The organism is Oceanobacillus sp. FSL K6-2867, assembly GCF_037963145.1.
Classification (GTDB): Bacteria; Bacillota; Bacilli; order Bacillales; family Amphibacillaceae; genus Oceanobacillus.
This window is the reverse complement of the sequence record NZ_CP150144.1, coordinates 2075020-2132690: the sequence shown is the minus strand read 5'-3', so window position 1 is coordinate 2132690 and position 57671 is coordinate 2075020. Positions and strand designations below refer to the sequence as shown.

56 protein-coding genes and 1 riboswitch (2 of these 57 only partly in view) are annotated in these 57671 nt (G+C 38.8%); of the genes, 25 read left to right on the top strand and 31 right to left on the bottom strand.

The annotated features are described in order from the left end of the window. The 3 genes from walK to NSQ77_RS10590 form a co-directional block, all read right to left on the bottom strand. Window positions 1–477 carry the start of a cell wall metabolism sensor histidine kinase WalK gene (walK, locus tag NSQ77_RS10600; RefSeq protein ID WP_339230854.1) on the bottom strand. Its footprint begins 1353 nt before the window's first position, so 477 of the gene's 1830 nt are visible here — the first part of the coding sequence; its start codon is at window positions 475–477; the stop codon falls past the left edge of the window. A 5-nt stretch (window positions 478–482) separates the two neighbouring features. Continuing rightward, window positions 483–1184: a response regulator YycF gene (gene yycF / locus NSQ77_RS10595; protein ID WP_339230853.1), complete on the bottom strand. Its 702-nt coding sequence runs from the start codon at window positions 1182–1184 to the stop codon at window positions 483–485. 141 nt (window positions 1185–1325) lie between these two features. Further along, window positions 1326–2819 (bottom strand): peptidoglycan DD-metalloendopeptidase family protein, encoded by a 1494-nt coding sequence (locus tag NSQ77_RS10590; RefSeq protein WP_339230852.1) that lies wholly within the window; start codon window positions 2817–2819, stop codon window positions 1326–1328. 291 nt (window positions 2820–3110) lie between these two features. Then, window positions 3111–3214: riboswitch (SAM riboswitch) on the top strand. 90 nt (window positions 3215–3304) lie between these two features. Here NSQ77_RS10590 and NSQ77_RS10585 point away from each other — a divergent pair. The 16 genes from NSQ77_RS10585 (at window position 3305) to srtB (ending at window position 23182) form a co-directional block, all read left to right on the top strand. Continuing rightward, window positions 3305–4039, top strand: coding sequence for a phosphoadenylyl-sulfate reductase (locus NSQ77_RS10585; RefSeq protein ID WP_339230851.1), 735 nt, complete (start codon window positions 3305–3307; stop codon window positions 4037–4039). 139 nt (window positions 4040–4178) lie between these two features. Further along, on the top strand, window positions 4179–6002 hold the full coding sequence (locus tag NSQ77_RS10580; protein WP_339230850.1) for an assimilatory sulfite reductase (NADPH) flavoprotein subunit: 1824 nt from the start codon (window positions 4179–4181) through the stop codon (window positions 6000–6002). A 34-nt stretch (window positions 6003–6036) separates the two neighbouring features. Beyond that, on the top strand, window positions 6037–7770 hold the full coding sequence (gene cysI / locus NSQ77_RS10575) for an assimilatory sulfite reductase (NADPH) hemoprotein subunit (RefSeq protein WP_339230849.1): 1734 nt from the start codon (window positions 6037–6039) through the stop codon (window positions 7768–7770). 34 nt (window positions 7771–7804) lie between these two features. After that, complete coding sequence (gene cobA, locus NSQ77_RS10570) at window positions 7805–8581, top strand: uroporphyrinogen-III C-methyltransferase (RefSeq protein WP_339230848.1); 777 nt, start codon at window positions 7805–7807, stop codon at window positions 8579–8581. A 16-nt stretch (window positions 8582–8597) separates the two neighbouring features. Further along, complete coding sequence (locus NSQ77_RS10565; protein WP_339230847.1) at window positions 8598–9341, top strand: sirohydrochlorin chelatase; 744 nt, start codon at window positions 8598–8600, stop codon at window positions 9339–9341. 18 nt (window positions 9342–9359) lie between these two features. Continuing rightward, complete coding sequence (locus NSQ77_RS10560) at window positions 9360–9974, top strand: NAD(P)-binding protein (protein WP_339230846.1); 615 nt, start codon at window positions 9360–9362, stop codon at window positions 9972–9974. A gap of 12 nt (window positions 9975–9986) precedes the next feature. After that, window positions 9987–10790, top strand: a complete 804-nt coding sequence (locus NSQ77_RS10555; RefSeq protein ID WP_339230845.1) for a uroporphyrinogen-III synthase — start codon at window positions 9987–9989, stop codon at window positions 10788–10790. A gap of 46 nt (window positions 10791–10836) precedes the next feature. Continuing rightward, a complete protein-coding gene (gene sat / locus NSQ77_RS10550) occupies window positions 10837–12024 on the top strand; it encodes a sulfate adenylyltransferase (RefSeq protein ID WP_339230844.1) in 1188 nt (395 codons plus the stop codon). Between the two features lie 12 nt (window positions 12025–12036). Continuing rightward, on the top strand, window positions 12037–13806 hold the full coding sequence (locus tag NSQ77_RS10545; RefSeq protein ID WP_339230843.1) for an SLC13 family permease: 1770 nt from the start codon (window positions 12037–12039) through the stop codon (window positions 13804–13806). Between the two features lie 10 nt (window positions 13807–13816). Then, window positions 13817–14422 carry an adenylyl-sulfate kinase gene (cysC, locus tag NSQ77_RS10540; protein ID WP_339230842.1) on the top strand — a complete coding sequence of 202 codons (606 nt, stop codon included), beginning with the start codon at window positions 13817–13819 and terminating at the stop codon, window positions 14420–14422. Between the two features lie 478 nt (window positions 14423–14900). Then, on the top strand, window positions 14901–15614 hold the full coding sequence (gene isdC, locus NSQ77_RS10535; RefSeq protein ID WP_339230841.1) for a heme uptake protein IsdC: 714 nt from the start codon (window positions 14901–14903) through the stop codon (window positions 15612–15614). A gap of 21 nt (window positions 15615–15635) precedes the next feature. Then, window positions 15636–19556: an NEAT domain-containing protein gene (locus NSQ77_RS10530; RefSeq protein ID WP_339230840.1), complete on the top strand. Its 3921-nt coding sequence runs from the start codon at window positions 15636–15638 to the stop codon at window positions 19554–19556. A 116-nt stretch (window positions 19557–19672) separates the two neighbouring features. Then, a complete protein-coding gene (isdE, locus tag NSQ77_RS10525) occupies window positions 19673–20590 on the top strand; it encodes a heme ABC transporter substrate-binding protein IsdE (RefSeq protein ID WP_339230839.1) in 918 nt (305 codons plus the stop codon). A 22-nt stretch (window positions 20591–20612) separates the two neighbouring features. Further along, complete coding sequence (locus NSQ77_RS10520; RefSeq protein ID WP_339230838.1) at window positions 20613–21602, top strand: iron ABC transporter permease; 990 nt, start codon at window positions 20613–20615, stop codon at window positions 21600–21602. Further along, on the top strand, window positions 21589–22359 hold the full coding sequence (locus tag NSQ77_RS10515; protein WP_339230837.1) for an ABC transporter ATP-binding protein: 771 nt from the start codon (window positions 21589–21591) through the stop codon (window positions 22357–22359). Before NSQ77_RS10520 ends, NSQ77_RS10515 begins: the two co-directional genes overlap by 14 nt. Before the next feature lie 37 nt (window positions 22360–22396). Beyond that, the gene (srtB, locus tag NSQ77_RS10510; RefSeq protein ID WP_339230836.1) at window positions 22397–23182 is read left to right on the top strand and encodes a class B sortase; all 786 of its coding nucleotides are present in this window, start codon (window positions 22397–22399) and stop codon (window positions 23180–23182) included. A gap of 38 nt (window positions 23183–23220) precedes the next feature. Here the strand turns inward: srtB and isdG are convergent, their stop codons facing one another. From isdG to NSQ77_RS10490, 4 genes are read right to left on the bottom strand one after another with little or no spacing between them, the layout of a single operon-like run. Beyond that, entirely contained in the window at window positions 23221–23571 is a 351-nt protein-coding gene (isdG, locus tag NSQ77_RS10505) for a heme oxygenase (RefSeq protein ID WP_339230835.1), read from the bottom strand. A 42-nt stretch (window positions 23572–23613) separates the two neighbouring features. Next, on the bottom strand, window positions 23614–24426 hold the full coding sequence (locus NSQ77_RS10500; protein WP_339230834.1) for an ABC transporter ATP-binding protein: 813 nt from the start codon (window positions 24424–24426) through the stop codon (window positions 23614–23616). Further along, window positions 24423–25421, bottom strand: a complete 999-nt coding sequence (locus tag NSQ77_RS10495) for an iron ABC transporter permease (protein WP_339230833.1) — start codon at window positions 25419–25421, stop codon at window positions 24423–24425. The genes NSQ77_RS10500 and NSQ77_RS10495 overlap by 4 nt, the downstream gene beginning before the upstream one ends. After that, window positions 25418–26365, bottom strand: a complete 948-nt coding sequence (locus NSQ77_RS10490; protein ID WP_339230832.1) for an ABC transporter substrate-binding protein — start codon at window positions 26363–26365, stop codon at window positions 25418–25420. The genes NSQ77_RS10495 and NSQ77_RS10490 overlap by 4 nt, the downstream gene beginning before the upstream one ends. Before the next feature lie 388 nt (window positions 26366–26753). Here NSQ77_RS10490 and cdaS point away from each other — a divergent pair, with 388 nt between their 5' ends. Further along, window positions 26754–27377, top strand: coding sequence for a sporulation-specific diadenylate cyclase CdaS (gene cdaS / locus NSQ77_RS10485; protein ID WP_339230831.1), 624 nt, complete (start codon window positions 26754–26756; stop codon window positions 27375–27377). Between the two features lie 151 nt (window positions 27378–27528). Here cdaS and dnaB read toward each other — a convergent pair whose 3' ends face one another. From dnaB to NSQ77_RS10465, 4 genes are all read right to left on the bottom strand, one after another. After that, window positions 27529–28902 (bottom strand): replicative DNA helicase, encoded by a 1374-nt coding sequence (gene dnaB / locus NSQ77_RS10480; protein ID WP_339230830.1) that lies wholly within the window; start codon window positions 28900–28902, stop codon window positions 27529–27531. 114 nt (window positions 28903–29016) lie between these two features. Beyond that, entirely contained in the window at window positions 29017–29463 is a 447-nt protein-coding gene (gene rplI / locus NSQ77_RS10475; protein WP_339230829.1) for a 50S ribosomal protein L9, read from the bottom strand. Continuing rightward, window positions 29460–31439 carry a DHH family phosphoesterase gene (locus tag NSQ77_RS10470; RefSeq protein ID WP_339230828.1) on the bottom strand — a complete coding sequence of 660 codons (1980 nt, stop codon included), beginning with the start codon at window positions 31437–31439 and terminating at the stop codon, window positions 29460–29462. The genes rplI and NSQ77_RS10470 overlap by 4 nt, the downstream gene beginning before the upstream one ends. A gap of 31 nt (window positions 31440–31470) precedes the next feature. Then, window positions 31471–32415 (bottom strand): YybS family protein, encoded by a 945-nt coding sequence (locus NSQ77_RS10465; RefSeq protein ID WP_339230827.1) that lies wholly within the window; start codon window positions 32413–32415, stop codon window positions 31471–31473. Window positions 32416–32695: 280 nt separating this feature from the next. Here NSQ77_RS10465 and NSQ77_RS10460 point away from each other — a divergent pair, with 280 nt between their 5' ends. Beyond that, entirely contained in the window at window positions 32696–33178 is a 483-nt protein-coding gene (locus NSQ77_RS10460) for a DUF1189 family protein (RefSeq protein ID WP_339230826.1), read from the top strand. Window positions 33179–33226: 48 nt separating this feature from the next. On the opposite strand, the gene rpsR is transcribed toward NSQ77_RS10460, so the two are convergent. The 7 genes from rpsR to NSQ77_RS10425 form a co-directional block, all read right to left on the bottom strand. Next, window positions 33227–33457 (bottom strand): 30S ribosomal protein S18, encoded by a 231-nt coding sequence (rpsR, locus tag NSQ77_RS10455; RefSeq protein ID WP_017798745.1) that lies wholly within the window; start codon window positions 33455–33457, stop codon window positions 33227–33229. A 38-nt stretch (window positions 33458–33495) separates the two neighbouring features. Beyond that, complete coding sequence (ssb, locus tag NSQ77_RS10450) at window positions 33496–34002, bottom strand: single-stranded DNA-binding protein (RefSeq protein ID WP_339230825.1); 507 nt, start codon at window positions 34000–34002, stop codon at window positions 33496–33498. Window positions 34003–34017: 15 nt separating this feature from the next. Continuing rightward, window positions 34018–34305 carry a 30S ribosomal protein S6 gene (gene rpsF / locus NSQ77_RS10445; protein WP_339230824.1) on the bottom strand — a complete coding sequence of 96 codons (288 nt, stop codon included), beginning with the start codon at window positions 34303–34305 and terminating at the stop codon, window positions 34018–34020. Between the two features lie 304 nt (window positions 34306–34609). Further along, window positions 34610–35710, bottom strand: coding sequence for a redox-regulated ATPase YchF (gene ychF, locus NSQ77_RS10440; RefSeq protein ID WP_339230823.1), 1101 nt, complete (start codon window positions 35708–35710; stop codon window positions 34610–34612). Window positions 35711–35973: 263 nt separating this feature from the next. Next, window positions 35974–36168, bottom strand: coding sequence for a DUF951 domain-containing protein (locus NSQ77_RS10435; protein ID WP_339230822.1), 195 nt, complete (start codon window positions 36166–36168; stop codon window positions 35974–35976). A 38-nt stretch (window positions 36169–36206) separates the two neighbouring features. After that, entirely contained in the window at window positions 36207–37106 is a 900-nt protein-coding gene (locus NSQ77_RS10430) for a mechanosensitive ion channel family protein (protein ID WP_339230821.1), read from the bottom strand. Between the two features lie 19 nt (window positions 37107–37125). Then, window positions 37126–38148, bottom strand: coding sequence for a hypothetical protein (locus NSQ77_RS10425; RefSeq protein WP_339230820.1), 1023 nt, complete (start codon window positions 38146–38148; stop codon window positions 37126–37128). A 90-nt stretch (window positions 38149–38238) separates the two neighbouring features. Here NSQ77_RS10425 and yyaC point away from each other — a divergent pair, with 90 nt between their 5' ends. Continuing rightward, window positions 38239–38862, top strand: a complete 624-nt coding sequence (gene yyaC / locus NSQ77_RS10420) for a spore protease YyaC (RefSeq protein ID WP_339230819.1) — start codon at window positions 38239–38241, stop codon at window positions 38860–38862. Between the two features lie 134 nt (window positions 38863–38996). Here yyaC and NSQ77_RS10415 read toward each other — a convergent pair whose 3' ends face one another. From NSQ77_RS10415 to rpmH, 13 genes are all read right to left on the bottom strand, one after another. Further along, window positions 38997–39701, bottom strand: coding sequence for a DUF554 domain-containing protein (locus tag NSQ77_RS10415; RefSeq protein ID WP_339230818.1), 705 nt, complete (start codon window positions 39699–39701; stop codon window positions 38997–38999). 227 nt (window positions 39702–39928) lie between these two features. Next, window positions 39929–40768: a ParB/RepB/Spo0J family partition protein gene (locus NSQ77_RS10410; protein WP_339230817.1), complete on the bottom strand. Its 840-nt coding sequence runs from the start codon at window positions 40766–40768 to the stop codon at window positions 39929–39931. Then, complete coding sequence (locus tag NSQ77_RS10405) at window positions 40749–41522, bottom strand: AAA family ATPase (protein ID WP_339230816.1); 774 nt, start codon at window positions 41520–41522, stop codon at window positions 40749–40751. Before NSQ77_RS10405 ends, NSQ77_RS10410 begins: the two co-directional genes overlap by 20 nt. A 185-nt stretch (window positions 41523–41707) precedes the next feature. After that, window positions 41708–42565, bottom strand: a complete 858-nt coding sequence (gene noc, locus NSQ77_RS10400; RefSeq protein WP_339230815.1) for a nucleoid occlusion protein — start codon at window positions 42563–42565, stop codon at window positions 41708–41710. A gap of 305 nt (window positions 42566–42870) precedes the next feature. Further along, window positions 42871–43587: a 16S rRNA (guanine(527)-N(7))-methyltransferase RsmG gene (gene rsmG / locus NSQ77_RS10395; protein WP_339230814.1), complete on the bottom strand. Its 717-nt coding sequence runs from the start codon at window positions 43585–43587 to the stop codon at window positions 42871–42873. Window positions 43588–43661: 74 nt separating this feature from the next. Next, on the bottom strand, window positions 43662–45548 hold the full coding sequence (mnmG, locus tag NSQ77_RS10390; RefSeq protein ID WP_339230813.1) for a tRNA uridine-5-carboxymethylaminomethyl(34) synthesis enzyme MnmG: 1887 nt from the start codon (window positions 45546–45548) through the stop codon (window positions 43662–43664). Between the two features lie 54 nt (window positions 45549–45602). Beyond that, window positions 45603–46979, bottom strand: coding sequence for a tRNA uridine-5-carboxymethylaminomethyl(34) synthesis GTPase MnmE (gene mnmE / locus NSQ77_RS10385; protein WP_339230812.1), 1377 nt, complete (start codon window positions 46977–46979; stop codon window positions 45603–45605). A 231-nt stretch (window positions 46980–47210) separates the two neighbouring features. Then, window positions 47211–47834 carry a hypothetical protein gene (locus NSQ77_RS10380; protein ID WP_339230811.1) on the bottom strand — a complete coding sequence of 208 codons (624 nt, stop codon included), beginning with the start codon at window positions 47832–47834 and terminating at the stop codon, window positions 47211–47213. Window positions 47835–47864: 30 nt separating this feature from the next. Further along, window positions 47865–48734, bottom strand: coding sequence for a hypothetical protein (locus NSQ77_RS10375; RefSeq protein ID WP_339230810.1), 870 nt, complete (start codon window positions 48732–48734; stop codon window positions 47865–47867). A 335-nt stretch (window positions 48735–49069) separates the two neighbouring features. Continuing rightward, on the bottom strand, window positions 49070–49684 hold the full coding sequence (gene jag, locus NSQ77_RS10370) for an RNA-binding cell elongation regulator Jag/EloR (protein ID WP_339230809.1): 615 nt from the start codon (window positions 49682–49684) through the stop codon (window positions 49070–49072). Window positions 49685–49698: 14 nt separating this feature from the next. Next, a complete protein-coding gene (gene spoIIIJ, locus NSQ77_RS10365) occupies window positions 49699–50457 on the bottom strand; it encodes a YidC family membrane integrase SpoIIIJ (RefSeq protein ID WP_339230808.1) in 759 nt (252 codons plus the stop codon). 89 nt (window positions 50458–50546) lie between these two features. Then, window positions 50547–50888 (bottom strand): ribonuclease P protein component, encoded by a 342-nt coding sequence (gene rnpA, locus NSQ77_RS10360; RefSeq protein WP_339230807.1) that lies wholly within the window; start codon window positions 50886–50888, stop codon window positions 50547–50549. 133 nt (window positions 50889–51021) lie between these two features. Then, the gene (gene rpmH / locus NSQ77_RS10355) at window positions 51022–51156 is read right to left on the bottom strand and encodes a 50S ribosomal protein L34 (RefSeq protein WP_011067894.1); all 135 of its coding nucleotides are present in this window, start codon (window positions 51154–51156) and stop codon (window positions 51022–51024) included. A gap of 885 nt (window positions 51157–52041) precedes the next feature. Between rpmH and dnaA the strand changes: the two genes are divergently transcribed. The 6 genes from dnaA to gyrB all read left to right on the top strand — a co-directional run. Next, window positions 52042–53385 (top strand): chromosomal replication initiator protein DnaA, encoded by a 1344-nt coding sequence (gene dnaA / locus NSQ77_RS10350; RefSeq protein ID WP_339230806.1) that lies wholly within the window; start codon window positions 52042–52044, stop codon window positions 53383–53385. A gap of 236 nt (window positions 53386–53621) precedes the next feature. Then, window positions 53622–54758 carry a DNA polymerase III subunit beta gene (gene dnaN, locus NSQ77_RS10345; RefSeq protein ID WP_339230805.1) on the top strand — a complete coding sequence of 379 codons (1137 nt, stop codon included), beginning with the start codon at window positions 53622–53624 and terminating at the stop codon, window positions 54756–54758. A 390-nt stretch (window positions 54759–55148) separates the two neighbouring features. Next, window positions 55149–55364 (top strand): S4 domain-containing protein YaaA, encoded by a 216-nt coding sequence (gene yaaA / locus NSQ77_RS10340; protein WP_339230804.1) that lies wholly within the window; start codon window positions 55149–55151, stop codon window positions 55362–55364. Window positions 55365–55477: 113 nt separating this feature from the next. After that, complete coding sequence (recF, locus tag NSQ77_RS10335; RefSeq protein ID WP_339230803.1) at window positions 55478–56590, top strand: DNA replication/repair protein RecF; 1113 nt, start codon at window positions 55478–55480, stop codon at window positions 56588–56590. A 152-nt stretch (window positions 56591–56742) separates the two neighbouring features. After that, complete coding sequence (locus NSQ77_RS10330) at window positions 56743–57024, top strand: DUF370 domain-containing protein (RefSeq protein ID WP_339230802.1); 282 nt, start codon at window positions 56743–56745, stop codon at window positions 57022–57024. Window positions 57025–57110: 86 nt separating this feature from the next. Beyond that, window positions 57111–57671, top strand: the 5' portion of a protein-coding gene (gene gyrB / locus NSQ77_RS10325; RefSeq protein WP_339230801.1) for a DNA topoisomerase (ATP-hydrolyzing) subunit B. Its footprint extends 1365 nt past the window's final position; only the first 561 of its 1926 coding nucleotides appear in the window; its start codon is at window positions 57111–57113; its stop codon lies off the right edge, out of view.

The window sequence follows — 57671 nt, the reverse complement described above, 5'->3', positions numbered from 1 at the left end:
TTCTGAATCAAATATTGGTTCTACCTGGACATACACACTTTCTCCATTATCTTCAAACTCATTTTTCTGCTGGGAATCAAAAAATAATGCCTGCTGAACTAGAGGCTGTGTTGATTTTTTTCCAATCTCGTCCATTTCATTAATTCTATTCGTTCCCAAAACACGCCGCTGATTATCAATTACCTGTACGGTTGTAGCTGCATTATCGGTACTTATATCTTCAACAATTTGCTGTACCTCTTGCTGTAAAGGTATGTCACCATCCTCTTCATTTCGCTCTCGTTCAAAAGCTTGTTCGAGGTTATAGCTTAAGAGCTCCACCCGCTCATTAATGGAAGTTTTAAAGCTTCCCATTAGATCATCCTCCAGTCTGATGCTAAAGAATGATCCAATCACCTGAACTGCAAGCAGCAATAATAAGATATAAATAATAATAAACTTTAATTGTATCGAACGAAAAAAACCAACTTTATTCATCGCAACTACTCCTGCTCAGGATTGCGTAAATAATATCCTACACCCCGTCTTGTCACGATCCACATTGGGTTACTCGGATTCTCCTCAATTTTCTCACGAAGTCTGCGTACGGTAACATCAACCGTGCGGACATCTCCAAAGTAATCATAGCCCCAAACAGTTTCAAGCAAGTGCTCTCTTGTCATTACTTGTCCTATATGGCGAGCTAAATAATGCAATAGTTCAAATTCACGGTGCGTTAACTCGATTTGTTCGCCTTTTCGCGAAACCACATATGCATCCGGGTGAACAACAAGATCTCCAATAACAATATCCTTTGTTGCCTTCACCGTATCATCTGGAACCTGCTGCCTGCGCAGATTTGCTTTTACGCGTGCAATCAGCTCCCGGTTGCTGAACGGCTTTGTCACATAATCATCTGCACCAAGCTCGAGTCCAAGCACTTTATCAATTTCTGAATCCTTTGCCGTCAACATAATAACTGGCATTGTCTGTGTCTTTCTCACTTCACGAAGTACTTCATTTCCATCTTTATTTGGCAGCATAATATCCAATAGAATTAAATCAGGGTTCTCACTTTCAGCAAGCTCGATAGCTGTATCACCATCATTTGCTATGATTACTTGATAGCCCTCTTTTTCTAAATTAAATTTTAATATATCTGCAATTGGTTGCTCATCATCTACAACTAGTATTTTTTGTGCCATCTAATTTCACTTCCTTTTTATCCATTCCTTCATTCTATTCTACCGTACTTTTGCTCATCTGTCTTTACCTAGGAAACGTCTATCCTTTTACTTATTTTGTCGAAAGGAAGAAGGCCGGCTCAGGCAGAGCCGACCTTCTTATTATTTACTTACATATTCTGTCGGATTCTCGAGACTTCCACTTTTATATACTTCAAAATGAAGGTGAATTCCTGTCGAATTTCCCGTTGAACCCATCACGCCAATTTTGCTGCCTTTTTCGACAACCTGCCCGACTTTGACATCGATAGAGGATAAATGGGCATAGACTGTTTTCATGCCGTTATTATGATTAATCACAATCTTATTGCCATATCCGCCGTTATTATAGCCAGCAGACTCGACAACACCATTATCGGCAGCTAAAATATTGCGATTGCTTGGGCGTGCAATGTCAATTCCTTTATGCATTTTCCCCCAGCGCTCTCCTAAATGACTAGAAATATATCCACCGACTGCTGGCCATGCCATATCCCCAGTTCCTCGTGACGAAATCACTTTAGTGCCTTTGATAACAATCTTATTTACAGGCTCTTCTGTGATCGTTTCATCCAGAACTTCTTTTGCTGCTTGCTTGCCATTTCGTTTCTCTATTTCATATAGAACTTCTTTTTTCCCTTCTTCGCCTTCTTGTTTTACCTTTTCTTCGCCTTTATACATATCCTCTGATTCAATTACTTCCGTTTCAAATGCAATTGATTCCTCAACTGTCTGCTCTTCTGTCACTACAACTTGTGCAAATGGCTTATATTCCATTACGTTGATTTCCTGATCAATTTTCAATACAGCTTCATCTGCTAAATCAGAATTCAGCTCCAGCAATTTTTTCGTCGATAGATCATACTTTTCAGCAATCTCCCCTAGCACTTCTCCTTCTTTAACGGTATGCACCTTGTCTTGAAGCGTCCCTTTTTCCAGCTTTTTTATACCTTGTTTTTCCGTTAAAATTTCATCTGGATCTGCAGTTTCCTCGGAGATAACAGTCTCTTTCGATAATGCAATATCTGTAACAAGTGTTTCTCCAACATCAGGAACCTTTTTATCTTGAACTTGCTTTTCTTTTGCTTCTTTATCAGCTGCAGCCTTTTGCTTGTCAGCTTCGATTTTTTCCCATTCGTCTTCATCCGCATACTTTGTCGTATATGCATCAAGAACTGCTTCAGCCGCTTCTTCATCTTTAAAATAACCAACAGTTTCATCTGCAATATTCAATTCCACTGCATCTGCCATTACGGTTAAGTGCTCGTCCAGCCTTTTTGCTGCTTTTTCGTTATTGTATTTCGGATTAAAAACCATTTCAGGGATGAAGGTGACGTCCTCGCCAATGGTTAACTCAATAGCATCATAATTATTCTGATGCTTAGCCAGTTTATCATCAATTGCTTGCTGAACAAGATCCTGATCATCAACCTTTCCAAGATGCTCGCCATCTATGTACACATGATATATTGTTTCCAGTTTGTCCTCTGCCTGTACAGGGTTTAAGGTAATCCCAAATCCTAAACATGTCATTATTGCCGTCTTGCTTAAAAAGCTCCATTTCCGTTTACGTTTTATTGCTTCTAGTTTCTTTTCCGTACTTGTATGATAAAACATTTTCTAGTTCTCCTTTTAATCATGTAAATCTATATAAAGCACTATGGCATTTTTATAAAACTCATTCTATCAATCTACCATAGCTCTATAGGTTTAAAAATGGATTGTCGAATAATGTAAAGAAATTGTATTATTGCAACCAGGTATTTACTTTTTAAGCAAAGATATGGCCCCCCATTCTGATTAGTGTTTCTTTTGAAATTAATTTATTTTTTCAAAAAATGGTTGATTTTGGATTTTTAATCATATATAATACACATAATTTAGATTATATTACTCGGATTAATTATACTCTTATCCAGAGAGGTGGAGGGAAGGGCCCTTTGAAACCTCGGCAACAGGTTTAAACAAATACTGTGCCAATTCCTACAGACGGATAGTCTGAAAGATAAGAAGAGTGAATTCCAGTCCTAGTCAGGATAAAATTCATATCCCTCTTCTTTCATAAAAGAAGAGGGATTATTATTTTTATGGAGGGTTTAAGGATGGATAATTATTCGATTAGCTATACGAATTTCAATGGAGATCCTTTTAAAAATTGGTTACCTGCGGATTCGACCAAAGGCGCTTTGAAGATTTTACAGTGGGCCTACGAGACTTATGGTGACCGTGTTGTTTATGCTTGTAGTTTTGGTGCTGAAGGCGTTATATTGGTAGATCTGATTTCCAAGATACAAAAAGATGCCGCTATTGTTTTTCTCGATACGGATCTGCATTTTCAGGAAACATACGATTTGATTGACAAGGTGAAGAAAAAGTATCCAGACCTTCGTATTCACTTAAAGAAACCCGAATTAACCTTGGAAGAACAGGCTAAGCAACATGGATCCGCATTATGGAAGCGAAAACCTGATCAATGCTGCTATATCCGAAAAATAAAACCGCTTGAAGAAGCTCTAAGTGGTGCTCCCGCTTGGATCTCAGGTCTTCGCAGGGAACAGTCCCCTTCAAGAAGCAAGACTGATTTTATAAATAAGGATGAGCGGTTTCAATCGATAAAGATATGCCCATTGATCCATTGGACATGGAAGGATGTGTGGGATTATATCCAAGAAAATAAGCTGGATTATAATCTATTGCACGACCAGAATTATCCAAGTATAGGCTGTATTCCATGTACATCACAAGTTATGGACCAAGGCGATTCTCGTACAGGAAGATGGTCCGGATTCAATAAAACAGAGTGTGGTCTCCATACTTCTACAACTCAAAACGATTAAATCGTATCTTATATCGGAATACGAGCAATAATCCCAGGCATTAAACATAGTAAACAGCTATGTATACATTGGTTATATTGTTGATAGGCAAATAACATCAGTAGACTAAATTAAAAATATTCTTGAGAGGTGATTAGCTTTGCAGTTACAAGTTACTAATAGTCCTTTTAGTCAAGAACAGTCGGAGAAATTGAATCATATTCTCTCAACATTAACCGACGAACAACGAATATGGCTGAGCGGATACTTAACCGTCCCTCAAAACACCCAATCAAGTTTTATCATTGATTCATTCGGTCAATCCCATAATGCCAAAAATCAAACAGAACTGAGGCAGGTTACCATTCTTTTTGGATCTGAAACAGGGAATGCACAGTCACTTGCTGAACGCTTTGGACAGAGGATTAAGGAACAAGACTTCCCAGTCAAAATTGCTGCTTTAGATGACTTTAAACCAAAAGACTTAAAAAAAGTTCAAGATCTATTCATTATCACGGCTACCCATGGAGAGGGGGACCCACCAGATAACGCTCGAACATTCCATGAATTTCTTCATAGCAGAAAGGCACCACAATTAAAGGATCTACAATATTCAGTCTTATCTCTCGGTGACGAATCCTATGAATTCTTTTGCCAAACCGGTAAAGAGTTTGATAAGCGATTGGAGGAATTGGGAGGTGAAAGGCTCTATCCCCGAGTCGATTGTGATTTGGACTTTGATGAGCCTGCAGCAGAATGGATGGATGGTGTACTAGGCATCTTACAGGAAATGAAAGATACACATGAAACAACACAGGCAGATTCGTTATCCGAGACATCCATAATTGAACAGCCTATCTATTCCAAAGCAAACCCATTCCATGCCGAAGTGCTCGAAAATTTAAACCTTAACGGACGCGGTTCGAATAAGGAGACGCGCCATCTTGAATTGTCACTGGAAGGGTCAAAGTTCGAGTTCGAGCCTGGTGATAGCCTTGGTATTTTTCCGAAAAACAATCCTGCTTTAGTAGATGATTTAATTGCAGAGATGGGCTGGGATCCTCAAACAAGCGTCCAAATCAATAAGCAAGGCGAGGTGCGTGCCCTAAGGGAAGCTCTATTAACCAATTATGAAATTTCCAGATTAACAAAGTCTTTACTGCAAAAAGCTGCACAGCTTTTTAATCATGATAGGTTAAAAGATTTACTGCAGCCGGATAATGAAGAAAACCTAAAAACATATATCAATGGCAGAGATTTGCTTGATCTCGTTAGGGATTATCGCCCGAACAACATTGCTCCTATTGAGTTCATTCAAATACTGCGGAAGATTCCGGCTCGGCTATATTCGATTACAAGCAGCTACAAGGCAAACCCTGACGAGGTTCATATTGCTGTTGGAGCCGTAAAATATCCTGCACATCGACAAATTCAAGCTGGGGTTTGCTCGGGGCAATGCGCTGATCGTGTAGAGCCTGGTGAGCAGATTCCAGTATATATCCATCGGAACCCGAATTTTAAATTCCCTGCCGATATAGATACACCCGTAATCATGATTGGTCCTGGAACAGGGGTTGCCCCTTACCGTTCTTTCCTAGAGGAACGTGAGGAAATCGGACACAACGGCAAAACCTGGCTATTCTACGGAGATCAGCATTTTGATTCCGATTTTCTTTATCAAGTGGAATGGCAACGATGGCTCAAGGAAGGCGTATTAACGAAAATGGATGTTGCGTTCTCCCGGGATACAGATGAAAAGGTATATGTACAGCATCGCATGCTGGAAAAGAGCAAGGACATTTATCAATGGATTGCAGATGGAGCACATATCTATGTTTGTGGGGATGAAAGGCATATGGCCAGCGATGTTCATACAACATTGGTCACCATTCTCGAGCAGGAAGGTCACTTAAGCCACGATGAAGCAGAGCTTGCCTTAAACGAAATGCGCAGGCAAAAGCGTTATCAACGTGACGTGTATTAAAAGCAATGAAGGTTAAGAGGAGGAGAATTAGGGGATGGATAAAAATAAGCTAGCAGAACAGAACGGTCCGTTAGATCGATTGGAACAGGTGAAGGAGAATAGTAATTTTTTAAGAGGAACGATTGCTGAAGGACTGGAGGATCCAATTACAGGAGCAATTTCTGATGATGATAACAAACTGCTAAAGTTTCATGGGAGCTATCAGCAGGATGACCGAGATATAAGGGATGAGCGCAGGCGGAAAAAATTGGAGCCTGCATACCAATTTATGATTCGCGTACGTACACCTGGTGGCGTAACAACATCTGAGCAGTGGCTCGTCATGGATGAGCTTGCACAAAAGTATGCAAATGGGACAATGAAGCTCACGACTAGACAGACCTATCAATTGCACGGAATTTTAAAAAGAAATTTGAAAAAAACAATGCAGGAAATGAATCAAGCCCTTATGACAACCATTGCAGCTTGTGGGGATATAAACAGAAATGTGATGTGTAATGTAAATCCGGCGCAATCGGATTACCATTCAGAGGTCTATGCATGGTCCAAGAAGATCAGTGATCATTTATTACCAAAGACAAATGCATATCATGAGATTTGGCTGGATGATGAAAAAATAGTCGATAGCCGCGGAATAAAGGAAACAGAGCCAATTTATGGGCCGACCTATTTGCCAAGAAAATTCAAAATTGGTGTCGCTATACCGCCTTCTAACGATGTCGATATCTATTCACAGGATTTAGGCTTCATTGCCATTATCGAAAATGAAAAACTGCAAGGGTTTAACATAGCTGTTGGTGGTGGGATGGGAATGACACATGGTGACACCAAAACTTACCCACAAATCGCTCGTGTAATTGGATTCTGTGCGCCAGAGAAGATCACAGAGGTGGCAGAGCATGTCGTGATGATTCAGCGTGATTACGGCAACCGCTCCAATCGAAAAAATGCTCGTTTCAAATATACGATTGATGCGAGAGGGATTGACTGGTTTAAGGATGAATTGAACTCAAGGTTGACATGGAACCTGGAGGCGCCACGTCCCTATCATTTTGAATCAAATGGCGATACCTATGGCTGGGTGAAAGGCAAAGACAGTTGGCATCTGACATTGTTTATTCAAAATGGACGAGTGAAAGATATTGAAGGATATGAGCTGATGACTGGGTTACGGGAAATTGCCAAAGTCCATACAGGCGATTTTCGAATTACAGCCAATCAAAATCTTATCATCGCGGATGTTACAGACGAGAAGAAACAGGAAATTACCGATTTGGTTGAAACATATCACCTTACTGAAGGAAGGCATTTATCAGGGCTGCGAAGAAACTCGATCGCCTGTGTTGCTTTACCGACTTGTGGCCTTGCGATGGCTGAATCAGAGCGATATCTCCCAGTTTTGCTGGATAAAATGGAAGGAATTCTGGATGAAGCTGGACTCCATGAAGAAGAAATCGTTATTCGTATGTCAGGCTGTCCGAATGGCTGCTCCCGACCAGGTCTTGCAGAGATTGCTTTCATTGGGAAAGCACCTGGGAAATATAATATGTACCTTGGTGGTGCCTTCAATGGCAGCCGCTTAAATAAGCTTTACAAGGAAAATATCGGAGAAAAAGAAATTTTAGATTCCCTTCGTCCAATTCTTTTCCAATATGCGAAGGAACGATATAAAGGAGAACATTTTGGTGACTTTGTCATTCGGGCAGGATACGTTGAGAAGGTCCATTCCGGGCTTGACTTCCATGCAACGTCAGCTGCTCAAAAGTAGATAGCAACCTGAATTAAAGAAAGGAAGTGACCTTGTGGGAAAAGTTTATTTAGTTGGCGCCGGACCTGGTGATCCGGATTTGATAACCGTAAAAGGATTGAAGGCGATTCAGAGCTCCGATGTTATTTTATATGATCGTCTCGTTAATGAAGCATTACTCGATGAGGCTCCCGATTATGCGGAATTGGTCTATTGTGGAAAGAGTCCTGATCATCCTTCTATTTCACAAGAAACGATACATGAATTACTCCTGGATTATGCTGGCGAAGGTAAGGTTATTACACGCTTAAAGGGTGGAGACCCATTTATTTTTGGCAGAGGCGGCGAGGAGGCAGAAGTCCTGAAACAAAATGACATCGACTATGAGGTTATCCCAGGAATCACATCTGGATCTGCCGCACCTGCTTATGCAGGCATTCCACTAACACACCGAGATTATAGCTCATCCGTATCCTTTATATCCGGCGTAAGTAAAAATGGTCCATCCAATGAAAAATATTGGAAGAACCTAGCTCAAGGATCTGATACACTTTGCATCTATATGGGGGTTAAAAGCCTGCCAGACATTTGTGAAAAGCTGATTCGATATGGCCGTGCAACCTCTACCCCAGTTGCCTTGATTCACTGGGGGACAACAGAACAGCAGCAGACAATAACCGGTACACTTGCAAACATTGCAGAACAAGCGCTTACCTTTCAAAACCCTTCCATGATTATTATTGGGGAGGTTGTCACATTAAGAAAGCAGTTAAGATGGTTTGAGGAAGCTTCCATTGAAAAGCACTTTACCCCACAAGCAATTATCGGATGAACTGGAGGGATCAGCATTGCAAGCAATTCTATATGTAAGCCATGGCAGCCGAAACAGGGAAGCAATCTCCGAAGCGATTGCTTGCATTGCCAAAGTAAAAAGATTGGTTAATGTCGAGCTCCAGGAAATTTGTTTTCTAGAGCTGGCCGAACCGAATTTATCTCAGGGAATAGAAAGCTTAGTTACACAAGGTGCTACAAGGATATCAATTGTGCCTGTATTGCTCCTAAGTGCCGGCCATTATTATACAGACATACCTGAAGAAATCAACCGAGCGAGAGCTATACACAAAACGATCACCTTCACCTACGGAAAGCCACTAGGTGTACAGAAGCGTTTTGCAGCTATTTTAACAGAACGAATCGAAGAGGTGTATACATCAAATCATTCGCATGCAAAGGTGCTTCTCGTTGGCCGCGGCAGTCGTAACCCACAAACTATGCTGGATATAGAGGAAATCGGCAATGCATTACAGGAAAAGGTAGATATGCCAGTTGAAGCTTGTTATCTAGCAGTCTGTGAACCTTCTTTTCATGAAGCAATTGAGAGTTCCTTAAAGGAAGGTTATCAAAAAATCATTGTAGTACCATACCTATGGTTTACCGGTGTACTCATGCGTTTTTTAGAAAAGGAAATAAATAATCTACCCGGGAACAGCACTGACGTTCTACTATGCCGGCAGCTTGGTGATCATCCATATATGGTGGATGCACTAAAGGAACGGGCATATGAAGCAGTCATTAGCAATTATCAAATTTAAATAAGAAGGTGCACAAAAATGCCATTAACACCGCTCATGGTTAATTTAAGCGGCAAAAACATTGTTCTTGTTGGAGGCGGCTATGTAGCTGGCCGAAGAATTCAAACGCTTCTGGAGAGCGGTGCGCAGCTTACTGTTATCAGTCCAGAGATCGGGAAAGAAGTTCGCGTTCACTGGGAAAAGGGACGGATAAAGTGGATTCAAAAGCACGTTGAACCAAATGATCTTGATGGAGCATTTCTTATCATCGTCGCTACCAATAATCCAATTGTGAACCAGTCCATTATTCTGGCAGCCCCTCCAAATGCACTCGTCAATGCTGCAGCAGATGCTGTAAAAGGTAATGTAGAATTCCCCTCTGCTTTCAGACGGGGAAAACTGGCCATCAGTATATCAACCAATGGCGCCAGTCCACAGCTTACTCGCAAGATTAAAGAACAGCTGCAAACCATCTATAACGAGAATTATGAAACGTACGTTGAATTTTTATTTGAAAGCCGCCAATTAATTAAACGGTCGGTACTAAATAAAATGGAACAAAAGCAATTGTTAAAAGAACTGCTTTCTGAAGTATTTCTAGACCCAAGTAAGCAACGGCAAACAATTGCATGGCTGAACAGCTTTTTTTCATAAGGAGGATGTACATTGAAGGGGTTCGAAGGCAAAAGAATTGGAATTGCAGCCGCCCGTCGATCAGATATGATTGCTGCACTTATTGAAAAAAATGGTGGGACGGCATCCACTTTTTCAATCCAAGGAGAACAAGTCTTAAATAAAGCAACATGTGAGCAGGATCTATCCCACCTATTCACCGAAGCATTTCAATTAATCCTTTTAACAACTGGAATTGGAGCGGAAACATTGGAAAAGGCCGCCCGCCAAATGGACCGTGTGCCAGAATTTATTGGAAAGTTAGAACGCACACCATTGGCAGTGCGTGGCAGCAAGACACTAAATTGGCTGAAAAAGCATGCTTTAACCCCATCCTATATTGCTGGAGATGGCATGATGGAAAATTTATTGGATACATTGGCTTCTGAAAAATTCAACGATCATCCCCATGTGTTTTTACAAGCATATAACCAAGATGATGACTTTCTAAAGGAAAAACTAGAGAACTTAGGCTATACCGTGTATTTATCAAAACCCTATCAATATAAAAAGCCTGATCCGGGAATTCTGCGAAGACTGAGGCAGCATATTGTGGAGCAAACACTCGATGCAGTCATCTTTACGAGTAAAACACAGGTTCAAAATCTCTTTTACGGTAACAAAACAAAAGAAATGGTGGATGCTTTCAATAATAACGTGATAGCAGCTGCAGTAGGAAAAGTAACTGCAGCTGAACTGGAGCAGCATGGAATATCCGATGTATTTTATCCAGCGAATCAAAAAATGGGAGCAATGGTAATTGAACTTCGAGATTACTATAAAGCAAGCCTTAAATAGAAAGTCCGATTTAGTTAAAGATCGATATTCTAAGGAGGTTTTAAAAATGCCAGTAACAAAGCGGAAGAAAATTGAAACGATTTTACCACACGGCGGTGAGCTCATTCAAAGAGAATTAGTTGGTGCCCAAAGAGAAGCATATGTAAATCAACTCAATACGTTAAATTCACTTAGACTGGATGCCTGGAGTTTATCAGACCTGGAGCTTATTGCAATTGGCGGATTCAGCCCGTTAATCGGATTTATGGGAGAGGCAGATTATACAAGCGTTATTGAAGATATGCGCTTAAAGGATGGAACGATCTGGAGCATCCCTATCACTTTGCCGGTTTCTAATGAACAAGCCAAGTCATTTGAAATTGGTTCAACTATTGCACTTATCGGTGACGATGATGTTTTCTATGGCGTTCTTGAATTACAAGAAACGTATACGTATAACAAAGAAAAGGAAGCTAAACTTGTATATGGAACGACAGATAAAACACATCCAGGCGTGAAAAAGATTTACGAAAAAGGAGATGTTTATTTAGCAGGTCCAATTTATTTATTGAAACGGCCGGACCATGCTGACTTTAAAGATTTTTATTTAGATCCGAAGGAAACAAGAGAATTATTTGCTCGTTTAGGTTGGAAAACAGTTGTTGGTTTCCAAACACGCAATCCAGTGCATCGTGCCCATGAATATATTCAAAAGTGCGCACTGGAGTCTGTGGACGGATTATTATTAAATCCATTAGTTGGCGAAACAAAATCGGATGATATTTCAGCAGCAATCAGAATGGAAAGCTATCAGGTTATTTTAAAAAACTACTATCCGGAAAATCGAACAAGACTTGTTATCTATCCAGCAGCAATGCGTTATGCGGGACCAAAAGAGGCGATTTTACATGCAATTGTCCGAAAAAACTACGGCTGCACACATTTTATTGTTGGTCGTGACCATGCAGGTGTCGGAGATTATTATGGCACCTATGAAGCACAAGAATTGATTTCCTTATATGAAGAAGAGCTGGGGATTCAAATTTTTAAATTTGAGCATGCTTTTTATTGCACCAAATGCGAAAACATGGGGACAGAAAAAACATGTCCACATGGGAAGGAATCCCATGTCCATCTTAGTGGAACGAAAGTACGCGAGAAGCTTCGAAATGGGGAAGCACTCCCGAAGCAATTTTCACGTCCTGAAGTCGCAGCGGTTCTTATTAAAGGGATGAAACAGAACAATTCGAATTAAAGGGTGTTTGCATTGACCGTTGAAATGCTTTTTGTACTAATCATGGTTATCATCATGTTGACCGTATTATTGTTTGAACTTGGCAGTCCTTCCATTATTGTATTTATGGTGCTTACTATTTTTTTAATTACGGATATCCTACACCCAAAGGAAGCACTGAGTGGATTTTCTAATGAAGGCATGCTAACTGTAGCCCTGCTCTTTATAATAGCTGGAGCTTTGCAAAAGAGCGGTTTGATTGAAAAAACAATTGATACGTGGCTTTCTGGAAGCAGGACACGAGCTGGCTTCATGATGCGTTTTTTTGTACCGATTTCTGCCTTTTCTGGGTTTATAAACAATACACCAATCGTTGCCACCTTCACACCAATAGTAAAGAAGTGGTGTGAAGGTCATGGAATTGCACCGTCAAAATTTTTGATTCCTTTATCCTATGCCACGATTCTTGGTGGAACGATTACTTTAATCGGGACTTCGACAAACCTGGTAGTGCACGGTATGTTGATTGATTACGGCTATCCAGGATTTTCTTTATTTCAGTTTGCTATCATCGGTGTTCCGATTACAATCGCAGGACTAATCTATATTTTTACAATTGGATATAGAATACTGCCTGAACGTAATGACTTTCAGCAACAGATGAAAGAAGACACCAGGGAATATATTGCAGAGCTGGTCGTTAAATCATCATTTCCTTTTATTAATCAGAGTGTTATGAAAGCTGGATTAAAAGATTTAAAAGGCCTTGAGATTATTCGTGGAAATAAACGTCTAACAACCATTCGTCCTACAACAATCATCCAAGCAGGTGACCGATTTATTTTTTCCGGATTAATATCTACATTGCGAGATGTCCAGATGACAAAAGGCCTAACATTAAGAACAGGCATGGATTTAGAATTTAATGAACTGAAAAAAGACAATGCCAATATTGTAGAAGCAGTCGTATCCCATCAATCTAGCTTGCAATCAAAGTCAATCAAACAATTAAAATTCAGTTCGCAATATGATGCGGGTATCATTGCCGTCCATCGTAAAAATGAACGTATTAAAAGTAAAGTTAGTGACATTATTCTTAAACCAGGAGATGTACTTTTATTACTTTCAAGGGAAAACTTCGTGGAAAAGTATAATCATTCTAGTGATTTCTATGTCCTTACTCCCTTGAACACCCCTGTTGAACTAAAGCGTGATCCAATAAAGGCTTGGTTCTCTATCGGTTTATTTATTAGTATTATTTTATTGGTTACCTTTGGCGTGTTGAGCATGTTCAAGGGCATGGCTCTAGCTGTGATTCTATTATTATTAACCAATGTAATCACCCCTAGTGAAGCTAAGGGTTATATTCATTTTGATGTCCTGCTTCTAATTTCCAGTTCTTTTGGCATTGGGCTTGCTATGTCCAAAACGGGCCTTGCTGGTTGGATAGCGGAGGGCTTACTAACAGTAGGTAGGCCGCTAGGATTATTTGCAGTTCTACTATTGATCTATGTTTTAACAAATATTTTCACCGAATTAATTACAAATAGTGCAGCAGCTATTCTCATGATTCCTATTGGAATAGAAATGGCGACAAGTCTACAACTCGAACCGCTTGGAATTGCTGTTCTTATCGCCATTGCTGCTTCAGCAAGTTTCATTACTCCAATCGGCTACCAGACAAATATGATTGTATATGGACCAGGTGGTTACAAGTTTACGGATTTTATAAAAATAGGAACTCCACTAAGTTTAGTTGTCATGGCAATAGCTGTTTCAATTGTATACTACTGGTGGTATTAGGAGGGAAATTATGCATATACCTGAGAATATTGTTTGGCATGAATCCAGTGTCACGAAAGCAGAAAGAGCAAACCAGAAGAAACATAAAAGTGTCGTCATATGGTTTACTGGTTTATCGGGGTCGGGAAAGTCCACACTTTCGGTTGCATTGGAAAAAGCACTCTATCATTTAGGGATTCATACGTATCGTTTAGACGGTGATAATGTACGCCACGGTTTGAATAAAAACTTAGGCTTTAGCCCGGAAGATCGTACAGAGAATATTCGCCGTATCGGAGAAGTCTCAAAACTGATGGTCGATGCTGGAATTGTAACATTAACTGCCTTTATTTCCCCATACCGAGAAGATCGGGATAAGGTAAGGGCAATCCTCGATGAAAATGAATTCATTGAGGTTTTCGTAAAATGCAGTCTGGATGCATGTGAACAACGCGACCCGAAAGGTTTATACAAAAAAGCACGGTCCGGAGAAATCAAGGATTTTACAGGAATAGATGCCCCCTATGAAGAGCCTGTTCACCCAGAGATTCTCATAGACACTGAAAAAGAGTCATTAGAAGATTCCATACAGACAATTATTAAATACCTGGAAATTAATAAGTACTTATCTAAATAAATGCAAGTATTAAAGACACTCCTGGAATTTTGATATGGTACCGCCCCCCGAAGGTTAGAGTAAATAAATCTAACTTCCGGGGTTATTTTTTTTAGTGCTATGTAAATAGTCTAGTAAAAAAGATCCAATCAATTTGAATTGGAACAAATGATAAACACATCTGCGAACTGTAAACCTGGTCTTCCTTATTAAAATAACTAACTATAGGAATATTTACCCTAATTGAGATTGACAATCATTATCAACTAGATTAGTATAATGTTGTATGAGAATATTTTTCCATTACATAAGTAGGGGGGCGTCCAAAATGAAGAAGGTTTAAGATGGAACTTTTCGCAATCATTGTCAAACGAAAAGTCTAAATATATTGAATTCTATTCAAGTTTAGGAGATACGTACAGTGTCTGCATTTTTTTTAGTTTTTCCAATGAGAATGATTATCATTATTAATATACCATAACAAGGAGGATTTGTATTTATGAAACGAGTCTTAACAGTATTGCTTATTATTTGTTTTGCATTTTTTAGCCATTCCATAGACGTTAGTGCTGCAACAGACTTAGCGGATGGAACTTATACCGTCGATTATACGATTCTGCATGCTGATAATGATTCTGCTTCCATCGCAAATGATTATTGGAATAAACCAGCTACTGTCACAATTGACGGAGATACAACAACTGTACAGCTGACGCTTAATCACAGTACTTGGATTACAGAATATCAGGCACCTAGTGGAGGCGGCTTCTCTGATGTTCGCGTTGTCAGTACAAATGAAGGAAACGCTGAACCAGGGGATAACACAAGGGTAGTCGAATTTACAGTAGACAACCTGGCAGAAATTATCCCTGCAAAAATTCATGTAATCGTTCCTGACATTGACTACGACCATAATTACACAATTCGCCATTCATTTGATCTAAACAGCGCGACACTTATTAGTGGAGGCGAATCTGACGAAGATGATTCTGATCAAAGCACAGGTTCTACTGATTCAAATGCTACGAATGAAAATTCTAATGATAACGGTAACACAAGCGAAAGTACAACAAAATCAAACGAAACAGGTGCAGGTAAAACCGTTGAAAACCCACCTACAAGTGATTCAAGTCTAATAACATGGGCTGCCCTTTTACTTGCTGTTTCAGGGCTATATCTTATTTCAAGAGTTGTCATTAGAAGATTAACATAAATTATGGGTGGGAGGTATACAATGGTGAAAAAACAGTGGCATAAACTATTATCGCTTTTTTCCGTATTTGTCCTTGTATTAACAGCAATTCTTCCTAGTACGGTCATCTATGCAGAGGAAGCTCCACTTGCTGACGGGCAATATACAATCGATTTCGAATTCCATAAGGATAGCACAGATGATAAATCTGTAATGGATGGCTATACGACAAAACCTGCAACATTATTTGTTGATGGTGATACCAAGCACATTGAACTCACGTTAACAAATAGTCATTGGATTAAATTATTCCAAACAGATCGAAATGGCACATTTGTTGATGCAGAAGTTGTTTCCGAGGATACAGCAGCAGACAAGCGGCTTGTCCGATTTCCTGTAGAAGATTTATCTGAGAAATTAGATGCATACACACATGTTCATATTGAAGACATTCCAGGCTTTAATTATAACAACTACTATACGGTTCAGCTTGCTTTTGACGAAACAAGTATTGTCCCTGTAGAAGTTGAGGAGCCAGAGCAGCCGAGCGACGGGGATGAAAATGAAGGCAACGAACCGGAACAACCTGTCGATGGCGACGGAAATCAAGACAATGAGCCTGAACAGCCGGGTGATGACGACGAAAATCAAGACAATGAGCCTGAACAGCCGGGTGATGGCGACGAAAGCCAAGACAATGAGCCTGAACAGCCGGGTGATGGCGACGAAAGCCAAGACAATGAGCCTGAACAGCCGGGTGATGGCGACGAAAATCAAGGCAACGAACCTGAGCAGCCGGGCGATGGCGATGAAAATGAAGGCAATGTGCCTGACCAGTCGGGTGATGGCGAAAATGAGGGCAATGCGCCTGAAAATCCGAGTGATGAACTAACACCGATTACATTAGACGATGGTGAATATACGGTTGAGTTTGATGCACTGCATGCTAGCGAGGACAAAGCTTCCTCTATGGCAAGATACTTTGATTCTACCGCAACATTAACTGTTGAAGATGGAAATATTCTGATCGATCTTACCATTCTCGAACAGCCGGGACAATTGATTACCGAGCTTCTTTTAGAAAACAATGGTGAGTTAGAAGATGGAGTCTTGATTAGTGAAGATCCGGATACGCTAAGTCGAGTAGAGCAATTTGCAATTGATGGTCATTCCACTATCATTTCTGCTCAAGTTGACTATGAGGTGCCTGCTGCTAATCATAAGGGTTCTCAGCCATTCCGGATTTCACTTGACCTAGATACTATTTCTGAGATAGAGACTCCTAGTGAACCAGAAGAGAAAATTGAAGTTGGAACATATTCTATCGATTTCAATGTGCTTAAAGATGGTACAGACAATATTTCTGTGATGGATGGCTATACAGAAAAGCCTGCGACACTTTTTGTTAAAGAATCTGGTAACTTCGTTGAGCTAACCTTGAAAAATAGTGATTGGATTCTATTATTCCAGACAGACCAAAACGGAGAATTCGTTGATGCGGAAGTTGTAGATGAAAACACAGAAGCAGATACTCGCACCGTCCGCTTCCCAGTAGAAGATCTTTCTGCCAAGATTGATGCTTACACACATGTTGTCGTTCCATTTATCAATTATGACAACTATTATACTGTTCAATTCCAATTTGATAAGACGAGTGTAGAGCCATTCGAAACAGAAGAACCAGAATATCTTGGGGACGATGATGATAACGAAAATAACGATCCAGAACAACCTGGCGAGGAAAAAACGCCAATCACATTAGACGATGGTGAATATACGGTTAAATTTGATGCACTGCATGCTAGCGAGGACAAAGTTTCCTCTATGGCAAGATACTTTGATTCTACCGCAACATTAACTGTTGAAGATGGAAATATTCTGATCGATCTTACCATTCTTGAACAGCCGGGACAATTGATTACCGAGCTTCTTTTAGAAAACAATGGTGAGTTAGAAGATGGAGTTCTGATTAGTGAAGATCCGGATACGCTAAGTCGAGTAGAGCAATTTGCAATTGATGGTAATTCCACTATCATTTCTGCTCAAGTTGACTATGAGGTGCCTGCTGCTAATCATAAAGGGTCTCAACCGTTCCGAATTTCGCTTGATCTGGACACCGTTACGGAAGTAGAAGTTCCTAGTGAACCAGAAGAACCTAAAGAACCGATTATTGAAGAAGATGAAGACGGTAATATTACCGTAAAAGTAACCGACGTAAACAATTTTAACCATAAAGAGGCTGACAACTCTTATGAACTAGATTATGAGGCTAAAAATGTTCACATCGGCAAGGCTATTTTATCAGAATTAGATGTAAATGCAAACCTAGTAATCACTGGTAAAGGTGGGGTAACTGCCACTTTCGCTATACAGGAATTATTAAACCAACTTGGGTCTTCTGAAACACTTGTCATTGATTTCACAGATATCACAAGTGATTATCCAGACGCCTTAAGTAACGTCTATGATATAACATTAAAAGCTGATGATGAGGCGATTCATACATTCGATGAAGCCGTCCGCTTAACATTTACAGTTGATACAGACAAAGTAGGCAACTGGGACAATGTTCATATCGCTTATATCAATGATACAGATGAAAAAGAAGTACTACAAACAACGATTGATCGTGATAATGGTGTTGTTACAGCAGATGTTTCTCACTTTAGTATTTATGGGGTATTTGAAACTATAGTTGAGGATCCAGAAGAAGATGAGGAAACAGAGGTAACAGCATATACAATTGATTTTGAAGTTCATAAAGATGGGACCGATGAGATTTCGGTAATGGATGGATATACGGTTAAGCCTGCAACACTTTTTGTTGGCGATTCTGCTCAATTTGTAGAATTAACGTTAACAAATAGCAATTGGATTAAGCTTTTCCAAACAGATCAAAACGGGACATTCGTTGACGCAGAGGTTGTAGCTGAAGATACGGATGCAGATACACGTACCGTTCGATTCCCTGTAGAAGATCTTTCTAGCAAGTTAGATGCCTATACACATGTCGTTATTGAGGACATTCCAGGGTTCGAATATGACAACTACTATACCGTTCAATTCGCATTTGATGAAGCTAGTATGGAGCCAGTAGACACAGAAGGACCTGAACAGCCCGGCGATGGAGATATTGAGCCTACTGACCCTGAGCAACCAGGGGAGGAAGATAATGAGCCGACTGATCCGGAACAGCCAGGGGACGAAGACAATAATCCAACAGATCCCGAGCAACCAGGTGACGGAGATAAAGACCCTACTAAACCTGGAAATCCTAGTGAAAAACCAGGTGATGAACAAGAAATCGCATACTACACGATCGATTTCGAAGTCCATAAAGATGGGACCGATGATATTTCGGTAATGGATGGCTATACGCTTAAGCCTGCCAAGCTTTTTGTTGAAGATGCTGCTCAATTTATCGAATTAACATTAACAAGCAGCAATTGGATTAAGCTGTTCCAAACAGATCAGAACGGGACATTCGTTGACGCAGAAGTTGTAGCTGAAGATACGGATGCAGATACACGTACCGTTCGATTCCCTGTAGAAGATCTTTCCAGCAAGTTAGATGCCTATACACATGTTGTTATTGAAGACATTCCAGGATTCGAATATGACAACTACTATACGGTTCAATTCGCATTTGATGAAACTAGCATGAAAGCAGTTTACACGGATGATCCAGATGTAGATCAAGATCCAAATCCGAATCCAATTAATACAAATGATCCAACGAATACAGATGATTCGAAAAACAAGCCAAATAATGATGATGGACTTACCTATGATCGCAATGGGGATACAAATAAAACAGATGACTCTAGTTCTAAAAATTTGACGACCAATACGAAAACAACGAATGCAAAAACTGGTGATACAGCAAACTTCGTTATATTCATCGTATTACTTGGAGCATCCGCCTTCATTTTGTTTAGAAAATATCGTTTAGGAAGACTGTAATATAAGAGAGGATACCCCAAAGCAAATAGACGCAGACACAGTTGTGCCTAATGCAAGAGCTTCGGGGTATCCTTTAACTTTTTCAAAAAAATTGCCAAATGAAAGGAGAGGAAGTAATGAAAAAAGGTATACCATTCTTGTTTATAGCCATCATCTTGTTTCTCATTGCTGGTTGTTCCTCAAATGCGAGTGATCCCGCACAATTAGAAGCTGCGATAGATAACGAGCATGAAGAGGTAGATGCTGAGGTAGAAGAAGAACACCGAATTGTTGCAACAACTGTAGCTGCAACAGAGATGTTTGATGCACTGGAGTTAGATCTAATCGGAATCCCTACTAGCTATAAGGATTTGCCAGAGCGTTATGACGACTTAACAGAGATCGGAAATCCAATGAGCCCGGATATGGAACTTATTAAATCGCTAAATCCCACCGAGGTTTATTCGGTAACAACTTTACAGACTGATTTAGAGGATGTTTTTCATAATGTCGATATCGATGGCACCTTTATGGATTTGCAAAGTGTTGATAGTGTGCTACAGGAGCTGATTAATCTTGGTGAAAAATTTAATCGTGAAGAACAAGCTGAAAAAGTAGTGTCTAATATTGAACAGCGTTTTGCTGAAATAGAAGAAGCTGCTTCCGGAAAAGAGACGCCATCTGTCCTAGTCCTGATGGGAGTTCCAGGGAGCTATCTTGTTGCAACAGAACACTCCTACATCGGCGATCTCGTTAAACGAGCTGGCGGTGAAAACGTTGTACATGGAGAGGATGTCGAGTACTTGGCCTCCAATACCGAGTATTTACAGCAGTCCAACCCAGATATTATCTTACGTGCCGCCCATGGTATGCCAGATGAAGTAGTAGAGATGTTTGATAAAGAATTTAAAACAAATGATATATGGAAGCATTTTGACGCGGTAAAAAATGATCGTGTATACGACTTACCTGAACCGCTATTTGGAACGACAGGAAATTTAAAAATTGTCGAAGCGATGGATGCGCTTGTCGAGATGCTCTATCCAGAACTTTAATCGGATAGTTGAGGGATAAATCATGCGAAATCGGAAAATAATTAGTTTTATCGTAACACTGATTCTACTAATTGCAGTTCTGCTATTCTCCATGATGGCCGGGAGTATCCGAGTCAGCTTTGGAGAACTTATTCAAGGTCTTTTTACTGGTAATAACGAAGATGTAATCGTCATTAAAGACTTACGTATGCCGCGAATCATCATTGCTATGTTTGCTGGAGCCGCACTAGCTGTTGCAGGGGTGCTTTTACAAGCAATTATGCGAAATCCACTAGCAGACTCAGGGATTATTGGGATTTCATCAGGTGCCCAGTTTACATATATTTTTGGTGTCACGTTATTTCCAACACTATACTTCTGGTCACCACTCTTTGCATTTATAGGTGGAGGAATCGCTTGTTTTCTTGTTTTCAGTCTTTCCTGGAAATCTGGGCTTCACCCATTACGGTTAATTTTAATTGGTGTGGCCATTAACGCTGTATTTACCGGATTAACAGAATCCTTTAACTTCAGAGGCTCTTATTCGGTAACAAGCATTAGCTCTGCAACAACCTCTACATTAAGTATGAAAACGTGGAATGATGTTGAAATTATGGTTATTTTCGGCGGAATTGGGCTAGTTCTTGCTTTCCTTACGTTTGCCTCTTGCAACCTATTAGCACTGCAGGATAAAACCGTAAAAAGCCTCGGCGTCCCTGTGATGCGTCTGCGAATTTTTATTGCAGCAGTCGCCGTTTTGCTCGCTGCCACATCCAGTGCCGTTGCAGGAATGATTGCTTTTATTGGTATTCTTATCTCGCATATCGGCCGGCAGCTTGTCGGTAATGATCATAAGCTGCTTATTCCCTTCTCAGCAGTTGCTGGGGCTTTACTATTATTACTGGCGGATACATTAGGAAGAACAATTATCGCACCGAATGAAATTCCCGCCTCCATCATCATGGCCATTATCGGTGGACCATTCTTGATTTTCTTATTAAGAAGGGAGGATAAACTCAATGAAACTCGATAATATTTCCTTTTCCTACAAAGGCATGGGCAACCAATTATCAAATATTTCAGCTGAGATTATAAAAGGGAAAATTACAACAATCATCGGACCAAACGGCTCTGGAAAATCGACCTTGCTTGGTGTCATGTCTCGTAATCTAGTACCGTCTCAAGGCAATATCATTATGGATGGCAAAGCAATTCAGGAATATAACGCTAAAGACTTTGCAAAAAGGCTAGCCATGGTTCATCAGGAAAATGATGCTCCCAATGATTTAATCGTAGAAAAGTTAATCCATTATGGCAGGATTCCATATCGAAGCTTTTTAAAACAAGATAAGGATAAAGACGAGCAGGCTATTAACTTTGCTATAGCACGAACAAATCTTATAGATAAGCGCCACACTCCCTTCCAGCAGTTATCAGGTGGTGAAAGGCAGCGTGTTTGGCTTGCACTGGCATTAGCACAACATACGCCAATCCTCTTTCTTGACGAGCCAACAACCTATTTGGATATCTACTATCAATTAGAGATTTTAGAGCTTGTTAAGCAGCTAAATGAAGAATTTAATATGACGATCGTGATGGTCTTACATGATATTAATCAAGCCATTCGCTACAGCGACTATTTGATGGTTATGAAGCATGGTGAATTGGTGATGCAGGGAGCCACAGAGGACGTTATTTCAAAAAAATCCATGAAGGAAATTTATAATGTAGATGTTGTTTTAAAAAACGATCAAGATACTGGCCTTTATGTAATTCCAATTGCTAAATAAATGGAACAGTTAAATCTAAAAGTGGGAAGTGGAGACATTGAGCAAACAGAAACAGCATAAAAACAAACTGAAAAGCATCATACAGCGACTGATTACGATCGTTTGCCTCGTGATCTTTATCGCTTCCGCTTTTTACTTAGTAGATGCCTTATACGACTACTATACCAATCGTCAAGTATTAGCAGATATTCAAGATGTATATCGGGAAAGCAAGGAAGATGAGATCGAAATAGGGCCAACTGACTCTGCAGCCACGATTCGTTCTTCCTTCCGTGATATCCTTGCCATTAACAGCGATATGGTCGGGTGGGTCACGATGGACGGAACAATGGTGGATTATCCAATTCTGCAAGCAGAAGATAATGCATATTATTTGCAGCGAAATTATAAAGAAGAGGATTCACGGGCCGGGAGTATTTTCATGGACTATCGTAATGATATAACACAACAAGATCGGAATATTATATTATACGGGCATAATATGAAGGATGGCTCGATGTTCGGACAAATGAAGCGATTTCTAGATGAAGACTTTCTTCAGGAACATCAGCATTTTTACTTTGATACACTATATGGTAGCTACGAGGTAGAAATTTTCTCTGTATACCATACAACAACCGATTTTTATTATATTGAAACTGATTTCGAAAGTGACGAATCGTATCGTACTTTTTTAGATGATATTAAAAAACGTTCTGAAGTTACAACAGATATTGAATTAAGTGCAAAAGACCAAATCATTACATTATCCACCTGTGATTATTTGCTCGATCCAAATGAAGGACGCCTTGTCATTCATGGAAAATTGGTGAAGCAGAATTAAAAATAAGAAGCAGTATACATACCGCTTCTTATTTTTAATTACACTGTCGCTTGCTCCTGCACTGGCGCTTCTGCATTTGCCGAAATCGGATGGCGAACGACTTCTACATCATAGTATGTTATTTTATTTTCAATAATATATTCTGGAATCTCCCGCTTGCGATGGGATTTTTTGAATGCGTCGCTTTTGGTCCAGTTTTTAAAATCATCCATGGAATTCCAGCGTGTCACAACAGATACTTCATCATAATCACGAAGATTCTTCGTAAACATAACTTCTAAGCCAAGGAAACCAGACATTTGCTCAACCATGCCGACTTTCTTAAATCGGTTAATGAGCTTTTCTCCATCACCTTTTGTAATTTTTGATGTGTTTGTCACAATTAACATGTTAGATACCCCCTATATGAAATAATTTTTTACATTACTTTATTAGAAAACCGCCTTCAATTTCTCATCTGACTCCCTTTTTCGCCTATTCGGAACAATAATTGGGTAGCCATCGATATAATTAACGGTTGCGAAAATATTGTAAACTTTTTCGAGAAACGTGGACGTTAATAAGTTTTCTGGAGTTCCTTCAGCTACAATTTCCCCTTGCTTCATTGCGATTAAATAGTCGGAATACGTAGCAGCCTGTTGCAATTCATGATTCACCATGATGATGGCAATGCCATACCGTTGGTTAATCTCCTGCAGTAAATCCATCACCTCAAATTGATGGGCAATATCAAGGTATGTGGTTGGCTCATCTAATAAGAGTATATTTGTCTGTTGAGCAAGCGCCATTGCAATTCGAACTTTTTGCTGTTCACCTCCTGACAGGCTTAAAAACATCCGATCCTGATATTTTTTCGTATTGGTTACTTCCATTGCCCATTGAATAACATTTCTGTCTTCTTCTGAAGTTCTTGTTTCAAAGCGTTTTTTATATGGATAACGCCCAAACGCAATTAACTCCTCTACGGTTAAATTTGGCAGCGACTGCTTCGACTGTGGCATCATTGCCAAGACCTTAGCAAATTCCTTTGCCTTATATTGCTTGGAACGTTTATTGTTTACAATCACATGGCCACTATCTTGCTCAAGGAGTCTAGCAATTAGTTTTAATAGTGTTGATTTGCCAGAACCATTAGAGCCAACAATCGATGTAATTTTCCCTTTTGGAATTTGTACCGTAATATCTTTCAGTGTAAAATAGCCAACTTGGAGTGAAAGATCCTTCGTCGTAATCACTTGATTCATACCATCATTCCCCGCTTTTTTAATAAATATAGGAAGAAAGGAGCTCCTAAACATGCTAGTAAAATCCCAACCGGGAGTTCAATTGGATCAAACAGGGTACGAGCTAGCGTATCTGCAAAGACAACAAGTACTGCTCCTCCCAACGCCGAAAGTGGCAGTAAGAATCGATAATCCTCGCCGAAGATAAGCCGAATAATATGGGGGACGACAAGCCCTACAAAGCCAATCAGTCCTGCCACACTTACTGCTGTTCCCGCTAATAGTGCCGCTAGTACGATAAGTAAAAATCGTTGCCATTCTACTCTTTCACCCAGCAATTTGGCTGAGTCATCACCTAATAGAAGAAGGTTTGCTGGCTTAATTGCCAGTAGGGATAACAGTAATCCAACGATAGCGTATGGTGCCATAAAGCTTAAATGATACCAGCTACGTCCATTTAATCCTCCAGCAAGCCAAGGTAGTACCGATTGGACACGATCACTAAAAATGACCATTAATCCGCTTTGTACTGCGCCTAACAAAGCATTTATTGCTACACCTGCCAAAATAATTTTAAAGGCGGATGCACCACGATCCCATGCGAGTAAATAAATAAGGATTGCTGTTACTAAGGCGCCAATAAAGGCAGTGATGGGGAGCAGGTAGCCAAATTGCGGTAACACAAGCATTGTTATTGTCGCTGCAACACCACCGCCAGCTGTTACGCCAATTATCCCGGGATCTGCAAGCGGATTCTTCATCACGCCTTGCAAAATTGCCCCCGAAACGCCGAGACATGCACCAACGAGCAAACCAATTAACACGCGTGGTAAACGCAATTGTAAAATAATGGTCTCATGTATCGATTCGCCGCTTCCCGTAAGTACATTCCAAATATCTACGAGTGTAATCGGTACGGAACCATAGATTAAGCCAAACACCGACACAGTGATTACTAAAACCGGAAAAAGTGTAATTCCCCACTTTCTTCTTACGGTACGTTGTTCAATGTTCATGATTCATTTGACACCGTGGCTAATAATTCTTCTAATAATTCCATTGCCTCCATTACTCTTGTGCCAGGGTTCGTACCAAATAAATCAGCTGGCAGCACTTCAATATTTCCAGCTTTTACTGCATCCAGGTTATTCCATGCAGGATTCTTCTCCATTTCCTCTATAAATCCTGATTCGACTGCTTCTGGATCACCATGACTCATCAATAAAATATACTGTGGGTTTGCTTCGATAATTCGTTCTGTATTTAATTGGGCATATTGGGGATATGCTTCTAAGCTTTCAAAATCACTAGCGATATTTTCGCCGCCGACAGCCTCCAGTATATTGCCGCTTAATGAATTTGGAAGAGCGGTCATAAAGGTTCCAGGTGCACCATAGACGAGTAATACACGAACTGGATCGGTATCTTCTTTATGTAACGCTTCGATTTTTTCATTGATTTCTGCATTTATGACTTCTGCTTTATCTTGTTTTTGCAGCATCTCACCAAATAACCTAATTTGCTCTTGAATATCCTCAATTGAATTTGCTTCGGTTAATACCATTTGTGCATGTAAACTGTGAATGGATGCTGTGTCTTTGCTATTCATTTGGACATTTCCTAAGACAACATCAGGTTGAACGGACGCTATCTTTTCTAAATCAATTCCATGTGTATTACCAACTTGTTCAACATCCACTGCGCTTTCTGGTACACCAACATCTGTACTCGGTCGTCCTACCAGCTCACCACCTAATGCATAAATAATATCCATCTCCCCACTACTGAGTGCTGCAATCCGCCCAGGAACCTGTTCAAAGGTAACCTCCTGCCCCGCAAAGTCAGTAATGGAATAATTATTTCCCCCATTATTATTTGTTTCACCATTCGCAGATGAATCCGTACAACCTGCTAGGATAGCTACCACAAACAGACATACCAATATATAGATGTTCTTCATATTTATCCCCTTTATCTATAATCCGATTATAATTGATAATGATTTTCATTATCACTAATGTACTTTACATGATAATGAAAATCATTATCAATGTCAATTGTTTTCTTATTATTTTGACACAAATGTTTCACAGTTTATAGTTCGATGGAATCTTTTCCAATGATAGATCGCAGAAGTAAATGAAAATGCTCTGGGATATAGAACCTAGATTGATGCTAGGTTTCCCGGCAACACCATGTTTAAAAACAGACTTTATAAGGAAAACTCCCCAAAAAGCTTGTATGGCGATTTCTCTGATGGAAACTTTACATTGATAACATTGATTTTACGCATAAAAGAGGACTATTCGTGAAAAATATATAGAACAAAAGCGAACGGAGGTAAAATAATGGGTTTAATTAAACCAGGTTTATCATTTTCATTAATCCATCAATTAAAAAGTGACTTAGAAGATTTATCGCATCGAATTGATCGTTTAATGCATGCCATAGATAATCCAAATTCCAGCTTGCTTAATGAATTTGAAGAAATTCATCATCTATTTCATGATATTCAAGTCAGCACGGCTTCCCATTATTTAAATTCTTATTTAGCACCCTTTACGAATCAATTCGGCGTACTTTCAAAGGCAATTCAGCATCTTTCGGACCGAAATCACGGTGCCCTTATTGTCATTCAGCGAAATGACACTCTGGATTCGTATATACATTCAGGAGTTCCTGTTAATGCTGACTTGTCCTTTCCCTTATTAGAATCAATTTTTTATACTGGAAGCCCACTGCATGATGGTGCTGTTTTGGTCTGTGGTTCAACAATTGTTTCAGCTGCTAATGTCCTTCCAGTTTCCAAGCAGATGGTAGTTGAAAAAAAGCTAGGAACAAGACATCGGGCAGCACTTGGACTTTCCGAGTTAACCGATGCTTTAATCCTCGTCGTTTCTGAGGAGACAGGGAGAGCAACATTCGCATTTGCCGGCGAACTATACCCCATTCGCACTAATGGTGCCAACTAATTTTGAAGAAGTTTTGGTTTGCTGCCAATTGCAGACTTCAACATTTTATTTGAGGTTATCAGCACTTTTATCATGAATATCACTTTTTCGTTTTTGGACAAAATCCAGGCACAAAAAAAACAGCCTCTCCAATAAAGGCTGTTTCACTACGCTATGCTTGCATCATTGCTGGTGGGATATCTCCCTCCTGATAGCGATGGTCCAAGTCTACGAATTTATTATATTCTTTCACAAACGCCAGCTCGACTGTCCCGGTTGGACCGTTACGCTGCTTAGCGATAATGATTTCGATAATATTTTGGTTTTCAGTTTCTTTATCATAATAATCATCACGATAAAGAAATCCGACAATATCTGCATCCTGCTCAATACTTCCCGATTCACGAATATCCGACATCATTGGACGTTTATCCTGACGTGATTCAACACCACGGGATAGCTGTGATAACGCGATTAATGGCACCTTCAGCTCACGAGCCAATGCTTTTAATGCACGGGAAATTTCCGATACTTCCTGCTGACGGTTTTCCTTGGAGCTTCCGCTTCCTTGAATCAATTGAAGATAATCGATTAAAATCATTCCAAGTCCATGTTCTTGCTTCAGGCGTCTGCATTTCGAACGAATTTCACTTACACGAACTCCTGGGGAATCATCGATAAAAATACCAGCATTCGATAATGATCCCATGGCCATTGTTAGTTTACCCCAGTCATCAGCTTGCAGCTGTCCATTACGTAAACGCTGCGCATCAATATTACCTTCCGCACAAAGCATACGTTGAACAAGCTGATCGGCACCCATCTCAAGACTGAATATCGCTACATTCTGATCTGTTTTCACAGCGACGTTTTGTGCAACATTCAATGCAAAAGCCGTCTTACCAACAGATGGACGTGCTGCAATGATAATCAAATCATTCGGCTGAAAGCCAGAGGTAATCTTATCTAAATCATGGAAGCCTGTTGGAACCCCCGTAACGTCTCCAGTTTGCTGGTGGAGCTGTTCAATATTATCATAAACATCGATAAGAACATCTTTAATATTTTTAAACGCGCCAGAATTTTTTCTTCCAGATACCTCTAGAATATTTTTCTCTGCGTCGTTTAAGACACCTTCTACTTCATCTTCATGTTCAAAAGTAGACGTAACAATATCTGTCGCTGTACGGATTAATCGTCTCAGTATCGACTTTTCCTCAACAATTTTGCTATAATACTCGATATTCGCAGCAGTCGGCACACTTTCAGCCACCTGCGTTAAATACGTTACACCGCCTGCTTCTTCCAGCTGTTTCTTATCATTTAAATAGGTAGTAACCGTAACGACATCGATTGGTTCGCCTCTTTCTGAAAGATCCATCATCGCCTGGAAAATCCGCTGATGACTAGCCCGATAAAAATCCTCTGGAAGTAATAATTCAGAAGCAGTCGAAAATGCTTCAGGCTCCAGAAAAACAGCACCAATTACCGATTGCTCTGCTTCTATATTGTGTGGTGGTGTTCTGTCTTGTAACGTCTGATTCATTCGGATGCTTCCCCCCTGTTCTTAGAAGTAAAATCAAGCTCTTTTTATCCCCATACAGAAGAAATCGGCTCATTCGCCGATTTCCTTTATTACCAATATCCAACTCGCAATGCATTATTGCTCGCTTACGTGAACCTTAACGGAACCAGAAACTTCTGGATGAAGCTTCACAGGAACTGTTGTATATCCTAATGAACGGATTGGCTGGTCAAGCTCAATTTTCCGTTTATCTAATTTATGTCCATATTGTTTTTGTAATGCTTCGGCAATTTGCTTACTTGTAATAGAACCGAATAGACGTCCATTATCTCCCGATTTCGCCTTAATTTCAATGGTTAGTTCTGCCAATGTATCCTTCAGGTTCATTGCTTCTTCTTTTTCCTGTTGTTCCAATTGAGCATTTTTACGTTTTTTGGCCTCTAGCGCCTTCATATTTCCAGAGGTTGCTTCCTCTGCCAAATTATTTTTTAACAGATAATTTCGGGCATATCCATCAGGTACGTTTTTAACCTCACCTTTTTTTGCCTTGCCTTTTACATCTTTAAGAAAAATTACTTTCATTCTGACTCTCTCCCTTCATAATACTCGTTCAAAATATCGATTAGGAATGCTTCTGAATCATCGATGGTCGTATCCTCTATTTGGGTTGCTGCATTTGTTAAATGCCCTCCACCGTTCATTTTTTCCATGATAACCTGTACATTTACTTCTCCAAGCGATCTGGCGCTTATTCCTATTTTACCATCAGCACGCTCTGAAATAACAAACGAAGCGCTTATTCCAGTCATGGTAAGTAATGTATCTGCTGCTTGAGCAATCATTACAGGACTATAAGACGTACCGGATTCGGCCTTAGCAATCGCAATATGATCACGGTAGATTTTTGCACGTTCAATTATTTTACTGCGTTTTATATAAAGGTCTAAATCTTCTTTTAAGAATTGCTGTACTAAAACGGTATCGGCACCTACAGAACGCAGGTAGGATGCTGCATCAAACGTCCGCGAGCCGGTACGTAATGTAAAGCTTTTCGTATCGACAATTATCCCTGCAAGCAATGCTGTAGCTTCCAGCATCCTTAATTTCGTGCCTTTTGGCTGATATTCCAATAACTCTGTTACCAGCTCTGCGGTCGAGGAGGCGTATGGTTCCATATATACTAATGTAGGGTTATCAATAAAGTCCTCGCCTCTGCGATGATGATCGATAACGACCCTGTACTCTGTTTTATGAAGCAGGCTTTCATCGGCCACCATCGATGGTTTATTGGTATCAACGATAACAAGCAGGCTTCTATTTGTAATAATCTCCTCTGCTCGATCTGGGTCGATAAAATACTTCCATAATTCCTCATCTGCCTTAATCGCGTCAACGAGACGATAAACGCCAGTATCCACATCATCTGGATCAAATACAATATGCCCTTCTACATTGTTTGTTTTCGCGATATTCAGGACACCAATAGCTGCTCCAAGGGAATCCATATCTGGTGATTTATGTCCCATGATAATGACATTATCACTTGCCTTGACAAGCTCTTTTAATGCGTGAGAGATAACACGTGCCCTTACACGGGTTCGTTTCTCCATTGGATTTGTTTTACCACCGTAAAACCTTACCTTCCCCTGATCTTCTTTAATCGCAACCTGGTCACCGCCACGTCCCAATGCGAGATCAAGACTGGATTGGGCAAGCTCGCCTAACTCTGGCAGTGAAATATTCCCGACACCAACACCGATACTCAGCGTAACCGGATTATTTTCAACGCCGTTCATTTCACGAACCTCATCCAAAATATCGAATTTAATTTTCTCCAGCTGCTGTAAAATTTCCTTTGTGCCGACAGCCAAAAATCGCTCCTGGGATGTCCGTTTTAAGTATAGTCCATAACGATTCGACCAATTATTCAAAACGGTTGTAACCTCTGAGTTTAATTGGCTCTTAGCTGTATCGTCCATATTCTGCGTAATTTCTTCATAATTGTCTAAGAAGATAATGGCAAGCACTGTTTGATCATTATGGTAAAGCTTCTGTAATTGCCTCTGATCTGTTCGATCAAGCAAGTAAAGCAATCGTTCTTCTTTTTTTATGATTGTGTGAAACTTATAGCCACCCAATTCGAGCCAAAGACTCTCTTTGTTCTCTTTAATCATCGGAATAATATCTTCCGAAAGTTTATTTAGTGAATCACCTACAAGGGATTCTTCTTCTTCATCACTGAATTGATTCATATAGGGATTAGCCCATTCAATCTGATAATCTTCATTATACAAAATAATACCTAATGGCATCTCTAATAAAGCTTCTTCCCCAACCTTCTTGATCCGGTGTGACATGGTAGAAATATATTTCTCAGTCTCATTAACAATTGCTCTCTCCGTCCTGACACTATAATAAAAGGAAGCGGCTAATACAACAGTCAAAATGAGCCCCAGCATCCACTGGAAATACCAAATGACACCAAGCAGAAGGAGGGATAGCACATAAATTACCCATACATGCCTGCTTAATACTGGCTTATTTTGTAGATTCGGCATTGCGTTCAGCTCCTATTACTCGGGTGCAACCTTATTTTTTGCTTGTCAGGCGATCCCTTAACCTAAATCCTATATCAATTATACCTAAGATTCTTACGAAATAAAGTAGAAATGCTGGAAAAAGTAACGTAAGAACCACAATAAAAATTGGCACAGCTTTTGTTATTTTTTTATGATGCGTATAGAGGAAGATTAGTGAAAATCCTTGCACTGCCATTAAAAGTCCTGTTAGCGCCAATAAATTATGTACAGCTGTATAGTATATACCCGCTGGATTCAAATTGAAAAACGAAATGAATAATGCAAAGAAATAAATCCAGAGTATAGATGTCGGAAATCTTAAGTTACGGAAAGGCGGGAATCGAAGTTGCTTATTCTCCAGTCGATTGATAAATTTATAGCTAATCCATTGACTGAGGAACGCTAATACAATTGCAGTTAATGCAAGACCTACAGGCAGCAACTCAATCAGCATGTCGATTTGCAGCAACAACATTTCTTCTATCTGTTCTGTTTGTCCACCAGTTCCAAATTGTTCCATGATGGATTTGCTAATTTCCATGGAATCTGTAATAATAACTTTCAATTCATCTACCAAATTAACTGAAAAGAAAACTTGGCTAAAAACAAAAACAAACAATAAACCAATAATAAACCCTAATGTGCCCCTCGCCCATGTTTCATAGGCCGATACTTCTTTACGAATTCCAGTCCCAATTGCGATTCCTCCAAGACCTGCTAAAAACGTCATTGGCAAGAAAGCTAAAGTGGCAATTAAAGCCGTTAGAAGCAAGGAGGCAATAAACATTAACCAAGAAGGCTTTCCCCCATGTCTGGCTGTATATAAAATAAATGGTATTGGTAATAAAAACATCCCAATCATCGTTAATATCGGAACGAATATGGTAATTAACAGAAGCATCACGTATATCACTAATAATAATGCTCCATCTGTTAATTTTCGCGATTGATTCATCTATTGCACCTCATCTAATCTAGATTAACTATTCTACTATCATAACATGTTTCGTATTAAAATAGTTGTCGGATTACGCTGAAACGATTCCTCGCAAAGGAAACACAAAATTCGGCATCATTTCTTTCACAGCATCTGTCCTCCATTTACAAATGTCATGTTTTCTTCAACACTATAAGCGCATTTCCAGCTGTTTTCCACTATAATAATATATAAGGATAAAGCTGTTCTTAGTTTATAGCAGCTGACCCTCAAGCATACATAGTTAAGGATGAAAATCATGATCTTTTTGCACGTTTTTTTCAATAGTATAAAACTGCCTAAGAAAGAAGCAATGTTTCGGCTTAATCGAATTGGCATGGATATCGCTGTTATTTATATGTTTTTCCTGCTTGGCCTCGTCTCCATTCCCGCATTGATCAAACAGCTTACTGCAACGAGCGGGCTGGGTGCAGATTTAAATGTTATTTTTAAGCTCATTTACTTTTTTATGTTTTATTATTTGCCATTAACAGTCCTCGTCTTCATTGCCATCTCATTTGTGGCTTATATTGGCAGAGGGATTGCCCACTTTATGGAGCGTAAACTACGCTATTCCATCCTTTGGAAAATGGTTGCATTTACAACAACAATTCCGTTTATTTTATACCTTATCATTGCATTTATTATACCTGTCAGTGATGCTTATCTCCTGCTCACATTTATCTTTTCGGTTGGACTATTATTCAAAATGATTTCTATTTATCCAAAAAGGAGAAAATAAAAGAACCTCAAAATCGGATTTGCATCCTGGTTTTGAGGTTCTTTATAATTACTCAGCTACATATGGTAGTAATGCCATTATACGAGCACGTTTGATTGCAATAGTAAGTTTACGTTGGTATTTTGCAGAAGTTCCAGTTACACGACGAGGAAGAATTTTCCCACGTTCAGAAATGAAACGTCTTAGCAAATCTACATCTTTGTAATCGATGTGTGTAATTCCGTTTGCTGTGAAATAACACACTTTACGACGCTTTGCACGTCCGCGACGAGCTGCCATTGATACCCCTCCTTTTTAAATTCACTGTAGCCGTTTATTTAAAACGGTAAATCATCATCTGATATATCGATAGGCTCTCCATTATTCTTAAATGGATCGTCTTGTGGTTGGTTATTATTTGGTTGAAACTGATTTTGATTTGGTTGATATTGATTTTGATTTTGAAATTGGTTCTGATTTCTATTTTGCTGGTAACCTTGCGAATCCTGTCCGCCAGAAGAAGCACCTTTTGATTCCAAAAACTGTACACTGTCTGCAACAATTTCAGTCACATATACAGTTTTTCCATCTTGTCCTTCAAATGTACGGGTTTGTACTCTACCATCGACACCGATCATACTACCTTTTTTCATGAAGTTTGCCAGGTTTTCCGCTGGTCTGCGCCAAACAACACAGTTAATGAAGTCTGCTTCTCTATTTCCTTGCTGGTTAGAAAAGGGACGATTAACCGCGATCGTAAAGTTGGCTACTGCCACGCCATTTGGTGTATAACGTAAATCAGGATCCCTCGTTAACCTGCCTACTAGTACGACACGATTTAACATCAGAACCACTCCTTATTATTGTTCATCTCGAATTGCAATATGACGAATAATGTCATCAGAGAACTTAGCTAGACGGTCAAACTCATTAACAGCTTCTTCGCCACTGCTGAAGTTAATAATAACATAGTATCCATCACGGTAGTCTTGGATTTCATAAGCAAGGCGTTTCTTGCCTTTTTCATCCACTTTTGCGATCTCCGCGCCATTATCTGTTAGAATTTTGTTGAAACGCTCAATCAATGCTGTTTGAGCATCTTCTTCCATGTCTGGGCGGATGATATACATGATTTCGTATTTTCTCATCCGTTACACCTCCTTTTGGTCTTAGCGGCCCCTATCTATCTTAAACGCAATTTGTTTAATATAATAAGAGCAAGGAATAATCATAATCTAATTACTCACAATAACGTATTATACCAAATCCTGTTTCGTTTGACAAGTATTCGAGAGACACCTAATTGTACGTTTTTTTAAACCAATGATTGCGCCCAGCTCCGGCGACTGGCGAGACTCCCCTCACCTTCGTAAGAATGTTCGACAGTTCGAACCACCCCAAAGTTCGGGGCGCAGTCCGTACATCGCTAACCTGACGCTTCCGTTTTTGTTATTAAACATTAAAGCGGAAGTGAATAACATCGCCATCTTGAACAATATATTCTTTCCCTTCCAAACGGACCTTCCCTTTTTCACGTGCATGTCCCATCGAACCAGCTTCGACAAGGTCTGAATAAGAAACAGTTTCTGCACGAATGAAGCCTCTTTCAAAGTCTGTATGAATAATACCAGCTGCCTGTGGCGCTTTAATTCCTTTGCGGAATGTCCATGCACGGACTTCTTGCTCACCAGCAGTAAAATAAGTTGCTAAGCCTAATAAGCTGTAAGAAGCTTTAATCAGCTTATCTAAACCAGATTCCTCAATTCCTAAATCTTCTAGGAACATATCCTTTTCTTCAGGGTCAAGCTCGGAAATTTCCTCTTCAATTTTTGCACAAATAACAATTACCTCTGCATTTTCCTTAGCAGCATAATCTCTTACCTTTTGCACATTTTCATTCGAATCGGCATCTCCAACCTCATCTTCACTTACATTCGCTACATATAGAATTGGCTTGCTTGTTAGCAAATGCAGCCCTTTTACAATCTTCCACTGTTCATCTGTAAATTCTAACGCTCTAACAGGTCTTTCTGCTTCCAGACCCTCTTTTAAGGTTACAAGAATCTCATGTTCGATAACTGCTTCCTTATCCTTCTGTCTTGCGAGTTTCTCAACACGCTGGAAACGTTTGTTTACCGTTTCCAAGTCAGCAAGAATCAATTCCAGGTTAATGATTTCAATATCATCAATTGGATCAACCTTTCCTGATACATGGGTAATGTTATCATCGACAAAGCAACGGACAACTTGACAAATTGCATCCACCTGGCGAATGTGGGAAAGAAACTGGTTTCCCAAACCTTCTCCTTTGCTTGCTCCTTTTACAATTCCAGCAATATCCGTAAACTCAAATGCGGTTGGTACGGTTTTCTTCGGTTTTACTAACTCTGTTAATTTATTTAAGCGTTCGTCAGGTACTTCTACAATTCCCACATTCGGATCGATCGTTGCAAACGGGTAGTTCGCTGCTTCAGCTCCAGCTTGTGTGATTGCATTGAAAAGCGTGGATTTCCCCACGTTCGGAAGTCCTACGATTCCTGCTGTTAAAGACATTACACTTTCACTCCTTAAGGATTCCATTCATAAAAACGCGTTTGTATACCAATTATAGAATAGTGGCTACTAAAAAGACAAGTAAGTAAAAAACAAAAATAGGTACACTAAGTATACCTATTTCTGCATGTTTACCCTATTACTTTTGGTTTTTCGTATCTCTTTATAAGGATATAATACTATTTTTAGCAGCGTGTAGTCAATTTTAACCATTTATGAAAGCTGGCTTTATTCTAATAATACAGCCTAACTTCCACCACCACTTAATTTTCTGCTTTCTCCAACACTCTTTTCAGCTTTTTAACGAATTCTCTGCGCGGAATCATAACACTATGATCACAGCCAAGGCATTTAATTCGGATATCCATTCCCATCCGAATAACCTTCCAGCGGTTTTCTCCACATGGATGGGGCTTTTTCATCTCTACGACATCATTTAAGTTAAATTCCTTTTCCATCTTTGGATCTCCTTTTTTACATCCATTATACCCAATTTCTAACGGCTTTGCCCTCTATTTTCGCGCTGCAGCGTTTCTCTTTCTTCCTTAGAATAAAGGACAACACGTGGTGATGGCAGCTCAATGCCAGATTTATATAATTTATCTTGAAGCTCCTTCCGAATATTTCGCTCACCGGCCCACTGGAAACCCGGTAATGTATCGGCAATAACCCGGATTACGAAATGGGAGACATCTAAATTTTGTACCCCAATTATTTCTGGTGTACCAACAAGAAAATCATACTTTTCGGGCAATGTTACAGCAACCTCCTGAATAATCCTTTCTACATCAGCAACATCACTTTCATATGGAATATTAATATCAACAATTGATAGACCATTATGAACCGAGTAGTTTGTCACCTGTGTTAAGTTTCCATTTGGGATGATATTCATTTCCCCTGTCCAGCTCAATACCTTTGTTGTACGAAGGCCTATTTCCTCAACCGTACCTTCTATACCTGCAACGGCTACATAGTCTCCAACAGAAAACTGATCTTCAAAAATAATGAAGAATCCTGAAATAATATCTCGCACAAGGTTTTGCGCCCCAAAACCAATTGCTAAACCAAGAACCCCGGCACCTGCAAGCAATGGGCCAATTTCAAAGTTAAAAACACCTAAAATCATTACAATGGCCATAAAGTAAACGACATATGCCACTACATTTTTAATTAGTTTTTTAAGCGTGTTTTCTCGGCGTTCTGAAATACGAATTGGGCCTGTCTTTCGATTAACAAATAATTTATCTACCAGTTTTCTCGTTATCTTCACGATAATCAATGCTAATAAAATGATTAATATAATTTGCAGTGCAGAGGATAACAAAATCCGCCATAGCTCTGGACCCGTTATATAATCCCATGCATTTGTTACTTGATCGTTAATTTCATCCATAGTAAAACCTCCAAACATTCTATCTAACCTTCTCTATTCTTTTCCATATTGGATATAGTAATAGCCTTGTCAATATATACAGATTAAGAATTCCATACAGTGGATAAATCACGCGGATTAATGTTGAGAAACCAAACATAGTTAACGGAATCATGATAATCAATGTAACCATTACAATAAAAAATAATGGTTTTTGAAAATACTGCTGCAAACGTGTCGCAATTCCAAGCATACCAGCAGCAGCCGTTGTAAAGATTGCAAACCAAAGCATAACTGACATAAATATCAGTATCTCTATCGGATAATGCTTCAATATCGCAAATAATGGGATCTCATACAATAAAATTTCTTCTGCAATTTGTATCAGACTATTATTATAAATAAAGGAAATCACACCTAATATCAAACCACTGCCAACACAGGCGAAAATAATCTCTGTTCTGGACTGAACTTTATTTCCAATTGCCCCAAGCACGGCTACAAGCGGAAGTATATTCAGTGCGGTAAATGGAAAAGCAGCCATCCAATTCCGTTGTTCATGCCAGTGTGAAAACAGCGCTAATTCCTGGTCGATCGTAAACATAATCAGAACAGCGAGCATGCCGGCAAGCATGATTGGTAAGATAAACTGATTTACATGCAGCAGACCATTCACGCCTTTTAAAAATAATAGCATGAGTGCGACTACAATAATACCTATACCCCACCAATAGGAGTAATTAAACGCTTGTCCGGTTGCACCGCTTCCAGCAATCATAACAATCGTTGTTGTAAATAAGTATAATAAAATCATAACATCAAATACACCCGTTAACCTAGTCCCAACTATCTCCTCTAACACAGGCAAATAATGCGATGATTTTAATCGATAGCTAATTTCCATAATAACCATACAGCAAATCGAAAAAAATAAACTAAACAATACTATTGCTAAACTGCTTTCATGGCCAAAAAACTGCCATAACTCTGCCCCTGATGCATAACCAGCGCCAATTGTTGTTCCAATAATTAAAAACATCCATTTCAACCCAGCAAAAATCATCTAATATTCCCCCAATATTTTCAGCATTCGTATGTATAGAACGGCGAAATAATCCGTATACTATACCAATATGTTTGTGGAGGATAAGCTATGTATTTAAAGAACCGATTTGAGCAGCCAATAGAGAATTTCCGTATGCCCTATACGGACTCCGAGCTTTCCCATTTAATGTGTAAAAAAATTCTATCCTGGTTTCCAGATACTCCTCGGGAATATATCATTTTGTGCATTGGAACAGACCGATCAACTGGAGATGCACTTGGTCCATTAACCGGTACATTTCTTCAGGAAACAAATCCAAAGCATCTGCATGTTTATGGAACCGTACATGACCCTGTACATGCTGTAAATATGCAGGAAGCGATCACCATGGTGAAAGAGAATCATCGCAATCCTTATATTATTGCAATTGACGCTTGTCTCGGGAGAAATACATCCATTGGCCATATCATTACGGAAAAAGCCCCATTGAGGCCAGGAGCGGCTTTAAATAAAGTTTTACCTACTATCGGAGATATGAATATTACAGGGGTCGTGAATATTAGCGGATTTATGGAGCATTCTATTTTACAAAATACAAGACTATCTGTTGTAATCGATATGGCAAAACAAATTACAGCAATTTTAAGCAATATCGATCAGCGGCTGACGTATAATTATTCGCCTGCCGTTGTTATTTCAAAAAAACACCCGATAAAGAAATGGACCGTGTAATTTTTTGCTTATTATTTATGTCTTATGTTCACTAAATATGCAAGTTTATGAAGCAGGTCACGGACCTACAAAAAACTACTGGCAACGTCAGTCTCTGTTGCCAGTAGTAAATATAACGATCAATTGATTAACCCTTAAACAATTGAATAAGTATAATAAATAGCTCCCACTGTCAAAATCGCAGGCAATAAGTTGCCAATGCGAATTTTTGTGATTTTTAATAGATTTAAACCAATTGCTACAATCAATAAACCTCCAACGGCCGTAACTTCTACTATCAAGCCATTTAGGAAATCCTCTGGCAGCCATTTCTCAATCTGTGTTGCCACCAAGGCAATCGCACCTTGGTAAAGAACAACCGGAATAACCGATAATATTACACCAAATCCCAATGTTGTGGTTAATACTAAAGCGGTAAAACCATCAATTACTCCTTTTGTAATGAGTACGCCGTGGTCACCTCGTATCCCACTGTCCAATGCGCCAATAATAGCCATTGCTCCGATACAAAAAATCAATGTAGCTGTTATAAATCCTTGTGCAACACTTGTATCACTAGCTGAATTCGTAAATTTACTGCCAATCCAAACCCCAAGTCTGTTTAGCCCTTCTTCCAGGTGTATAAATTCGCCGATAATTGCACCTGTAAGGAGACTTAAAAGAATAATAATAATCTGATCGCTTGCAAATGCCATTTGCAGGCCGATCAATATCACGGCAAGGCCTATACCATGCATAACTGTTTCTTTATATCTTTCAGGTATCTTTGTAAAAAACAATCCAAAAATGCAACCTATCAATATGAGTGCCCCGTTTACTAGTGTTCCAAATAAAATCATTTTTGTTCTTCACCATCTTCTATTCGTTATATGTAATTAAACTATCTCCCCTGCATTTATAAATCCTCTTATAAATATTGGTAATAATTATCACTCTGGAAATACACTTTTCGAAACTTATGACCCGTGAGCCTTTTCGAATGTTTCACGTGGAACATTTTTAAATAACCTTCTTTAAAAATAAAATGAAAGACTGATAGCAGATACGATCAGTCTTTCCAAGCACTCTATTTATTTAAATATTCGATAAGACGGTTTAAATCCTCATCCGTGTAAAATTCAATTTCGATTTTCCCTTTTTGCTTACCTCTTTGAATATTAACCGCTGTTCCTAATCGTTCTCTCAATACCGTTTCTTGTTCTTCTAAAAATACGTCCTTTTTTGGTTTTTCTTTTTTAACTGGCTGTTTTTCATTCAGCTGAATAATTAATTTCTCAACCTGACGAACATTCAGCTTTTCATGACGAATTTTATTTACTAATGGAAATAATTTATCCTTGTCCTTCAAACCCAATAGCGCTCGCCCATGCCCCATTGACAACTCTCCATTATTAATATAGGCAACAACCTGTTCTGGCAACGAAAGCAATCGAACCATATTGGCTATATGTGGTCGACTCTTCCCTAATCTTCTTGAAAGCTCTTCTTGTGTGATTTTTAACTCTGTCATCAAGTTTGCATATGCTTGTGCTTCTTCAATTGGAGTAAGATCTTCGCGCTGCAGGTTCTCCAACAGAGCAATTTCCATCATTTTTTCATCTGTCAGCTCTTTAACAATGACTGGAATTGTTTTTAAACCAGCTTCTTTAGCAGCTCGAAAACGTCTTTCACCTACAACAATTTCATATCCTTTGATACTTTTGCGCGCAACCAAAGGCTGAATAATGCCGTATTCTAAGATAGACTCTTTCATTTCCTCGATTGCATCCGCATGAAAAGTTTTTCTCGGTTGATAAGGATTTGGTCTGCATTCTGTGATAGCAATTTCTTCTATTGAACCAGCTTCTTCTTGCTCGTTTTCATTCAGAAACAAAGCATTAAGTCCTTTACCCAACCCTTTGGCCATTTGCCATCACTTCCCTCGCTAATTCAAGATAAACCTCTGCACCTCGGGATTTAGGATCGTAACTGATGATTGGCATTCCATGACTAGGCGCCTCTCCTAATCTTACATTCCTCGGTATAATAGTTTTATAGACTTTATCTTGAAAGTATTTTTTTACTTCTTCAATTACTTGGATACCTAAATTTGTTCTTGCATCAAGCATTGTTAGTAATACACCTTCAATCATCAACTGTTTGTTCAAATGCTTTTGAACAAGACGAATGGTGTTCAGCAATTGACTAAGACCTTCCAACGCATAATACTCACACTGTACTGGGATCATAACAGAATCAGAGGCAGTAAGCGCATTAATCGTTAGCAAACCTAAGGAAGGCGGGCAATCTATAATAATATAATCATAGTTTTCTTTTAAACTTTCAAGTGCCCTCTTCAAACGAATCTCCCTTGAAATAATTGGTACTAATTCAATTTCTGCACCAGCCAATTGAATGGTTGCAGGTATGATATCTAAATTGTCTATATTGGTTGATACAATTACCTCTTCTGCAGGTAAATCTTCAACAAGTACATTATAAACACAATTACTAGCGTCTGCTTTATTAACTCCTACCCCACTTGTTGCATTTCCTTGTGGATCTGTATCAACAAGTAATACTTTGTTTCCTAAAGATGCAAGACAAGCACTAAGGTTTACAGATGAAGTTGTCTTTCCAACGCCACCTTTTTGATTTGCGATGGCCAATATTTTTCCCATGTTGACACCTACCTAACTATATACATTCTATATTATCACTAATTGAATAAAAGCGACTATCTTTTTTTCTTTTTTTGTGAAATTGTAATGATAAAATTGTAATTTATCAGCTGAAATTATACCCAGTTATGCAAAACACCCATCTTTCAATAAAGATGGGCTAAGAATAAATAGTATGATTAATATTATTTCTTTTTAGGTATTTTAATTGTGATTTGATAGTAGTCGTCTAGCTCTTTTTCATCGGATTCTACTTCTACCCCAGTATCTGATACCATGTTTAAGGACTGACGAATGGTATTCATTGCTATTCGAATATCCTTATTGATTCCTTTCAGTTTTGGGCGTTTCTTTGTTTGCTCTTTTGGCTCATTCATTTTAGCAATTCGCTCTTCTGTTTGTTTCACATTTAAATCATTATCGATAATGACCTGCAGAATAAGTAATTGCTGTTCAGGTTCTTTGAGCTTGATTAATGCACGTGCATGTCTTTCAGTTATCGTTTTATTTAATAAAGCTGTTTGAACTTCCTCTGGAAGCTTTAAAAGCCTTAGTTTATTTGCAATTGTAGATTGATTTTTGCCTAATCGTTGTGCCAATGCCTCTTGGGTCAATGAATGCAGCTCTAAAAGTTTCGCATATGCTAATGCTTCTTCAATAACGGTTAATTCTTCTCGTTGCAGGTTTTCAATTAGTGCCACAGACGCTGTCTCTGCGTCAGACATATCACGAATGATAACAGAAACCTTTTCCCAGCCTAGGGATTGAACAGCTCTCCATCTTCGTTCACCAGCAATCAGCTCGAAGTTCTCATCATCTAGCTTTCTGACTACTATCGGCTGGATCATTCCATGAGTATGAATGGTTTGAGCCAATTCCTTTATCTTTTCTTCATTAAAAATGGTTCTTGGTTGAAAACGGTTCGCCTGAATTCGATCTACTGGAAGCTGTATCACTTCATCTGGATTGAATTCTTCCGTTTCCTCTATTTCAGGGCTCCCTTTATCCCCTAAACCAAATATCCGATTAAAAGGATGTACCACTTACCTGACACCACCTTCATAATTTAACAAAATAAAATCATCTATGTATAAAAATTGTTTCACGTGAAACAATTGAATGTCTATCTAAACTAAATTAAGTATAGCATAAAAGGATTCAATAAGAAAAAACGCGCCAGCATTCTGCTGCTGAGCGAATATAATTACCTTATATTACATTTATTTTACCACATTTGTCCCCAAAAAAGTAATGAATCTTTCGTGAAAAAAGATTCATTACTTTGAATGAAAAAAGAAATTCGTATAGCAATAAATCTTTACTATACGAGTTTCAAAACAAAATGTTTTTATTCTATTGGTTCTTTATTCGGAAGACCTGCTTTTCTAGGGTACTTTTTCGGTGTCTTCCGCTTTTTGCGAATCACAACAATGGAGCGTTCACTTTCCTCTTGTGGCAAGGCAAAGTTATGGATAGCTTCTAATTCCCCACCGAGCAGCTCTATTGCCTTCTCCCCTACTTGCAGTTCTTCCTTCGCTTGGGATCCTTTCATCGCAATGAAAACCCCCGACTTCTTAACTAGTGGTAGACAAAGTTCACTTAATACCGACATTCTCGCAACTGCTCTTGCAGTTACAATATCAAATGATTCTCGAAATGTGCTGTTCTTTCCAAAGTTCTCTGCTCGATCATGGTAAAATGCTACATTCGTTAAGTTTAGCTCTGCTGCCAAGTGATTTAAAAATCCTATTCGTTTTTGTAAGGAATCAACGATTGTTACTTTTAAATGCGGAAAACAGATTTTTAGTGGGATACTTGGAAACCCAGCCCCTGCTCCAACATCACATATATGTAATTCTTTACTTAAATCATAATGAAACGCAGCTGTAATACAGTCATAGAAATGCTTTAAATAGACTTCTTCTTCATCTGTAATCGCTGTTAAATTAATTTTTCCATTCCATTCTACTAGTGTTCGAAAGTACGTTGAAAATTGCTTGAGTTGTTTACCCGTTAATTCAATTCCTTGTTCACTTAATGCAGCTGCAAATTGTTCTGGATTCATTCATCAACAAGCTCCTTCTGTATAATGGAAGAATAGCGACGTACCAACATACGTCGCTATCTCCTTATATAAACTTAGTTTGCAATCCGTGCAATATTTCCCTGTTGAATATATACAAGCAAGATGGATATATCGGCAGGATTAACGCCAGAGATCCGAGACGCTTGACCTACTGAGAGCGGACGAACCTTTTTCAGCTTCTCTACCGCCTCTGTTGCCAATCCATGAATAGCATCATAGTCAATATCATCTGGAATCTTTTTGTCTTCCATTTTTAGCATTCGCTCTACTTGCTCATTTGCCTTTCTAATATAGCCTTCATATTTCACTTGAATTGCTACCTGCTCTTGCATTTCACTTGTCAATTCCGCATTCGCTTCTATCATTTTTTCAATAAGATCATAGCTCAGCTCTGGTCGCTTCAATAAATCATAAGCTTTTACGGCTTCTTTTAATGGTGTAGCTCCAGCGCTTTCCATAATTGCTTTTACAGCTTCTGTTGGTTTGATTGTAAGTTTTTTAAGTCGTTTTTTCTCCAGCTCTACGAAGCTTTTCTTTTGTTGGAACTTAGCATAACGTTCTTCAGAGATTAATCCAAGCTCATATCCGATATCTGTCAGACGTAAATCTGCATTATCGTGACGGAGCAATAAGCGATATTCCGCACGTGACGTTAATAAACGATACGGCTCATTTGTGCCCTTTGTAACTAAATCGTCAATAAGAACGCCAATATATGCTTGGGAACGATCCAGAATAACTGGCTCTTTGCCGAGTACTTTTGCTGCTGCATTAATACCAGCCATAATCCCCTGTCCTGCAGCTTCCTCATAGCCAGATGTACCATTAATCTGTCCTGCAGTAAACAGTCCTGGAATTTTCTTTGTTTCCAATGTTGGCCAAAGCTGTGTAGGCACGACTGCATCATATTCAATCGCATAGCCAGCACGTATAATGACGGCATTCTCAAGACCTGGTACTGTTTTTAGCATTTCTTCCTGAACATATTCAGGTAATGAAGTAGATAACCCTTGCACATAAACCTCTTCCGTATCTCTTCCTTCTGGTTCCAGGAAGATTTGATGACGCGGTTTATCATTAAAACGAACAATTTTATCCTCAATTGATGGACAGTAGCGTGCACCTGTTCCACGTTTCGCACCGGAGTACATCGCAGAAAACCCTAAATTGTCGTTAATTACTTTATGCGTAAATTCATTGGTATAAGTTAACCAGCATGGAAGCTGATCCGTAATTTGCTCCGTTGTTTCATATGAGAATGACTGTGGATTGTCATCCCCTGGCTGAATTTCCGTTTTGGAATAATCAACTGTATGACTATTCACACGTGGTGGCGTACCTGTTTTAAATCGTGTTAATTCAAAGCCAAGCTCTTCTAGGTTCTCAGAAAGCTTCACAGAAACACGTTGGTTGTTTGGACCACTTTCATATTCTAAATGTCCCATCAATACTTTACCACGCATAAAGGTCCCTGTCGTAATAATGACAGCTTCTGCAGTATAAGTTGCCTTTGATTCTGTGACAACTCCTTTACATACACCATCCTCAACGATTAAAGAGTCTACCATTCCTTGACGAACTGTTAGATTTTTTTCATTTTCAATCATTTTCTTCATTTCTCGCATGTAAATTGGCTTATCAGCTTGTGCACGCAAGGCTTGTACAGCAGGGCCTTTACCGGTATTTAACATCCGCATTTGGATGTAGCTTTTATCAATCACTTTACCCATTATCCCACCAAGTGCATCAATTTCACGAACAACTATCCCTTTGGCAGGTCCACCAATTGATGGATTACATGGCATAAAAGCAATCATATCGATATTCAATGTCAGCATTAGCGTTTTAGCACCCATTCTTGCTGCAGCAAAGCCAGCTTCGACTCCAGCATGACCAGCGCCAATTACGATTACATCATAATGACCAGCATTGTATGTCATCCCATTCATCCTTTCTTCATCATTAACTCTTATTTAATTTCCCATACTTATAATCTATTTTCCTAAACAGAACTGCGAGAATAACTGATCAATTAAACTGTCACTCGCAGTATCTCCAATAATTTCACCTAAAAACTCCCATGTTCGGGTTACATCAATTTGCACGATATCCATCGGCATTCCAAGTTCAATACCTTCCATTGCATCCTCTAACGCAACTTTTGCTTGCTGAAGTAATTGGATATGTCTTGCATTCGAAACATAGGTTAAATCACCTGTCTCAATTTCCCCTGCAAAAAACGTATCGGCAATTGCCTGTTCCAATTCATTTACCCCTTCTTCTTCGATTAAAGAAGTCGTAACAAGCGGCCTGTCTCCTGCAAGCTCTTTAACTCGATCCATATCCAGCTTCTGTTCCAGATCTGTTTTATTTATAATAACGATATATTCAAGACCGCTTACTGCTTCAAAAAGTTTAAGGTCCTCATCTGTTAATACATCATTGTTATTTAGTACAAATAAAATTAAATCGGACTCTTTTAGTACTTGCCTTGAACGCTCGACACCGATTCGTTCCACAATATCCTCTGTTTCACGAATTCCAGCTGTATCGACCAACCGAAGAGGAACACCGCGTACATTGACATATTCCTCAATTATATCACGAGTTGTACCTGGAACATCTGTAACAATTGCTTTATTTTCCTGTACAAGTGTATTCATTAACGAAGACTTCCCGACATTTGGTCTGCCAATAATTGCTGTAGAAAGACCTTCACGTAAAATCTTCCCTTGTTTAGCGACACTTAATAATTCATCTATCTTCTTATGAACTTCCTTTGTTTTCGTACGCATCATTTCGTGGGACATTTCTTCCACATCATCATACTCTGGATAGTCAATGTTCACTTCTACATGGGCAACTGTCTCAATCAATTCCTGACGAAGCTTCCCGATCAAACCAGACAAGCGACCATCCATTTGTTTCAATGCAACAGACATGGCACGATCTGTTTTCGCCCGAATCAGATCCATAACTGCTTCAGCCTGTGACAAGTCAATTCTTCCATTTAAAAATGCACGTTTTGTAAATTCACCTGGCTCAGCCAAGCGTGCACCAATGCTTAAAATCAGCTCCAACACTCGATTTACAGCGACCATACCACCATGACAATTGATTTCGACTACATCTTCACGGGTAAATGTTTTCGGTGCGCGCATCACAGAAACCATAACTTCCTCAGCAATCTCATTTGTCTTTGGATCAACAAGCTTCCCATAATGAATCGTATGAGAATCTACCTTGTTTAAATTTTTCCCTTTAAAAACTCGTGCTGTCATTGAAACTGCCTCAGGACCGCTCAATCTTACAATAGCTATTGCCCCCTCACCAATCGGGGTTGATATCGCAGTAATTGTATCTGTCTCCATCACCATCACCTCCAACATTTTTTAATGCTTTATCTATATTAATGGACCATAATTTAAATTTACGTCACTAACAAAATAGAATAACATAATTTCATCAAAAAATAAACTTATCCACAATTATTTTTTAAGTACATATACATCAAAAAAAGGCAGAAGGTTATCCACATGTGAATAACCTTCTGCCTTTTTCTTAATAAGTTAGGTGTTGATAAGCGTTTTTACTTATATTTCTTATCCTGCTATCAATTCGAATACCCTTTCATAGGCATCATAAATTTTATCTGCCTCTTCTTCTAGATGCAATTCATCCTGATACATATAAACAAACAAATCCATTTCATAAAAATCAATTAGAATTGCTACAAATGCTTTCGGTAATGTCTCCCACGAATAAACCATATCCAGGACTGATTCCAGCTCTTGAAATATTTTTTCAAATTGTTGCTCATCCAAACCCTTACTGTTACGTAGTTTCTCAAAAAAATGCCCATCTTCATTTAAATATTTAACTAGGTTTGTAAAAATCTGGTTCTCTTTTAGGTCCGGCTCCCCTGTTTCTTCTAAGCATTTTGTGATTAGTGACTTTATATTTTTAGCTGCCTTCAAAATTCTTTCTGATTTCTCTCCCGCATAATTTAGCGAGAAATTATATAGTTCATCATAAAGCTCTATCAACGCTGTAGCTGCTTTTTTTGATATACTGCTTATTCCTTTCCATTCCTTTTCAAATAAAGCCAGCATTTCAGCAACCTTTTCGTATGCCTTTTCGTTAAAACCATCTCCTGTTCGAAGGTCAACAAGCAAATTTAATGCTGATTGCTCAAATTCCTCGATTTGCTCATTTATTTCTCCCATCATCTCACGCTCCTTTAAGATAACCTATGCCTATTCCAGTAATTCCGATGGCCTGCCTAATAGCTTAATTGCTGCACTTGGAATTTCATATTCCACCAATAACTCCTGCGATGCGTTAGCATATCTTCTAACCTTCTCCCACGGTTCACCTTTTGAATTTACGAGATACTTTTCTTGAATTTTTGGATCTGTTAAATCATAATACGTGTTTTTCACCTTGCTTAAGTCAATTTTTACGATACGAAGGTCGTGGGCGCTTCCCTTATCCATAATATTTGATGTGGCGTTTTTCAGCGCTACCTCTAAGCTTTTCGTTGTAGAAATATATTTCGAACCTTTGAAATTCTTCTTGCCGCCATTATTAACATGCCCAGCAATGGTTATATGCTCGCGTTCAGGGGCTTTTGCAAAGATGCCTTTCGTCGGATCCTCGTCTTCTCGTAAAACCCGATAAACAGTATTGCCATTGGAATCTTCATCAATTTCAATATCGTCAATTGTTTCTTTAGCTTGATCCAACGTATTATTGACGTCATCAACTGCATCTGACGAATCATCATTCCCAGTGAACTCGCCGACTGCATCATCCACTGTTGTCATTAATTCACTAATATAACTAACAATGTTATCAAATACTTCTTTAATATTCTCTAAAGCCGTATCAATTGTTTCCCCTACATCATCAAACCAATCCGTAACAGTGTCCCAAACTGTTTCCTCTATATCCGTGGCAGTTGTTGCTATAGAACTTGCTAAATAGGTGGTTTCTACATTCTCACTGGCATAAGCAGGAAAGCTAAATTCCTCAGCCTTTGTAGCTGTTGGTTGAAAAAAAGGAATAATACATACCGAGAAAAATATAAGAAACGCAGTAATTATCAGAAAATGGTACCTTTTCACTTTTGTTCCCTCCTCTATTTTTATTCAGTCAGGAAATAGCTATATCATCAAATTCTATTTCCGTAGTCACAAGTCTATGTAAATCTGCTCTTTAACTGACGAAATTGTCTTATTACTTATTTAGTATACCGAATTTTCCGAAAAAATAGTTGTTATGATCATGAATGCTATGACAGATAAGCTTCTTAAATTGCAATAACGATACTATGTTTTCTAATTTTTCCACATACTAAAAATACCACAGCACTCTATCCTGTGGTATAGTCGAAAAGAGCTAGTTTTAAGTAGTTATATTTACACAAAAACCTCCTGGAGACAGTCTCCAGGAGGTTTCTTTATGGTTTAATGACGATATGCCGATGTGGCTCTATTCCATCTGAGTACGTTGATACGTCATTATTTTCTTGCAATGCACTATGAATAATCTTTCGTTCAAAAGCCGGCATTGGCTCAAGAGCAACTTTTTTATTTATGCGCTTTGCTTTATCTGCCATTTTATATGCCAAGGATTCGAGTGTTTCTTTTCTTCTGCCTCGATATCCTTCTGCATCTAATACAACGGTGTAGTAAGCTTTTTTATCTTTATTAATTGCAAGATGCAATAAATATTGCAAAGCATTTAGAGTTTGTCCCCGTTTTCCAATTAAAATGGCGATATTATCGCCAATCAATTCATAGGTAACCTGGTTCCCCTCTACCGTCGTCTTTACGTCAACAGAAAGATTCATGTTGCTTGCTATTTCTTTAATCAGCTTCTCTGCTTCTTGTATGGGATTTTTGGCTATTGTCACTTTCACAACGGCACGCTTCGATCCAAATATGCCGAGTACACCTTTTTTCCCTTCATCGATTACATCTATTTCTACCTGGTCCTTCGTGGTGTTTAACTGCTCTAATGCCGATTGGACCGCTTCTTCGACTGTTTGTCCACTAGCAGTTATTTCTCTCACTATTTTCTCCTCCATTACTTATTCGTCATCATCGGTTTGTTAATGAGAAGTGTTTGAACAACCATAAAGATGTTACCTGTTACCCAGTATAATGCTAACGCTGCTGGGAAGAAGAATGCCATAACACCAATCATAATTGGCATTACATAAAGCATAACCTGCATTTGCATTGCCATTTGCGGATTTTGCTTGGAGGCAGAATTTGTTGACATCATCAGTTTTTGCTGCAAGAACGTAAATGCAGCTGTTAATATTGGTAAAACATAGTCTGGCGAACCAAGTTCAAACCATAGGAAGTTATGAGTACTAATTTCAGTAGTACGCATAATTGCATGATACATTGCAATTAGGATTGGCATCTGCACAAAAATCGGCAAACAACCGGCAAGTGGATTTACACCATTTTTCTGAAATAGTTCCATTGTCTCCTGCTGCAGCTTCTGCTGTGTATTAGCATCCTTAGAGCTATGTTTCTTTTGAATTTCCTGAAGCTTCGGCTGAATTTCCTGCATTGCTTTTGAGCTTTTTAATTGTTTAATACTTAACGGTAAAATCAATAAACGAATCAAAATCGTTACAATAACAATCGATAGTCCATAACCTTCATTAAAGATTTCAGCTATTTTAATAATTACCCAGGATAGCGGGTAAACAAAAATCGTATTCCAAATTCCTTCACTTTCGGCTGTAATCGGTTGATTTACCTCCGTACAACCAGAAAGAATTGCTACTAAACCTACGAAGGTTATCAGCAATAAAATCTTTTTACGCAATTTATTTCCTCCTTCATATGACCCTCACACGCTCTACCTGTTATTTTATCCTAATTACACATAAGATTCTATCTTAAAATGACTTTTTCCTATTTATTTAAAAGCTTTTCCTTATACAACAAATGTATCAAGCTCTTTTTGATTTCCTCAAAGCCCATATCCTTTGTTGGATTTCTAGCAATAATTACGATATCATAAGGGTTTTCAATGTTATTCTCTAGTTCCTGGAAGGCTTGTCTTAAGTAACGCTTAATTCTATTCCGCGTTACAGCATTTCCTATTTTTTTACCAACAGAAAGACCAATGCGAAAATGCTCCTGATCTATCTTCTTTACATAATAGATAACAAGCTGTCTGTTAGCAAAGGATTTCCCATGCTTAAACAAGTACTGGAATTCTTCATTTTTTTTAATACGAAACGCTTTCTTCATCTTTATCACCTTTATTTATACTTAAACAAAACCGCTTGCAATAAATTATGTAGAAAAAAGGCAGCTGCAGACACTGCCTTTTCTCTTATTCTTCCGCCAAAAAGCAGAAAAAGACCACTGACTTTTCAGTGGCCTATGCAGATAATACTTTTCTTCCTTTACGACGACGGCGAGCTAAAACATTACGTCCGTTTTTTGTACTCATGCGCGCGCGAAAGCCATGTACTTTTTTGCGTTTACGGTTATTTGGTTGAAACGTTCTTTTCATTTATTCTGCACCTCCCCAAGGGATCCCTTTATAATATCTGAATTTAAATAATAACTAATCCAATAGACAGTCCTTGACATTATACGAAAAACAGCCATCATCTGTCAACTTAGATTTCGAATTTCTTTATCCACAGCTGGTGTTTATAATTTCTTTTGGATTTTTTTCTATCCACAATAGCTATTTACAAGTTAAGCACAAAATATAGTAGTGTGGATAGTTGTTGTGCACAAGGTCTTGAATATGTGGATAACTATCCGATAACCATTGCTTTATTCACTTTTATTTGATATTATATTTATGTTTTAATCTGTGGAAATCAAAAACAGCAGTAAAAGTTATTCACATTCTGTGGATAATATGTGGATAGTTGTTCACAGTACATCGTATAACCTTTTCCACATATTTGTGGATAACGTTTATAAGCATTATTCTTCTTTATTATTCATATGATTCGCTATCCACAAGTATTTATTTGCCACAGCTATGAAAAAGAGATTTCAACTACCCAAATATTTTTACCTTGTATATGTCAACATATGTTCTACAACATATATATGTCATGCCTTTCCGTCTTATTCAAGATTGAGAGAGGCTTTTTCTGTCATGAACAAAAGCGGAAGCGCCCGGTTAGCGACGTGCGGACTGCGCCCGAACTTTGGGATAGTTCAACGGGTCGAACATTCTTACGAAAGATATAAAGGAAACGAGACGACCGTAAGAAGTCGATGCCCGATTTCACCGCAAGGGTATAAGTGCGACTAAGCCTCATGTCTTGCCAGTCAGCAAGTCTTCTTTATTGTACGAAGGTGAGGGAAGTCTCGCTAGTCGCTGGGCGCTGGAGCTGGACATGCATAAACCAATTTGAAAGGAGTGAGCTAGATTTTGGAAAACATCGAAGAATTATGGGTTGCTACACTTGAGAAAATTGAAGAAAAAATTAGCAAACCCAGCTTTGATACGTGGTTAAAAAACACAAAGGCTGAAGCTATTGAAAAAAATACATTGATTATATCAGCACCAAATGAATTTGCTAGAGATTGGCTGGAAACACAGTATACAGAACTCATATCCGATATTCTTGGTGAAGTCACTGGTACCAAATTAGATACAAAATTTATCATCCCTACTTCAAATACGGAAGTAGATGATACAAAACAAGTGGCAAACCCAAAAGCCGAATCCAGCACAAATGATATGCCTAAATCCATGCTTAATTCCAAATATACATTTGATACTTTCGTAATCGGCGCAGGAAATCGATTCGCCCATGCTGCGTCCTTAGCTGTAGCAGAGGCACCCGCTAAAGCTTATAACCCACTCTTTATTTATGGTGGCGTTGGACTTGGAAAGACCCATCTAATGCACGCGATCGGGCACTATGTTCGTGAACATAACCCAAAAGCAAAGGTTGTCTATTTAACATCAGAAAAATTTACAAATGAATTTATCAATGCCATTATGGACAACAAATCAAATAGTTTCCGTAATAAATATCGGAATATCGATGTTCTATTGATTGATGACATTCAATTTATTGCTGGAAAAGAGTCGACACAGGAAGAATTCTTCCATACATTTAATGCCTTGCATGAAGAAAGTAAACAAATTATTATCTCAAGTGATCGGCCACCAAAGGAAATTCCAACATTGGAAGATCGATTGCGCTCACGCTTTGAATGGGGATTAATTACCGATATCACGCCACCAGATTTAGAAACGAGAATTGCAATTTTAACCAAAAAGGCAAAGGCTGAAGGACTGGACATTCCAAATGAGGTTATGCTTTATATAGCAAATCAAATTAATACGAATATCCGTGAATTAGAAGGGGCGCTTATTCGCGTTGTTGCATACTCCTCACTTGTTAATCAAGATATTGATGCTTCTCTTGCTGCAGATGCGTTAAAAGATATTATTCCGAGCAGCAAGCCAAAAGTAATAACCATTCAGGGGATCCAAGAAGTTGTAGCGGAGCGATACAATATTCGTATAGAAGATTTTGCAGCAAAGAAACGTACTAAATCCATTGCTTTTCCTAGACAAATTGCAATGTACCTTTCAAGGGAACTTACCGACTTTTCTTTACCAAAGATAGGTGAAGAATTTGGTGGACGAGATCATACAACAGTCATTCATGCACATGAAAAAATCTCGAAGCTACTTGAAGAGGATTCCGATTTAAATCGTGATATTGAGGATATAAAAGAAACATTAAAAACAATTTAGCCTGCTATCCACATGTGAATATTGTTTATAACTGTGCAAACATATAAACAAGTTATGCACATGTGGAAAACTTTGTTGTTTTTGAGTGAATTGCACTTATCCACATAATCACAGCGCCTATTACTATTATTACTATTTTTTATATAATAATAAATATATATAAATACATGTTCAAAAAGAAAATACTAACTTATGAACAATCTATAAAAGAACTTCCAAATTAGGAGGATATTTTCATGAAATTTATTATCAAACGTGATCGATTAATTGCAGGAATACAAGATGTTATGAAGGCAATCTCATCGAGAACCGTTATTCCAATTCTTACTGGAATGAAAATTGAAGCAAAACAGCATGGAATTACATTAACAGGAAGTGATTCCGATATTTCCATTGAGTCTTACATACCTGCTGAAGAGGATGATATGGTGTATGTAGAACAAATTGAGGAAGGGCAGATTGTATTACAAGCAAAATATTTCCCCGATATTGTTCGCAAATTACCAGAGAATACAGTGGAAATTGAAGTTGATTCGAATCTGAAAGTTACGATTCGCTCTGGAAAAGCTGAATTTAATCTAAATGGTCAGGATGCCGAGGAATACCCACATTTACCAAAACTACAGACTGATGATAGCTTTGAGATGCCGATTGATTTACTAAAAAGCATGATTAAGCAAACCGTATTTGCTGTATCCACAATGGAAACTCGACCAATTTTGACAGGTGTTAATTTGAAATTAGTCGACAAAGTTCTATCTTTTACAGCAACTGACAGCCACCGTTTGGCAAAAAGGGAAATTCCTGTCGCAGATGCAAACATTGAATTTCAGCAAGTTGTTGTCCCAGGGAAAAGCTTAAACGAATTATATAAAATTTTAGATGATACCGAAGAAACGGTTGAAATTAGTGTTACAAACAATCAAATTCTTTTCCGTACGAAACATTTAAATTTCTTATCTCGTTTGCTTGATGGGAATTATCCAGAAACATCCCGATTAATTCCAGAACAAAGTAAAACGAAGATTCAAGTAAAAACAAAGGAATTACTTAACACAATTGATCGTGCTTCGCTTCTGGCAAAAGAAGAACGCAATAATGTCGTTCGATTATTTACACCAAATGAATCAATCATTGAGATCTCCAGTAATTCACCTGAAGTTGGTAATGTTGTAGAAGAAATCGGCATCCAATCTATGGAAGGCGAAGAGCTGAAAATATCATTCAGCTCGAAATATATGATTGATGCGTTAAAAGCAATTGAATACGATGAAGTAATCATTGAATTCACAGGTGCGATGCGGCCTTTTGTCATTCATCCACTTAACGAGGATTCGATACTGCAATTAATTTTGCCGGTACGTACATTTTAATACCTAAGGAAAAAGCTCTGTTAAGGGCTTTTTTTCGTTCATAGCAAAATATAAGCCCTTTTTACGGGTTTTTATGACAATTAGAGGTCTTACCTTTCCTTTCCCCGAAAACTTTAGTAAAATAGGTATATAAGGCAATTAAAAGGATGTATACGGCTGGGGAATCGAAATTCTGTTTGATTCGCTTCTAAGTCAGATTTTTACCACACATTAAAGGGCTGTAATATCCTCATCTCCCGGTCTGAGGAAACGAATCACATGAAGATGGAGAATAAAACAGCCTGTAAATTCCTGATTCTGCTCCATGGAACTCCCATGGAATGAAGTTTCGCTTTACCACATCATCTGCAGCGATGTGCCTATAAAATAACATAAGAATTGGTGATGAACATGCATGAAGAAATTAAAATAAATACAGAATACATTACTTTAGGTCAATTTATTAAGCTGATTAATATTCTGGAATCTGGTGGAATGGTGAAGGCCTTTCTGGCAGATGTAGGTGTGTTGGTAAATGGAGAATTGGAACATCGACGCGGAAGAAAGCTTTATCCAAAGGATGTAGTTGAAATAGAAGATGTTGGAACTTTTATCGTTGGAAGCTGATTGCATCCAGCACTTTCTGACGTGGTTGACTAGAATTTAATTTTATTGGTCATCATGCATGCAGCATGTGAAGTTTTTACCAATGAAATGATGGAAAAAGAGGATTAATTTGCATGCACATTGAACAGCTTCAATTAACAAATTACCGTAATTATGAAAAATTGGATATCTCTTTTGATGATAAGGTAAACGTTATTATCGGCGAAAATGCCCAAGGGAAAACAAACCTGATGGAAGCAATTTATGTAATGGCCTTTACCAAATCACATCGAACTCCACGTGAAAAGGAGCTTATCGGGTGGGATAAAGAGTATGCTAAAATAGAAGGTAGAATAACCAAACGCAATCAATCCATTCCCCTTGAAATCATTATTTCTTCCAAAGGAAAAAAGGCTAAATTAAATCGTCTCGAGCAAAAGCGCTTAAGTGATTATATTGGGGCGATGAATGTTGTGATGTTTGCCCCAGAGGATCTAACCCTTGTCAAGGGACCTCCACAAATACGCAGACGTTTTATCGATATGGAGCTCGGTCAAATTCAACCGAGATATATTTATCATTTAGGACAGTATCAAAAGATACTGAAACAGCGCAATCATCTATTAAAACAAATGCAAAAAAAACGAACCACTGATTTTACAATGCTTGAGGTACTATCCGAGCAATTGATTGAACATGCCTCCACATTATTGGAAAGACGGTTTGTTTTCATGGATTTATTACGCAAATGGGCAAAGCCAATTCATCACGGAATCAGCAGAGAGCTTGAAAACCTTGAAATTCACTACAGTGCTACAATAGAAGTATCAGAAGACGCAAACATGGAAAAAATAGGTACTATCTATCGTGACAAATTTAAAGAGGTACAGGAAAAAGAGGTTGAACGCGGTACAACATTAATTGGGCCACATCGGGATGACTTGATTTTTCATGTAAATGGAAAGGATGTTCAGACTTATGGTTCCCAAGGGCAGCAACGGACAACTGCACTATCCATTAAATTAGCTGAGATTGAACTCATTTACGGGGAAATCGGAGAGTATCCCATACTGCTTTTGGATGATGTATTAAGTGAACTGGATGATTTCAGACAATCCCATTTATTAAATACCATTCAAGGACGTGTTCAAACCTTCGTTTCCACTACAAGTGTAGATGGAATTCATCATGAGACATTAAAACAAGCAGAGCTTTTCCGTGTTACGGATGGAAATGTAGACAAGTAGTGAATCGTGAAGAAGCAGCTACAAGGTTATGTTTGAAAGAGGCGTGAACAGAATCAGGAATTTACTTGCTGTTTAGACTTACGAATGCTTAGAAGTAAGGTATGACAGCTTGTTTATGCGTGATAAACTCAATTAAAGGTGGAGGGCTACCCGTGTTTATTCATATTGGAAATGACAACGTAATTCATTCTGATGATATCGTGGCAATTATTGATTATAATCTGGTGCCATCCTCCACGATTATGGATGAGATGATGACGGCAGCAAAGCAAAAGAAACAAATCATTGGCCCGAAAAAAAGTGCCAAATCAGTCATGATAACGAGAGATGCAATTTATTACAGTTCGCTATCGGTATCTACGTTAAAGAAAAGATCGAGCATGATTTCGACGATTAATAAATTGGATGATTACTCGGAGGAAATCGTACCTTAAGCATAAGCAACAGTGAATTTAATTTCACTGCTAATATAGATTTTTTACCGTATTACGCGTAGTTCAATAGAAATGAGTGTGAGAAAATGTCAATGGAAGACAAAATTACAGACAACCAAGCATATGATGCTGACCAGATACAAGTATTAGAAGGTTTAGAGGCGGTACGCAAACGTCCTGGAATGTATATCGGTTCTACGAGTGAGAAAGGTTTACACCATCTTGTATGGGAGATTGTTGATAACAGTATTGATGAAGCATTAGCCGGATATTGCGATCATATTCAGGTAATCGTTGAAAAGGATAATAGTATTACTGTAAAAGATAATGGACGTGGAATCCCGGTTGATATTCAGAAAAAGACTGGAAGACCAGCACTGGAAGTTATTATGACAGTTCTGCATGCCGGTGGTAAATTTGGCGGTGGCGGCTATAAAGTTTCGGGTGGACTGCATGGTGTAGGTGCTTCGGTTGTGAATGCTTTATCAAAAGGCTTGGAGGTATATGTTCATCGTGATAATAAAGTCCATTTTTTAGGCTTTGAAAAAGGAGTTCCAGTCGGAGAAATTGAAGTTGTTGGGGAAACGGATATTACTGGTACGATTACCCATTTCACACCAGATCCAGAGATTTTCACTGAAACAACT

Bases quoted from the DNA above. Each gene is read 5' to 3' on its own strand.
- yycF (WP_339230853.1), bottom strand. From the start codon at position 1,184: ATGGCACAAAAAATACTAGTTGTAGATGATGAGCAACCAATTGCAGAT.
- NSQ77_RS10590 (WP_339230852.1), bottom strand. From the start codon at position 2,819: ATGTTTTATCATACAAGTACGGAAAAGAAACTAGAAGCAATAAAACGT.
- NSQ77_RS10585 (WP_339230851.1), top strand. From the start codon at position 3,305: ATGGATAATTATTCGATTAGCTATACGAATTTCAATGGAGATCCTTTT.
- cysI (WP_339230849.1), top strand. From the start codon at position 6,037: ATGGATAAAAATAAGCTAGCAGAACAGAACGGTCCGTTAGATCGATTG.
- NSQ77_RS10560 (WP_339230846.1), top strand. From the start codon at position 9,360: ATGCCATTAACACCGCTCATGGTTAATTTAAGCGGCAAAAACATTGTT.
- sat (WP_339230844.1), top strand. From the start codon at position 10,837: ATGCCAGTAACAAAGCGGAAGAAAATTGAAACGATTTTACCACACGGC.
- cysC (WP_339230842.1), top strand. From the start codon at position 13,817: ATGCATATACCTGAGAATATTGTTTGGCATGAATCCAGTGTCACGAAA.
- isdC (WP_339230841.1), top strand. From the start codon at position 14,901: ATGAAACGAGTCTTAACAGTATTGCTTATTATTTGTTTTGCATTTTTT.
- NSQ77_RS10530 (WP_339230840.1), top strand. From the start codon at position 15,636: ATGGTGAAAAAACAGTGGCATAAACTATTATCGCTTTTTTCCGTATTT.
- isdE (WP_339230839.1), top strand. From the start codon at position 19,673: ATGAAAAAAGGTATACCATTCTTGTTTATAGCCATCATCTTGTTTCTC.
- NSQ77_RS10520 (WP_339230838.1), top strand. From the start codon at position 20,613: ATGCGAAATCGGAAAATAATTAGTTTTATCGTAACACTGATTCTACTA.
- NSQ77_RS10515 (WP_339230837.1), top strand. From the start codon at position 21,589: ATGAAACTCGATAATATTTCCTTTTCCTACAAAGGCATGGGCAACCAA.
- isdG (WP_339230835.1), bottom strand. From the start codon at position 23,571: ATGTTAATTGTGACAAACACATCAAAAATTACAAAAGGTGATGGAGAA.
- NSQ77_RS10500 (WP_339230834.1), bottom strand. From the start codon at position 24,426: ATGAATCAAGTGATTACGACGAAGGATCTTTCACTCCAAGTTGGCTAT.
- NSQ77_RS10495 (WP_339230833.1), bottom strand. From the start codon at position 25,421: ATGAACATTGAACAACGTACCGTAAGAAGAAAGTGGGGAATTACACTT.
- NSQ77_RS10490 (WP_339230832.1), bottom strand. From the start codon at position 26,365: ATGAAGAACATCTATATATTGGTATGTCTGTTTGTGGTAGCTATCCTA.
- cdaS (WP_339230831.1), top strand. From the start codon at position 26,754: ATGGGTTTAATTAAACCAGGTTTATCATTTTCATTAATCCATCAATTA.
- dnaB (WP_339230830.1), bottom strand. From the start codon at position 28,902: ATGAATCAGACGTTACAAGACAGAACACCACCACACAATATAGAAGCA.
- rplI (WP_339230829.1), bottom strand. From the start codon at position 29,463: ATGAAAGTAATTTTTCTTAAAGATGTAAAAGGCAAGGCAAAAAAAGGT.
- NSQ77_RS10470 (WP_339230828.1), bottom strand. From the start codon at position 31,439: ATGCCGAATCTACAAAATAAGCCAGTATTAAGCAGGCATGTATGGGTA.
- NSQ77_RS10465 (WP_339230827.1), bottom strand. From the start codon at position 32,415: ATGAATCAATCGCGAAAATTAACAGATGGAGCATTATTATTAGTGATA.
- NSQ77_RS10460 (WP_339230826.1), top strand. From the start codon at position 32,696: ATGATCTTTTTGCACGTTTTTTTCAATAGTATAAAACTGCCTAAGAAA.
- rpsR (WP_017798745.1), bottom strand. From the start codon at position 33,457: ATGGCAGCTCGTCGCGGACGTGCAAAGCGTCGTAAAGTGTGTTATTTC.
- ssb (WP_339230825.1), bottom strand. From the start codon at position 34,002: ATGTTAAATCGTGTCGTACTAGTAGGCAGGTTAACGAGGGATCCTGAT.
- rpsF (WP_339230824.1), bottom strand. From the start codon at position 34,305: ATGAGAAAATACGAAATCATGTATATCATCCGCCCAGACATGGAAGAA.
- ychF (WP_339230823.1), bottom strand. From the start codon at position 35,710: ATGTCTTTAACAGCAGGAATCGTAGGACTTCCGAACGTGGGGAAATCC.
- NSQ77_RS10435 (WP_339230822.1), bottom strand. From the start codon at position 36,168: ATGGAAAAGGAATTTAACTTAAATGATGTCGTAGAGATGAAAAAGCCC.
- NSQ77_RS10430 (WP_339230821.1), bottom strand. From the start codon at position 37,106: ATGGATGAAATTAACGATCAAGTAACAAATGCATGGGATTATATAACG.
- NSQ77_RS10425 (WP_339230820.1), bottom strand. From the start codon at position 38,148: ATGATTTTTGCTGGGTTGAAATGGATGTTTTTAATTATTGGAACAACA.
- yyaC (WP_339230819.1), top strand. From the start codon at position 38,239: ATGTATTTAAAGAACCGATTTGAGCAGCCAATAGAGAATTTCCGTATG.
- NSQ77_RS10415 (WP_339230818.1), bottom strand. From the start codon at position 39,701: ATGATTTTATTTGGAACACTAGTAAACGGGGCACTCATATTGATAGGT.
- NSQ77_RS10410 (WP_339230817.1), bottom strand. From the start codon at position 40,768: ATGGCCAAAGGGTTGGGTAAAGGACTTAATGCTTTGTTTCTGAATGAA.
- NSQ77_RS10405 (WP_339230816.1), bottom strand. From the start codon at position 41,522: ATGGGAAAAATATTGGCCATCGCAAATCAAAAAGGTGGCGTTGGAAAG.
- rsmG (WP_339230814.1), bottom strand. From the start codon at position 43,587: ATGAATCCAGAACAATTTGCAGCTGCATTAAGTGAACAAGGAATTGAA.
- mnmG (WP_339230813.1), bottom strand. From the start codon at position 45,548: ATGACATACAATGCTGGTCATTATGATGTAATCGTAATTGGCGCTGGT.
- mnmE (WP_339230812.1), bottom strand. From the start codon at position 46,979: ATGGAGACAGATACAATTACTGCGATATCAACCCCGATTGGTGAGGGG.
- NSQ77_RS10380 (WP_339230811.1), bottom strand. From the start codon at position 47,834: ATGGGAGAAATAAATGAGCAAATCGAGGAATTTGAGCAATCAGCATTA.
- rnpA (WP_339230807.1), bottom strand. From the start codon at position 50,888: ATGAAGAAAGCGTTTCGTATTAAAAAAAATGAAGAATTCCAGTACTTG.
- rpmH (WP_011067894.1), bottom strand. From the start codon at position 51,156: ATGAAAAGAACGTTTCAACCAAATAACCGTAAACGCAAAAAAGTACAT.
- dnaN (WP_339230805.1), top strand. From the start codon at position 53,622: ATGAAATTTATTATCAAACGTGATCGATTAATTGCAGGAATACAAGAT.
- yaaA (WP_339230804.1), top strand. From the start codon at position 55,149: ATGCATGAAGAAATTAAAATAAATACAGAATACATTACTTTAGGTCAA.
- recF (WP_339230803.1), top strand. From the start codon at position 55,478: ATGCACATTGAACAGCTTCAATTAACAAATTACCGTAATTATGAAAAA.